Genomic DNA, 54,534 nt, shown 5'->3' on the forward strand with positions numbered 1-54,534 from the left:
GCGTGCCGACAGACCAGAGGCGCTCACCCGAGGAAATCACCGCGGCGGGGCGTGAAGCTGTCGATCAGCCGCCCGGCGGCGAGCGCCTTCACACCGTGAACGAGATTTGACGGCACGATATAGCCGCCCCCGGCGGAGATCGTCTCGGTGCGGCCGTCGATGGTGACCTCGAAGACGCCTTCGGCAATGTAGCTCGCCTGCACATGCGGATGCGAATGCATGGCGCCGACACCGCCCTTCTCGAAGGCGAACTCCACCATCATCAGTTCGGGCGTGTGCAGGATCACCCGGCGGCGATTGCCGTCGGGCGTCGCGGTCCATGCGCCATCCGCGGACTGGGCAAACAATTTCGTCTCGGTCATGACCATCTCCTATCTCGCAAGCCAGCCGCCATCGACCGGGAGCGTGGCGCCATGCACATAGCGCGACGCCGGCGCCAAGAGAAACACCGCGGCATCGCCGATATCCGCCGGATCGCCCCAGCGGCCGGCGGGAATGCGGTTCAATATCTGGGTTCGGCGCTCGGGATCGGCGCGCAAAGCGGCCGTGTTGTTGGTCTCGATATAGCCGGGCGCAATGGCATTGACATTGATGTTCCTCGCCGCCCATTCGCAGGCGAGAAGCCGGGTCAGGCCGACCACGCCATGCTTCGATGCGGTGTACGAGGCGACACGGATGCCGCCCTGGAAGGACAGCACCGAGGCGATATTGACGATGCGGCCTTGCCGTTCCTCCGCCAGCAAACGGCGGGCGAAAGCCTGGGAGAGGAAGAACAGGCTCTTGAGATTGATGTCCATCACCTCGTCCCAATCCTGCTCCGAGAAATCCACCGCGTCCTGGCGGCGGATGATGCCGGCATTGTTGACAAGGCCGTCGAGCGGGCCGGAGGCCGCCCATGCCCGATCCAGCATCGCCTGGGCGGCGCGATGATCGGCGAGATCACATGCGTAAGACTGGAAGCCGGCGCCCAGAGCGGCCATCGCGGCTTCCGTCTCGGCCATGGACGAGCGCCCGACGCCGATGACGGCGCCGCCCGCTCTGCCGATTGCAAGCGCGATGCCCTGCCCGATGCCGGTATTGGCGCCGGTGACCAGGATGCGCTTGCCGGTCAGGTCGAAGGCGGTTGCGCTCATCTGAGCGCGTCCATCGCGACGGGATCCATGTCGGTATAATCGGCATTGTCGCCGGCCATGGCCCAGATGAAGGCATAGCTGGACGTGCCGGCGCCCGAATGGATGGACCAGGGCGGCGACAGGACCGCCTCCTCATTGGCGACCACGATATGACGCGTCTCGTCGGGCTCGCCCAGCAAATGCAGGATGCGGGCATTCTCCGGCAGATCGAAATAGAGATAGACCTCCATCCGCCGGTCATGCACATGCGCCGGCATGGTGTTCCAGACCGAGCCCTTGGCGAGCTCGGTCATGCCGACCACCAATTGGCAAGTCCTGGCGCTCTCGTCATGGATGAACTGGAAGATGGAGCGCTCATTGGATGTCGCCCGGCTGCCGAGATCGAGCCGCTTGGCATCGCCGATGCGGATCAGCCGCGCCGGATACGCCTGATGCGCCGGCGCGCTCAGCAGGTAGAATTTCGCCGGCTTGTCGCTTGCTTCCGAAGCGAAGGAGACCGACTTCGTCCCCATGCCGAGATAGAGCATGTCGCGATTGCCAAGCGCGTGCGTTTCGCCATCGGCGACGATCGTGCCGGCACCGCCGATATTGACCGCGATCATTTCCCGGCGAGCGAGGAACTCCTTGGTGCCGGTCGGCTTGATGGCGGCAAGCGACAGGGGCGCTGAGAGCGGCATGACGCCGCCAATGATCATGCGGTCGTAGTGAGTGTAGGTGAGATGGATGCGGCCGGGCTCGAACAAGCTGCCGATATGGAAATGCTCCCGCAATTCATCCGTTCCCATGCGTGCGGCGGCTCCGGCATCGATCGCGTGGCGTGTCGAATATTTCACTTCGTCCTGCATGCTCGAGTCTTCTCTTTCTGTTTCAAGTCTTGGGCGTCAGCGCCTGCCGGCGCTCCACCAGGTAGTCTGCCTGCTGGCCGATCATGCGCTTGCGATAGCGGTCCTGGGCCGCCGACAAATGGGCGCGCATGGCTTCGCGCGCCGCTTCGGCATCGCCTGCCGAAATCGCGTTCAGGATAAGCAAATGCTCGCGCTGCAGGCCGGTCAGATAGTCGAAGGTCAGGACCTCGGGCGAATACCAGGGCGATGTTACGTCGCAAGGAATGGTCCGGTCGCCCAAGGCTTCGAGTATTTCGACATAAAAGGGATTGTTCGTCGCCGAGGCGATCTCGAGATGGAAGGCGAAGTCCGCCTTGCCGGTCGGCTGGCCGAGATTGAGCATGCGCTCGAATTCGAAGAAGGCCTCCTGGATGCGCGCCTCCTGACCGGCATTGCGCCTCACCGCAGCGAGGCCGGCGCTTTCGATCTCGATCCCCATGCGCACCTCCAGCACATTGATGGCCTGACTCACCTTCTTGTTCTCGCGCTTCAGGGCGCTGAAGGCATGCGCCGGATGATCGAGCACGAACACGCCTGCTCCCTGGCGCGATTCGACCAGCCCGTCGGCGGCGAGGCTGGTGATCGCCTCGCGGATCACGGTGCGCGAGACGCCGTAGGTCTCGGTCATCTGGCCCTCGGTCGGCAATTTCTGGCCCGGCGCGAAGGCGCCGTTCAGGATCTGCTCGCGCAGACCTGAGATGATGCGCTCCGAGAGCTTGGGTTTGCGCTCGTTGCGGGACTCGGATTGGGTGTCGGATGTCATGTCGGACCTATCGAAAGACGCTCGGCAACCAGAGCGAGATCGCCGGGACGTAGGTGACGAGAGCCAGGACGACGAGACCCGCGCCATAGAACGGCCAGATCGAGCGCATCGCTTCCCAGACCGAGATCTTACCGACGGCGCAAGCGACGAACTGCACCGCACCGACCGGCGGCGTGTTCAGGCCGATGCCGTAGTTCAGGATCATGATCACCCCGAAATGCACCGGATCGACGCCGAAATGCTGGGCGACGGGCAGGAAGATCGGCGTCGTGATGATGATGGTCGGTCCCATGTCCATGAAGGTGCCGAGGAACAGCATCAGGATGTTGAGGAGCATCAGGATCATCAGCGGATTGTCGGAGATCGTGCCGAGCCCCGCGGCGAGCGCCGCCGGCACCTTCAGGAATGCCATCAGCCAGGAGAAGGATGCCGCGGTCCCGATGATCAAGAGGATCATGGCGGTGGTGCGCACCGCGCCCAGCGTGGCGTGGACGAAGTTCGGCCAGTCCATCTGGCGATAGACGAAAATCGTCACCAGCAGCGCATAGATGACGGCGATGCAGGAGCTTTCGGTGGCGGTGAAGACGCCGGAGCGCACACCGCCGAAGATGATGGCGATGAGCAGCAGGCCGGGTACGGCCACGATGGCGAGGTGCCCGACTGCCCGCAAGCCCGGAAAGGGTTCGGTCGGATAGTCGCGGCGGCGCGCCACCACATAGGCCGTGACCATCAGCGCCAAGGCCAGCAGCAGCCCGGGCAGGATTCCGGCGGTGAACAGATCGGCGATCGAGATTTTTCCGCCGGCCGAGATCGAATAGATGATCATGTTGTGCGAGGGCGGCAGAAGCAACGCGATCAGCGCCGCCATCGAGGTGACATTGACGGCGTAGTCGGCGCCATAGCCGCGCGCCTTCATTTGCGGGATCATCAGCCCGCCGACCGCCGCCGCTTCGGCGACCGCCGAGCCCGATATGCCGCCGAACAAGGTCGCGGTCGCGATATTCACTTGCCCGAGCCCGCCCCTGATATGGCCGACGAGAGACCCGGCAAAGGCGATGATGCGTTTCGCGATGCCGCCCCTGACCATCAGGTCGCCGGCATAGATGAAGAACGGGATGGCGAGCAGCGAGAACACGCTCATGCCGGAATTCATGCGCTGGAAGACCACCAGCGGCGGCAGTCCCATGTAAAGGACGGTGGCGAAGCTCGCTATGCCCAAGCAAAAGGCAATCGGCGTGCCGATCAGCATGAGCAATGTGAAGACGCCGAAGAGGATGAGAAGCTCCATGCCGGTCATACCTTCGCGTTTTCGAGCTCGACCGCCACTTCGGCCGGCGGCTCGGCATCGATCGCCTCATCGATCGGCGCCCCCGACAGGCGCAGCACGATGCGTTCCACGGCGAAAATCGAGATGAGCAATCCCCCGCCCACCAGCGGCAGGTAGTCGAAGCCCCCGGAAATGCCGAGCGACGGCAGGACCGAATCCCAGGTGAGGCCGACGAGCTGACCGCCATACCAGATCATGCCGAGACCGAAAGCGAGGATGATGACGTCGGTGATCATGCGCAGCGTCTTCTTGGCGCCGGGCGGCAGCACATAAAGCAGCACGTCGAAACCGAGATGCACATTGTCGCGAACGCCCACCGCGGCGCCGAGAAAGATGAACCAGCTCATCAGCATGACCGAAGCGGGCTCGGTCCAGCTCGGCGACTGGTTGAGGACATAGCGGCCGAAGACCTGCCAGGCGACGAAGAGCGTCATCAGCACGAGGCCGCTGCCTGCGATCATGAGCGCGACACGGCTCAGCCCCGACATCAGACCGGCGAGCCTTCCCAGGCGGTCTCGTCTTTGCGGAGTATCGATCATGGCTTTCTTCCAGGGAGAGGCGGCGCGCCGGAGCGCGCCGCCACGGTTTCTGCTACTGGGTTGCCTTGATGCGCTCGACCATGTCCTTGAGCTTCTGGTCGGTGACATATTTCTCATAGACGGGCGCCATCGCATCGATGAAAGGCTGCTTGTCGGGCGTCGTGACCTTGGAACCCGCCGTCTCCACCTTGGCGCGCGATTCCTTGACCTTAGCCGCCCACAATTCGCGCTGCTTGGCGACGCTCTCCATCGCCGCCTGCTTGAAGATCGCCTGGTCTTCAGGGCTGAGCTTGTCCCAGCTCGACTTCGCCATGACGAAGACTTCCGGCACCATCATGTGCTCGTCGAGCGAGTAGAATTTCGCGACCTCGGCGTGCTTGGCGGTGTCGTAGCTCGGGAAATTGTTCTCCGCCCCGTCGATGACGCCGGTCTCGATCGCTGAATAGACTTCGCCATAGGGCATCGGCGTCGCATTGGCGCCGAGCGCCTTCACCGTGTCGACGAAGATGTCCGACTGGATGACGCGAAACTTGAGGCCGGCCATGTCGTCCTTAGAGGTGATCGGCTTCTTGGAATTGTAGAAGGAGCGCGCGCCACTGTCATAGAAAGCGAGCGCCACGAGGCCCGCCGGCTCGAAGGCGGCCTTGATCTCATCACCGATCGCGCCGTCCATCACCTTGTGCATGTGGTCCTCGGAGCGGAAGAGATAAGGCAGCGACGGCACCTTGGTCTCGGCGATAATGCCGTTGAACGGCGCCATCGATATGCGATTGAGGTCGATGACGCCGGTGCGCACCTGCTCGATCGTGTCCTTCTCCTCACCGAGCTGGGCCGAGTGATAGACTTCGACGCTGTAGCGCCCGTTGGTGCGCTCCTTCACCAATTGGCCGAAATATTTGACGGCCTCGACGGTCGGATAGCCGTCCGGATGGGTGTCCGACGACTTGAGCACGGTCTCCGCCCCGGCAGCGCCAATCCATAAGCTCGTGATGATGGTGGCGGTGCCCGCCAGTCTCGCAATGAACGTCATTTGGTTCCTCCCGTTGCAATCCGGCGCGTTCGCGCCCTTCACAGCCGATACGCTCTCTTGGCGAGCGTGTAGGCCAATTCCTGCGCAAGCTCATGCGCCTCGTCCTCGCGCAAGCGATGCTCGGAAACGAGGCGCGCCAAGAATGCGCAATCGACCCGGCGCGCCACATCGTGACGGGCCGGAATGGATGGAAAGGCACGCGTGTCGTCATTAAAGCCGACGGTGTTGTAGAAGCCCGCGGTCTCGGTGGTCATCTCGCGGAAACGGCGCATGCCTTCCGGGCTGTCATGGAACCACCAGGCGGGGCCGAGCTTCAGCGCCGGATAGACTCCGGCCAAAGGCGCCAATTCGCGGGCATAGCTGTCTTCGTCGAGCGTGAAGAGGATGACGGTCAGGTCGCGCTCGAGGCCGACGCAATCGAGCAGTGGCTTGAGGGCCGCGACATAATCGGTGCGGGTCGGTATGTCGAAGCCCTTGTCGCGGCCGAATTTCCGCAACATCGCCGGCGAATGGTTGCGCCAGGAGCCGGGATGGATCTGCATTACGAGACCATCGTCGCGGCTCATCTTGGCCATCTCGGTTAGCATCTGGGCGCGGAACAGTCGCCGCTCGCCTTCATCCGCGCTGCCGCGGCGGATGCGGTCGAAGAGTTTCGCCGCTTCGGCATCGGCGAGGTTGGCGGTGTCGGCGGTCGGATGGCCGTGATCGGTGGAGGTCGCGCCATGATCCTTGAAGAAAGCCCGGCGCTTGCGATGCGCGTCGAGATAGCCGCGCCAGCTTCCCGTGTCGCAGCCGCTGACCTCGCCGAAGCGATCGAGGTTTCGGACGAAGTCCTCGAAATCGGGATCGACGACGGCATCGGGGCGATAGGCGGTGACGACACGTCCCGGCCAGCCGCTCTCCTTGATCATCCGGTGCCAGCGGAGATCATCGAGCGGGCCTTCGGTGGTGGCGATGACCTCGATCCGGAAGCGCTCATAGAGAGCACGCGGGCGGTAAGCCTCCGTCCGCAGGCGCTCGGCGATCGTGTCATAGTGCCGGTCGGCCGTCTTGGCCGACAAAGGCTCGTCGATGCCGAACAGATCGGAGAGCACATGGTCGAACCACAGCCGCGTCGGCGTCCCGCGGAACAGGCGATAATGCTCGGCGAAGCGCCGCCAGATGGCACGTCCATCGGTTTCGACGGGCGTTGCGTCACGCGCCGGCACGCCGAGCTCCTCCAGCCGGACACCGTGGCTGAAGAGCATGCGGAAAATATAGTGGTCGGGAACGATCAGGAGCTGCGCCGGATCGGGGAAAGGCTCGTTCAATGCATACCAGCGCGGGTCGGTGTGGCCATGCGGGCTGACGATCGGAAGATGCGCAACACCGGCATGGAGACGGCGGGCCAGCTCACGCTGAAACGGCTCAGCTGAAAAAAGCAGATCGCGATGGGTGAGCCCGGACATTTCCCTCCTTCTACTTTTTGTGGAAGGCTATGTGCGGACTTAGATCATGTCAACATATAACTTATCTCTACTTGTATAATGACTTTGACTATGATCCAGTGCGTGGCCATAAGCATGGGGAAGCATGCATCACCGTCTTTGCCAAAAACTGCTGGACAGGCTTCCGGGGTCCGTAACCGTCCCGTCCTATGGGCGCGGCGCCATCCGTACCGGCATTGTCCATCTGGGCGTTGGCGCCTTTCATCGTGCGCATCAGGCCGTCTATGTCGATGACTGCCTGAATGCAGGCGCAAAAGACTGGGGCATCATCGGCGCCTCGCTGCGCCGGACCGACACTCGTGATGCGCTCGAGGGCCAGGACGGCCTCTACACGCTCGCCACGCGCAGCAGCGATGGCGAGAAGCTCAGGGTGATCGGCTCGCTTTCCTCCGTGCTGGTGGCGCCCGAGAATCCCGCGGTGCTGATCGATGCCCTGAGCGATCCCGCGATCCGCATCGTGACGCTGACCGTCACCGAGAAAGCCTATTTGCGGGCTGCCGACGGCAGGCTCAACGCGGACGATCCCGACATCGTTCATGACCTCGCTCATCCCGAGCGTCCGAAGACCGTGCATGGATTTCTCACCCAAGCGCTCGAGCGACGGCAGGCGCAGGGCATCGCCCCCTTCACCATCCTGTGCTGCGACAACCTGCCGGCCAATGGCACGACGCTGCGCCAGGTGATGCTCGATTTCGCCCATTTGCGCGGGCGCCGCTGGGTCGATCATGTGGCGCTCAACGTCGCTTTCCCGTCGAGCATGGTCGATCGCATCGTGCCCGCGACCACGCCGGGAGATCGTGCGCGCATCAGCGCCACGCTCGGCGTCGATGACGCCTGGCCAGTGGTGACCGAGCCTTTCTCGCAATGGGTGGTGGAAGAGCGGTTCCCGACGGGGCGTCCGGATTGGGAAAACTTCGGCGTCACCATGGTCAAGGATGTGACACCCTTCGAGGAGATGAAGCTCAGGCTTCTCAATGGGGCGCATTCCGCCCTCGCCTATCTCGGCCTGCTATCGGGTCATGCGACGGTCGATGAAGCTTTCGCGGCGCCACCGTTGCGCCATTTCATCGACCTTCTGTGGGCGGAAGCCGCGACGACCTTGCCGGCCGCAGTCAGTGGCCAGACGGGTCCCTATACTCAGGAGCTGGCGCAGCGCTTCGCCAACAAGGCGCTCGCCCATCAGCTCAGGCAAATCGCGACCGACGGCAGCCAGAAGCTGCCGCAGCGGATCATCAGCACAAGCCTGGCGCGGCTCGAGGCCGGGCACGGCGCCGATCACCTCGCTTTGGTGCCGGCGGCCTGGATCGCCGCCTGCGAAGCCCGCGGCGCAGCGCTTCCCGTCGGGCATTTTACCGATCCATTGGACGCCGGGATGACCGCGCTCCTGACACGCAGAACATCGCCCGAGCAGGCGGTGAGCGATGTCTTCGACCTCGTGGGCTTCGCCCGTGGCCACGATCTCCGCCATACGCTGCTGCGGCTGGTCACAATGCATTTGACGAGACTGCGCGAGCGTGGCGTTGTCTCGGCCCTCGCTCATCTCGACGGAGCTTCCTCATGAAACAGACCTGGCGCTGGTTCGGCCCCGACGATCCGGTGACGCTCGCCCATGCGCGCCAGGCGGGCGCCAGCGGCATCGTGACCGCGCTCCATCATCTCAATGACGGCCGCGCCTGGCCGCTCGATGAGGTCATGAAGCGCAAGGCGGAAGTGGAAGCCGCGGGCCTCTCTTGGGATGTCGTCGAAAGCATCATCGTGCATGAGGACGTCAAGACGAGGAGCGGCCGTTTCCGTGAGCTGATCGCCGATTACAAATCCTCCATCCGCGCCGTCGCCCAGGCCGGGGTCAAGACGGTCTGCTACAATTTCATGGCGATCACCGACTGGACGCGCACCGATCTCGATTATCCGATGGCGCATGGCGGAACGGCGCTGCGCTTCGATATCGTCGATTTCTGCCTCTATGACGTGCTGGTGCTGAAGCGGCGCGGGGCCGAGAACGAGCACCCCGCCCTCCGTATCGCCGCGGCGCGGGAAAGGCTCGCACAGATGAACGAGAGCGCGCTCGCCCGCCTCGAAGCCAATCTCGTCGGCTGGGTGCCGGCGCGCGAATTCATCTTCGACCGCGACAGCTTCCGCAAGGCGCTCGAACGCTATCGCGATCTGACCGTCATGGGCTTGCGCCAGAACCTCCTGGAGTTCCTGCGCGAGATCGTCCCCGTCGCCGAGGAGGCCGGCGTCAGGATGGCCATCCATCCCGATGATCCGCCCTTCCCGATCTTCGGTCTGCCGCGCGTCGTCTCGACCGCAGAGCATGCGCGCGCCATCCTCGAAGGATGTCCCTCGCCCGCCAACGGACTGACCTTGTGCTCGGGCTCCTACGGCGCCAATGCCGCAAACGACCTGGTGGCCATGGCGAAGGCATTTGGGCCCAGCATCCATTTCGCCCATTTGCGCAATGTCACCAAGGAAGCGGACGGCTCGTTCCATGAAGCCGAGCATCTCGCAGGCGACACCGACATGGTGGCGCTGGTGGGCGCGCTGATGCAGGAGGAAGCGAGACGGCGCAAGGCCGGACAGTCCGACTGGGAGATTCCCATGCGCCCCGATCACGGCCATGCCATCGTCGATGACATCGGCAAGAAGGTGAATCCCGGCTATTCCTGCATCGGCCGCCTCAAGGGACTGGCGGAATTGCGCGGCATCATGCGCACTCTCGCCGCCCTGGAGAAGCGCCCGGCATGAAGCGGATCAAGCTTGGCATCATCGGCCTCGGCATGGCGGTCGCGCCGCATGCGAGGAGCCTCGCCGACCTTGGGGACCGCGTCGAAGTGGCGGCTGCCTTCAGTCCGAGCGCCCAGCGGCGCGAAGCCTTTGCCGCAAGCACCGGCTATCTGGCCTGCGACAGCATCGAGCGCATCTTTGACAATCCTTCGATCACCGCCGTCCTGCTGCTCACGCCGCCCAATACGCATCTCGATCTCGTCCGGCGCGCCGCGGCGGCCGGCAAGCACATATTGCTCGAAAAGCCGCTGGAGACCAGCCTGGCGCGCGCCGAAGCGGTGGTTGCGGCGGCCGAGGCGGCAAGGGTCAAGCTCGGCATCGTCCTGCAGCACCGCTTCCGTCCTGTCGCCCGTGCCTTGGCCGAAACGATGCAGCGAAACGACCTCGGCGCGCTGGTGAGCGCTTCGGCACGGCTCTACAACTGGCGCCCGCAGAGCTATTACGATCAGCCGGGACGCGGCACCAAGGCGCGCGACGGCGGCGGTGTGCTGCTCACCCAGGCCATTCACACGCTCGATCTCCTGATCTCGCTTGTAGGATTGCCGGAGGAAGTCGTGGCTTATTGCACGACAAGCGTCATGCACCGGATGGAAACGGAAGACCTGGCCATGGGCGCCATGCGTTTCGCCGGCGGCGCCTTGGGCTCGATCGGCGCCACGACCTGCGCCTATCCGGGCTTTCCCGACGGCATCGACATCATCGGTACCAAGGGGACGGCGCGTCTCGATGGCGCTCGCCTGCAGTTGCAGCTCCATGACGGGACATCGCGCGTGATCGATGACGAGGACAAGATCGGCGGCGCGGGCGCCGACCCGATGGCTTTCACGCACCATCACCACCGCGCCTTGATCGCGGACTTCCTCGCGGCGATCGAGAATGACGCTCAGCCAAGGATCACCGGACGCGAGGCGCTCAAGGCGCATTATCTGATCGAAGCGATGCTCAGGTCGTCGCAAACCGCCAGGGCCGTCTCGGTGACGGAAATATCCCAAGCTACATGACGGGTGTCGCGAAGAAACAGATCACGCCATGGCGCGGCGCGGCGCGGTCCCTGTCATAGATACAGGCATAGAACAGGTGATCGGCATTGGGCGGGCTCTGGATCCGGTTCCAGGGTATGACGGCATCGACCGGTGCCTGAGACTGCGAATTGACGGTGCGCGCCTGATCCACGGTCATGGTGAGCCGATAGCCTTCGCGCGTTTCACTCACCCAGGAAGGATCGACCGGCGCGCAATCATGACCGCCACAGCAGTTCGATTGAAAGACCGGATCGGATGTCGAGCTATACCAGTCATGTGCCATGACGAACTGTGTGCTGAAGAGATAAAGCCATGCCGCCGCCAGCACAACGAACATGGGCCAGAGTTTGTCCATGAGCCTGCTCCGGATCTGAACCCGTCACGAAAACTCACTGTGGCGCCCATCCCGCCAGGATTTTGAAGCTTATCCCTGCTAGAAAGAATCAGGATCGTTTCTGGTATTTTACACCAAAAGCCCTGCATCCGCGCATCGATAATTCGCCGACCTACATGACGGGGGTCGCGAAGAAACAGATGACGCCATGGCGCGGCGCGGCGCGGTCCCTGTCATAGATACACGCATAGAACAGGTGATCGGCATTGGGCGGGCTCTGGATCCGGCTCCAGGGTATGACGGCGTCTACCGGCGATTGAGCCTGCGGGTTGACGGTGCGGGCCTGGTCCGCGGTCATGGTGAGGCGATAGCCTTCGCGCGTCTCACTTACCCAGGAAGGGTCGACGGGCGCGCAATCATGACCACCGCAGCAACTCGATTGATAGACCGGATCCGCAGTCGAGCTGTACCAATCATGCGCCAACGCAAACTGCGTTCCGAACAGATACATCCACGCTGCCAACAGCAACACAAACAGCGGCCAGAGTTTCGTCATGCGCCTGCTCCGGTTCAAAGCTTCAACTTCCATTGCAACCGGCCGTCGGGATGAGATTCATCCCCGGTAGAGGGCCTCCGCCGCTAAAGAAGAGTGGAAGGCGGGGTGCATTGTTAATTGTTCCAGGAACCGGAGGTTCCAAATCTCACGGCCTGCCGAATCTGCATGCGCATATCGGGTCCGGAATTTTCTTCCGCTGAGACAGTTACTTGAAAATCGCCTAAAGTTCTTCAGCCGGCTCGCTCGGGGTTGTTTTGGCCGGGCTCCTTGATCGGTTGATGCTTGCGGCGATCGGGCGGCTCGATCTCAGGCTCAGGCAAAGGCTTGCCCGGCTCCGGCGGGATGGGTTGCGGCGACGGTACCGGCGGTTCAGGCAGGTCGGGGGTTTCGGGCGTGGGGATTGTTGCCATGGAGCATAAACATCCGGGACTCGCTTGAGTTCCCCGCGAGGTGGGGCCCGCAAGGACCAGGCGATCTGGGGAGGGTACGGGGAGACCTGCGGGCCCTCGGGCTCTCGATGCGTTGCCCCTGAGGAACGACATTCAACCAACCTATGTGTCGGGTGACTGTTCCCTAGTCTTTTTGCATCTCGCGCGCTTTGGAAGGGCGACGCGAAGTGATGTGGAACCTCGGCGCGTGTGCAAACGTATTTCAGTAGTCCTGCACATCCGGACGTTCTTCACGACGCCATGACGGGACAGGGCCGGTCCGAGTTGCGTTGGCAACCGGACCGGCTTCTCCGCGACGACAGCGATAAGCTTGAGAAAGTGAGGCAAGCCGTGAACATGCTGGATCTGGCAGGCATTTGGTGGGCCGTCGTCATCGTGCTGTCGACGACGATATTGGGCGCGGGCCTCGGCTATGGCGTCTGGGCTGCGCGGCATGCTCCCCGGGATGCCAAAACGCTGCGTGAGAAGGATGCCGCCACGCGCAGGAATTTCGATGACGCGGCCGTGGAAGAGCGGCCGGTCTTCAAGGAATGAGCAGGACCGCGCTCGCGCGACCGATCATTGCGGGCCGGTTTGCGTGTGGCTGCCGCCGGGTCGGGAAATGTCACCGAGCGCCTGACCGGTCTTAGCCCGCGCTCCCGTCATGGCCAGATCGCCGAGCGACACGATCCCCACCAGGCGTTTCTCACGGTTCAGCACCGGCAAGCGGCGCACCTGTATATCGCCCATATTGGCGAGCACATGCTCGGTGTCCTCGTCCTCATAGCAATATTTGACCTCGTGGCTCATCACTTCCTCGACCAGGGAATCGGGCCCCTGCCCCGCGGCCACCGCGCGCACGGCGATATCACGGTCGGTGATCATGCCGACCAGCCGGTCGTCCTCGCTCACCGGAATGGCGCCGGCATCGATCTCCGCCATCATCGCCGCAGCATTCTGGATCGTGTCGCCGGGATGAGCGAGGTGAACGTCCGGGCTCATGCAATCGCGTATCTTCATCATTCCCTCCTATCTCATCTGAGGGGAACGTGACCGTCGCCAGGGAGTTCCAGGAGATCAATGATGGCTGCGGCGTCCACATACCCCGGAACCACATCCATCTCAGGATGTTCTCTGCGCAAACGGACATCAGGAGGCGCAGAATGAAACGACATCGCGGCAGGCGCGGCACGCAAAGGGCGAAAGACTTGCCCTTATCGAAGGATGATCGCCTTTCCTTCGAGCTCCAAGATCGCGATACGGCCGATTATGCCTATGGGGGCTACGGCCACCGCAAGCCCGGACATGCCAGAAGCGACCCCTATCCCGTCGGGCCAGACACTCCGGACGGCGCCGAAAGCGAACGCCAGTAGGCGGGCGTCGCTCCGCTCTCGCATTTTGGAACCGGCGCCATGGGACGCCGTTATTGTTCCGGCTCCGGAAGAGCCTGGAGGTTGGTATGACGCCGCTAAAAATATGCCGGATTACGCCGAGCGATCTTCTGACGATCATCGAAGACATCGGCTTTGGCAAAGCCGCCATCGGTGGCGCGGACAGCCACGGCATCGTCATCGACGGTTATCTTGACCTCGCCGGCATGGCCCACCGCATCAATGCCCTCATAGAGATCAGAGCGCGCTCGCAACAGCTGATCGACCACGCGCAGCCGCGCTAGGCGCGTGACTGACGATGACCCGTCCGACGCCCAAATCAGAGCGTAAATACGCCCTCCACGATATGAGATTCGGCCGCTACGGCTTCTTCTATTTCACCGGCGCCTTCTTCGCGCTGTCGCTGTTCGGGCATTGGCTCTTCGGCTGGCTCGCCTATGTGAATGACCAGGCTGCCCATAATGCCCAGATCTCGGCCGGCGACTATGCACTCATAATGCTGCGTGACACGCTGGAGAACTGGCAATCGGAATTCCTGCAGCTGATCTGGCAAGTGGCAGGCCTCGCCTTCCTGCTTCACATCGGCTCACCGCAATCCAAGGAAGGCGATGACCGCAAGGAAGCCAAGCTCGACGCGATCCTGGAAGCGGTCGATCCGAAGAACGGCAAGGACACGGTCGCCAAGCTCGACCAGGAATTTCAGCGGACCTCCTGAAGTGAGGGGCCGCCCTTCGCCACAGCAAAGGGGACAGCGTTGCCGCTGTCCCCTCCACAGATCGCGTATGGGAAGCGCTTAGCGCTTCGAGAACTGGAACGACCGGCGGGCTTTGGCGCGGCCGTATTTCTTGCGCTCGACCGCTCGCGGATCGCGCGTCAGGAAGCCGTTCTTCTTGAGGACCGAGCGCAGCTCCGGCTCGAAATAGGTGAGCGCCCGGGCAAGGCCGTGGCGCACGGCGCCCGCCTGGCCCGACAGTCCGCCGCCCGTGACGGTGCATTCAACATCGACCTGGTCGCGGCGCAGCGCCGTCACCATCGGCTGCTGGACGAGCATCTGCAGCACGGGACGCGCGAAGTAGACGTTGATCGCCTTGCCGTTGACGGTGATCTTGCCGCCGCCACGCTTCACCCACACGCGGGCGATGGCGTCCTTGCGGCGGCCGGTCGCGTAAGCGCGGCCCTTGGCGTCGAGCTTGGGCTTGGCCGGCGTCGCCGGCGCGCCCTGCGCCTTCACAGCGGCGCTGCCCAGGGCTTCGCCGAGATTGGAAAGAGTTGTCTGTTCAGCCATGGTCTTCAGCCTCTCAGCGTGTTCTTGGGATTGAGCGCAGCGACGTCGAGCTTTTCAGGGCTCTGGGCCTCATGCGGATGGGCGTCGCCCTTGTAGATGCGCAGATTGGACATCTGCTGGCGCTTCAGCGGACCGCCCGGGAGCATGCGCTTCACCGCCGCTTCGAGGACGCGATCGGGGAACTTGCCCTCAAGGATCTTCTCGGCCTTGCGTTCCTTGATGCCGCCAGGGAAACCGGTGTGCCAGTAATAGGTCTTGTCCTTGCGCTTATTACCGGTCAGCACGACCTTCTCGGCATTGATGACGATGATATTGTCGCCGCAGTCCATATGGGGGGTGAAAGTGGGCTTGTGCTTGCCGCGCAGACGGTTGGCGATGATCGTGGCGAGGCGCCCGACAACCAGACCGTTCGCATCGATGAGCACCCACTTTTTCTCGATTTCCTTGGCTTTCGCCGAATAGGTCTTCATTTGAGGGTTCCAATGCTTGTTCGGATTGGCCGGAGATACAGAGGCGGACGCAAAAGGTCAAGGAAAACCCGGTAATATAACGCTTTTTCTTGTGTGGTATTATAATACCTGAAAGTGTTGTTTTGCTGCCACAGTTTCAGGTTCTGATGCGGGACCCCTTTTCGTAACTGCTTGTATTTCATAAGATTCGCGACACCGAGAGGGTGCCTATGGTTCGTTTTGCTGCTTTCCTGCTGTTTGCCGGGCTTCTGGCCGCTGCCCCTGCCCTGGGGCAGACCAAGGACCAGACCCAGCTGCCGCAAAGCGAGGAAGCCGGCGAGCAGCCCAATCCGCAGGCGCCACCCGCTGCCGAACAACCTCCGGTCCAGCCTCCTGCCCAGCCACCCGCTTCGGGCGAGGACCTGACGCAACCCCCACCTCCCGACACCGGGGCCGAAAGCGACACCGAAGAGACATCGCCCGACGATCTGAGCTTCGGCGAGATTCCTGACGTCACCGTCATCGAGCTCACCGCCGACATAGCGCGGCGGTCGATCGACGCCCTCGCCTTGGTGCGCGACAAGTACAAGGACGCCAACCTCGAGAATTACGAGAGCTGGCAGGATTTCGTCGACAAGACAGAGGACGGCAAGCATTTCGAAACCGACATCAAGGCGGCGGGCTTCTCGACCGTCGATGAATGGAATGTCGCCGTGACCAGCGTCAGCTTCGCCTATTCGGCGCTCACCGACAATCTCGCCGATGATCTCGAGACGCAGATCGCCGAGATCGAGAAAGACACATCGATCGCCCAGGACCTCAAGGACCGCATGATCAAGGGTCTCAAGGCGATGATCCCGTCGGAGAACAACAAGCGGATCGTGCAGGCGATGATCGACGATCCCGCTTATACGGAAAAGCTCAAGCTCCTGGCCGAAGAAGGCGAATGACCGATATTCTTCTCAGGGAGCGGCATCAGGGCATATTGCGCCTGACCCTCAACGATCCGACGACGCGCAACAGCCTGAGCGAGGCGATGATGGCGTCGCTGGCCATCGCCCTCGACGAGGCAAGGCAGGACGATGAAACCCGCGTGATCGTCATCGCGGCCGAGGGGCCCGCTTTCTGCTCGGGCCACAATCTCAAGGAAATCACCGCGCGGCGACGCGATGAGGACCACGGCAAGGCCTATTTCGCCAAGCTGATGGCGCATTGCTCAGCACTCATGCAGGAGATCGTGCACCATCCAAGGCCGGTGATCGCGGAAGTGAACGCCCCGGCAAGCGCCGCCGGCTGCCAATTGGTCGCGAGCTGCGACCTGGCGCTCGCCTCGGAGCAGGCGCGCTTCGCCACGCCCGGCGTCAATATCGGGCTGTTCTGCTCGACGCCGATGATCGCCTTGTCGCGCAACGTCTCGCGCAAGCACGCCATGGAAATGCTGCTCACCGGCGAGATGATCAGCGCCGAGGAGGCAGAGCGCATCGGCCTCGTCAACCGCGTCGTCGCTACTCAGCTTCTGAGGGCCAGCGTCGATGATCTCGCTTCCAGGATCGCCGGCAAGTCCAAGGCGGTGACCAAGATCGGCAAGGAAGCCTTTTATCGCCAGATCGACATGCCGCTCGCCGATGCCTATGATTATGCGGCGCGCGTGATGGTCGAGAACCTGCTCATGCAAGATGCCAAGGAAGGCATCGGCGCCTTTGTCGAGAAACGCGCACCTGACTGGAAAGATCGCTGACCGCAAATCATGAACCACGACAGCTATTCGATCGACTACATCCGCGATATCCTGCGCAGCGTCAGGACGATCGCGCTGGTCGGCGCCACCGACAATGACCGGCGAGCCTCCAATTTCGTCCTGAGATACCTGCTGGACAAGGGCTATGAGGTGACCCCGGTCAATCCAGGACTCGCCGGACAGGAGCTTCTCGGCCGCAAGGTCTATGCCTCACTGAGAGACATTCCACATACGCTCGACATGGTGGATATCTTCCGCAACTCGCAGGCCGCCGGCGCCATCACCGATGAGGCTCTCAGTCTCACGCCGCTGCCCAAGGTGATCTGGATGCAGCTCACGGTGCACAATGACGAAGCTGCGGCGCGCGCCGAAGCGAAGGGCATCAAAGTGGTGATGAACCGGTGCCCGAAGATGGAATATGGCAAGCTTTCGGGCGAATGGGCCTGGGTCGGCGGCAATTCCGGCCTGATCTCGTCGCGCCGCCAGCGCCTGCATGAAAGCGGCAAGGTGCAAAGCCTGGGGCTCGGCCTCAAGAGGTAAGCAAGCCCCTCTCCCCGCCCGAGCGGAAGCGTTCAGGCGGAGAAAGGATCGCTCGTGGCCGGTCCGTCACATCTTCACGAACTTGCCGTCCTTGATCGTGAGCTTGTCGACGCTGGCGTCATATTTCGACTTGAGCGCGCCCATGCGCACCTCGCAGCCCTTGCTGCAGTCATAGGTGCCGGTGGCCTTGGACTTGATCACCACCTTCTCGGCCTTGCCGCCCTCGGGCGTCAGCATGAAAGTGTGGCTCGTCTTGTCGCTGTTGGTCACCGTAAGCGCGTTGGCGGACGTGACGGTTGCGCCGAGCGCAAGCGCGACCGCGATGAGAAGATGAGTTCTCATGGTCATTCTCCAATGATGTGGGTGGATGAAGCGTCAGGCAGCCGGGGGTGGAGAGCAGGTCGCCTGTTCGCAAAGTCGATCCGCATGGCCTTCTTGTGGGCCATTGCCTCGCAGGCGGTTTTGGGCGCCGCCTGTGTCCTTGTCCTTTAAGTCTTCACCTCTGATAGACGTCCGATTCATAGACCGGATGATCAAACGCTAATACCCTTGCCTACGGCCCACCAGTTAAATCGGGGTAATCCCGAGGGGACGTTGTGAGCGCTCACCTGCTGGGCTAGTTTCTGCTTGAGGGAGTTTTCACAGGAGCAAATGATGACCGAAAAGACCCCGGGCTTTGATACGCTCGCCATCCATGCGGGGGCACAGCCCGATCCGGCGACGGGAGCGCGCGCCACGCCGATCTACCAGACGACAGCCTATGTGTTCGAGGACGTGAAGCACGCCGCCGATCTGTTCGCGCTCAGGACCTTCGGCAATATCTATACCCGCATCATGAATCCGACGCAGGCCGTGCTCGAATCGAAAGTCGCGGCCCTCGAAGGCGGCACCGCGGCACTCGCCGTGGCCTCGGGCCATGCCGCCCAGATGCTCATCTTCCATGCCCTGATGCAGCCCGGCGACGAGTTCGTGGCGGTGCGCCAGCTCTATGGCGGCTCGATCAACCAGTTCAACCAGTCCTTCAAGTCCTTCGGCTGGCACGTGGTGTGGGCCGATGCCGAGAATCTCGCCTCGATCGAAAAGGCGCTGTCGCCCAAGACCAAGGCGATCTTCATCGAATCCATCGCCAATCCGGGCGGCCTCATCACCGACATCGAGGGCATCGCCAAGATCGCCCGCAAGGCGGGCGTGCCGCTCATCGTCGACAACACGCTGGCCACCCCCTATCTGTGCAAACCCTTCGATCACGGCGCCGACATCATCGTGCATTCGCTGACCAAGTTCATGGGCGGGCACGGCAATTCGATGGGCGGCGTCATTGTCGACGGCGGCAAGTTCGACTGGACGAAGAGCGGCCGCTATCCACTCCTGACCGAGCCCAATGATTCCTATCATGGCATCAGGCTGCATGAGACCTTCGGCAATATCACCTTCGCCATCGCCTGCCGCGTGCTCGGCCTGCGCGACCTCGGTCCGGCGATCGCGCCGCTCAATTCCTTCCTCATCCTCACCGGGATAGAGACCTTGTCATTGCGCATGCGCAAGCATTGCGACAACGCGCTCGCGGTGGCCACGTGGCTCAGCGCCCATCCGAAAGTGTCCTGGGTGAACTATGCCGGGCTCAAAGGCCACAAGCATCACGAGCTCGCCAAGAAGTACTGCCCGAACGGCGCCGGCTCGGTCTTCACCTTCGGCCTCAAGGGCGGCTATGACGCCGGCGTCAAGGCGGTGTCGGACGTCCGGCTCCTCTCGCATCTCGCCAATCTCGGCGATACGCGCTCGCTCATCATCCATCCGGCATCGACCACGCACAGCCAGCTCTCTGCCGAGCAGCTCAAGCAGGCCGGCGCCGGTCCCGATGTGGTGCGCCTCTCGATCGGCATCGAGGATGTCGAGGACATCATCGCCGATATCGATCAGGCGATCTCGTGATTGAGCGCAAGCCCTCTCTCGGGTTGCCGTGAGAGGGCTTCGTGCAGAACCCAGATGGCGGTCGCGAACACGATCATCGCGCCCGCCTGATGGGCGAGGCCCAGCCATAAGGGCACCTGCGTCAGAAGCGCCCAGATGCCGAGGCCGACCTGCAGCAGGACCGTGTGAAGGATCGCCTTCGCCGCGCGGCTCTTCACCCTGAAGGCATAGACTGCCGCGTAGATCGTCACCGCATAGGCGACGAGCCGATGATCGAACTGCACCGTCATGGCGTTCTCGAAGAAATTGCGCCAGGCCGGTTCCATGATCATGAGGCCCTCAGGGATCCATTGTCCGTCCATCAAGGGCCAGGTGTTGTAGCCCATGCCGGCGTCAAGTCCGGCGACGAAACCGCCCAGCGCCACTTGCAGGAGGACCAGGGCGACGAGGCCGAGTGCCGCCCAGTCACGTCCTGATCGCGGCGGGCGCCGCCGCACATCGCTGATACCAAGGGCCGTCCAGACGATGGCGCCGAGGATGATGGTGGCAAAGATCAGATGCGCCGCGAGCCGGTATTGGCTCACATCGACGCGATCGATGAGGCCCGACTTCACCATGTACCAGCCGAGCGCACCCTGAAGCCCGCCGAGGACGATGAGACCGACAAGACGGGGGACGAGACGCCGCTCGATGCGGCGCGTGAGCCACAGAGCAAGAAACGGCACGATCATCATCAGGCCGATGAAGCGGCCGAGGAAGCGATGCGCCCATTCCCACCAGTAGATGAACTTGAAATCGGAAAGCGACATGCCCTGGTTGACAAGGCTGTATTCCGGGATCTGCTTGTATTTCTCGAAAGCCAGAAGCCAATCGGCCTCGGTCAACGGCGGGATGGCCCCGAGGAGCGGCTGCCACTCGGTGATCGAAAGGCCGGAATCGGTCAGGCGCGTCGCGCCGCCGACGATCACCATGGCGAAAACCAGGAAGGCGGCGAACCACAGCCAGGCGCGGATCAGCGGCCGCGCTCTCAGCTCACGGTCTGTAACTGCGATCATGGGGAGCGGGATAGCGCCCATGGCCCCTGCCCTCAAGGCTCGAAACGCCGCAGGAGCTTGCGCCCGGGCCCGCCGCGGAATAGGTCATCCGCATGACCCTCAGGCAGCGCAAATTCATCGGCATGGTCGCCATCGTGGCCTTCCTCATCGTCTATTGCCTCATTGCCATGGCGATCGGCGGCATGGTCGCGGTGGGACTGCCGATGCCCCTCGAGATCGGCTTCTTCGTCATCGCCGGCATCGCCTGGCTGCCGGTCGTGATGATGATCATCCGCTGGATGTCGCGCCCGGCCTAGAGCCCAAGCTCCCAATATTGCCCGGTGAGCTTATGGCCGAAGCTCTCATGCGGCTCTTCGCGGACGAGCTTGAAGCCGGCTTTTTCATAAACCCGCCGAGCGGCGGTGAGATTGTCGTTCGTCCACAGGGTCAGCCGCCGGTAGCCGGCGCCCTGCGCGAATTTGACGACTTCATCGACAAGCCTCGTCCCGAGCCCCAGGCCGCGCGCGTCCGGTTCCACATAGAGCATGCGGAGCTTTGCGGTCTCCTGATCCTCTTCGACGACGAAAACCGCGCCCATGATCTGGCCGCCTTTGTCAGCGACCCAGCAGGCCTCGCGCTCCGGCTTGAAACTTTGAATGAAGCGCGCCGTGATCTCGGCCACCAGCGCCTCGAATTCTTCGTTCCAGCCATATTCCTCGGCATAGAGGGTGGCTTGGCGATGGATGATCCAGCCGAAATCGCCGACCTTGGGTGGCCTCAGAAGCACCGGCATGTCGGCTTTCGTCTCCTTGCCGAGGAGGTGCTCGATGACGGCCATGGAAGCGACCAGGCGGCTGCGATCTTCCGGGGCGAGAGCGTTCAGCATTCGCCCGACGGCTGCGGCACTTTTTTCATCGAGCGGCCGGAACGCGGCTTCGCCCTTCTTCGACAGGCTCAGATTGATCTGCCGGCCATCTTCGGCCGAACGCTCGCGCGATATGTAACCCGATTTGGCAAAGCCTTTGAGAATGCGACTTAAATAGCCGGGGTCGACACCGAGGCCGGCAACCAGATCGGTGGCGCTCGCCACCCTTCTGGTCGCCAGCTCATAGAGGATGCGGGCCTCGGTCAGGCCGAAGCGGCTGGCGAGCAGATGCTCGTCGAGGAGGCCTGTCCATTTTGTGTAATTGCGGTTGAATTGCCTGACGGCGGCGACAGCGTCTTTCATGCCGGCGACGTTGAACCAGATAGTTGACTTTGTCAACTATCTCAGGCGACAGCTACGCGTTTGAACCCGTTCCACAGCACGAAGGCGCTTCCCGACAGCAAGACGTCGACATAGCGCAGCTTCTGATAGTCGCCATTGAGCGAAAGCCGCGGCAGAGCGGTCAGATGGTCCTTGTGCGCGGAGAAGATCAGGCCCTTACGGGTGGTGACGGCGGCGGCGAAGCCCGCTTCGCGGATGAGATCGAAATCGCGGGGGCCGGCGGAACCCGGATCGCCATAGGGATAGGCGAAGACGTCCGGCGCGCGGCCCAGTTCCTCGGCGATGCGGTCCTTCGAAGCGACAGCCTCCGACAGAGCCTCCTCTTCCGGCAGCCGCGCCATCGCATAGTGATTGATCGTATGGGCGCCAATGGTGCAGAGCGGATCGGCGGCGATCTGGCGCACATCGTCCCAGGTCATGGCCTCGCTGCGGCATTGCGCATCGAGATCGACGCCGTGATGATCGCAGAATTGCCGGATCCATTCGCGCTGGCGATGCTCCGGTAGGTTGCGGACCGGCCAGTAGAGCCGCTTGAACGCCGCCTGCTTGGCGGCATCGCTCAGCGTGTCGAATTCGAAACCGCTGCCCTCCAGTACACCGGTGATCCGGGGCGCCCCGGCAATGACCGCCTCGAGCCCGCGCCACCATAATTCGCAAGCTCCCTCGATGATGGCCGGGGCCACGAAAATGGTGAATGGACAAGCATGGCGCCGGAAGACCGGCCAGGCATGGACGAAATTATCCTCATAGCCGTCATCGAGAGTGAACACGGCAAAAGGCCGTGGCGACGGCACCTCGCCTTTCAACCGCAAGGCGGCGTCGTTCAAGGAAACGAGATCATAACCTTTGCCAACGACATGGTGGAGCACCGCATCGAGGAAATGCGGCGTGATTTCCAGGCCGGCATTGGGGGCAAAACCGTGCCGGGCCACGCCATTGGGCCTCACATGGTGCAGCATGAATATTGCACCCATGCCACTCAACACCGAGTTCAATGCTTGCGATGCCCCAGAATAATACAGGACATCAAGACTTCTTTTAAGGACTGCGGACATCGGCATGAAAAGAACCGGTAAATTCGCGTTTTAACAGGACTATCAGGCAAAACTTGACGAACGTTTGCTAGCAGCAAGGCAAAATTCGTACCGCGGGGAGCCCGACCTCTTGAGCATCATGCCTCTCGCTCCGCTTGAGGAAGAAGCGCGCTGGCAGCCGGCTCAGGCGACGGAGCCGGCGATGCGGCGCATTGCGATCGAGATTTGCCGCGATGCGCACGCCATCGAGGCGGAGTGGCTCCGTTTCCAGGCCGACGCGGCCGGCACCTTCTTCCAGACCTATCAATGGTGCAGCACCTGGCTCGAAACGGCCGGGGCCGCCGTGGGCGCCAGACCGCTCATCATCCTCGGTCGCGATCCTGCCGGCGATCTCCTCTTCCTTCTGCCCTTCTCCACACGTCGCCGCCAGGGCTGTCAGATCCTCGAATGGATGGGCGGCCAGCAGATGACCTATGGCTATGGCCTTTACGACCGCCGCTTCCTGCGCCAGGCCGGCCCCTGGTTCGCGACGGAAGGCTGGGCGATATTGACCAGGCTCCCGGATGTCGATGCCATCGATCTCGCCGAGATGCCGCTCGTCTGGGAAGATCGCGAGCATCCACTCAAGAGCTGGTTCTCTTTCGCCGGGCCCAATTTCTCCTATCTCCTGAGACTGGCGAGCGATTATGAAACGGTCTATGCGCGCAAGCGGTCCGGCGAGACGCGGCGCGGCAACCGCAAGCGCGACGCCAAGCTGATGAAAGCGGCCAGGATCGAATTCGGCCTCGCCGAAGAGCGCGCGCACATGCATGGGCTCATCGAAGACATGTTCGAGCAACAGCGCTCACGCCTCGCCGAGAGCGGGATCCATGGCGTGTTCAACGAGCATGAGCGAGAGTTCGTGCACCGCCTCATCGACCTGCCCGACCGCATGCAGCCCGTCCTCCTGCCCTATTACATGACCGCGGACGGCGAGCTCGAAGCGGTCGCGCTTGGCGGCCACCATGGCGGCGGATATTGGGCACTCATCTCATCGCTCGGCTCGCCGCGGCTCAGGCGTTACTCACCAGGCGATGCGCTCCTGCGCCGGACCATCGAAGCCTGCTGCGCGCGCGGCCTTAACTTCTTCGACTTTTCCTCGGGCAGCTTCGATTACAAGCTCGCCTGGGCCGACCAGTCGGTCAGGCTTTACTATGCGGTGCGCGGGCTGACTTGGCGCGGCTATGCGTGGGCGCTCGCCCGGTGCCTGGTCATGTCGATCAAACGGCTGATCAAGCGCACGCCGCTCCTGTGGAGCACGTTGAACGGGATGAGGCGCCAGCTTCGTGGGCGTAAGACCTCGCAATAGGACTAGGTCACGCCGCGCGGCGGACCGAAAGGCCGATGCGGACGAACTGCACCGCACGCAGGCCGGACTGGCGCCAGCTTTCGATCATGCGCGCGGCGTCGAGAATGCGCGTTCCCGGCGCCATGAGAAGGGCCGCGTGAGATTTGCGGATCACCGTCGGCCACGAAGTCTTGCCGCAATGGATGATGAGCACGGGATAGACCTGCGCGAAAGCATCGATCAGAGCATCGAAGCGCGGATTGTTCGCGAGGTCGGTGAGAATACCGGGCTTCGTCCCGAACCGCAGCACATGGGCGAGCGAGCCCGAATCGCGCTGCACGGCGATATCGATGGTCGCCTCGTTCGCCAGGATGTCGGAGAGACCCGGGCCTTGCTCGATGCCCGCAATCGTATGGACCGAGGGACGCGCCTCCTCGGCATCGATCACCAACGTGCCGATGCCCTGCGCGGCAATGACCCGAGCCATGGCCACGGCGGCTGTCGGACCGTCGGGCCCGGTATCGCCGAGCGTGAGCACGGCGAGCTTCTGCACGCCGAGAGATTGGCGAATGCCGTTCAGCCATGACACCATGCGGCCGGCGGCAACGGCATAATCACCGGAAGGATCATGCAAGGGCTGGCTGGCGTGGCTTGCCGCAATCATGAGATCCGATGTTTCCGGAATCTCGATCAGGATCGGTTGATTGCCCGCAGCTGCCATCGCGGCGTTCGGCGGCACATGCAGAGGCTGAATGGGCTCGCGTGGAATGATCGTATCCACCACCGGCGCCGGCAAGACCCGCGGCGGCGCCTTGGGCTCGGGCTCTGGCGTGATGGCTGGCCCGGCCGATTGGCCCGCCATGCGCAGCACCTCGGCCAGGAAAGCGAGCCCCAGGCCCAATGTCAGGCCGGCCAGTATCGCCAGGATGATGGTCGGCCCGGTCTTGGGATAGCTCGGATTGGCCGGCGGCACCGCTCGCTGGATGATGCGGGCAAAGCCCGGCTGGGCGGCGATCTCCTGGCGCGTGCTCGCATCCGTGTATCGGTTGAGGAAGGATTCGAGCAGGCTGCGATTGGCGGCGGCGTCGCGCTCGAGCGCCCTGAGCTTCACCTCATCGAGATTGGTGGTCGAGGCCTTGGCCTTGGCGGCGTTCAGGCTGGCGCGCAACGATGCCTCGCGGGTCGCAGCAATTCGCGCCTGGTCCTCGAGACCGGCGACGAGCTTCATCGCTTCATTGCGGATCTGCTGGTCCACCTTGGCGAGTTCGTTGCGCACCGCCACCATCTTGGGGTGGCCTGGCAAATAGGTGACGGAGAGTTCCGCCATGTTCCGCTGCAGCGATATCTGCTGCTCGCGCAGGCGCTGGATGAAGGGTGAATTCAGGACATCGGAGGAGACATCGACCGAGCCCTGATCGTCGAGCATGGTGCGAATGGCCTTCGCTTTCGCCTGGGCCTCGGTGCGCGCCGCCTCGGCGAGGGTGATCTGGCTGTTGAGCTCGGAAAGCTCCTGGGTGCCGAGCGTCGCTTGCGTCCCCTTCAGGAGGCCGGCGCGGGCGCGGAACTCTTCCGCCGCGGATTCCGATTCGGCGACCTTCTTGCGCAGAATATCGATCTGCTCGGCGAGCCAGTCGCGCGCCCGGCCGGTCGGTTCCGACTGCGCCTCGCGCGTCGAGGTGACATAGATCTCGGCCAGCTTGTTCGCGACATCAGCGGCGATCTTGGGATCGCGCGCGTAATATTTGATCGAGATCACCTTGGACTGCGGAACCTGGAAGACCGTGAGGGCCGAGCGGTAGCGATCGTAGGCGCGCTCTTCCAGGCTCTTGTTGAGCGGATTGTCCCTGAAGCCCAATGCGATCAGAATGCTGCTGAGCTTGCCGACGCCGTTGCTCGCCGAATCGAATTCGCCCTTGCCGACAAGGCCGAGATCCTTGATCACGCGATCACCGAGGTCGCGCGAGCTCAAGACCGCAACTTGGCTCAATATGTCGCGGTCATCGAAAGAGGGCCGCGAATCCGAGCCCTCCCCGGGGGCGGCGCGGCTGAAGGGTGTTTCGAGATTGTCGACCAGAACCTGCGCCTCGACCGAATAGGTTGGCTTCTCGCGCAGGACGACGAAGCTTGCGGCCCCACCCAAAGCCAAGGTGACGAGCAGGATGAGAAGCTTGCGATGCCAAATGCCGCGCAGCAGCTCCATCATGTCGACCGATGCCATGCTCGGTCCGGCTTGCTCAGGATTGGTCATCGGCGACTTATGCTTAACAAAGGGTTTCACACGCAACATCGCTGCTTCTGGTAACGATTTCCTTAACATAGTCCATGTTGCAGTCACGCGTCATTAAGCGATTGCTAACCATAACTGCCTATCGTCGGTTCTGCGCTGGTGCAGGAAGCGTGCCAGCGCTGTTGGGGGTATCTGCGTGGTGCGTTGGCGTCTTCTCATTCTCTTAATCTTGCCCTTCCTGCTTTCCGCCTGCGCGGAGACCTGGGAGGCCAATCCGCCGGAGGCCGCCCGCGGCGGCATGGGCGTGATGGCGGATGGAACCGTCGCTGAAGGGCCGGATGCCGTCGCCAGCGTCACCGAACTTGCCTCCTCCACGCGACAAGGCGTTCAGCCGCCCTATGGTGCCTCAGGCTCCGCCGCGGCTTACGAATATGAATCGGGCTACCGCGTCGGCGCCGGAGACCGCCTCACGATCCGTGTCGCCGGCGAAACCGATCTCACCAACGACTATCTTGTCGACGGCTCCGGCAATATCTCGATGCCCTTTATCAAGACCACCTATGTCGGCGGCATGTCGGCCCGCGAGATCGAGAAACTGGTCGCCAAGCGGCTGCGCAACGGCTTCCTGCGCAGCCCCAACGTATCCGTTCAGGTCACGACATTGCGCCCGTTCTTCATCTTGGGCGAGGTCAACAGCGCCGGCAGCTTCCCCTATCAGCCGGGCATGACGGTGCAGAACGCCGTGGCGATCGCCGGCGGCTATTCGCCGCGCGCCCATCAGGGACCGGTGCTCATCACGCGCAAGAATGTCGACGGCACGCAAACCTACAAGGTGCCCGTCACCACTCAGATCTATCCGGGCGACGTCATCTATGTCCGCGAGCGCTGGTTCTGAGCCGGGCACTGCGATGCGCTGTCTCCAGGTCTTTCGCACTCCGGTCGGCGGCCTCTTCCGTCATGTACGCGATCTCGTCCGTGGCTTGACCGCGCTTGGGCATGAAATCGGCATCGTCTGCGATTCGACCACAGGCGGTGCTGCGGCAGACGCAGCGCTGGCGAGCATAGAAAAGGATTGCCGGCTCGGCGTCCATCGGTTGCCGATCGGCCGCCTGCCCGGCCTTGCCGATATCGACGCGGCAACGGCCATCGCCCGCCTCGCGACATCGCTCGCGCCCGATCTGTTGCACGGCCATGGCGCCAAGGGCGGTGTCTATGCGCGGCTTGCCGGTAGGCGCCTCAAGATTCCGGCGCTCTATACGCCGCATGGCGGCAGCCTGCATTACGAATGGTCAAGTCCGCGTGGCGCGCCGTTCCTCGCGGCAGAAAGACTGATGCTGGGCCTGGGTTCCGGGCTTCTTTTCGTGTGCGACTATGAGCGGTCGGTCTTCGAGCGGAAGATCGGTCTCGGCAATCTGCCGCACAAGGTCGTCCACAACGGCCTGTGGCCGGAAGAGTTCGAGCCCGTGCCCTTGGCCGCCGATGCGCGCGATATCATCTTTCTCGGCGAGATGCGCGAACTCAAAGGCGTCAGCGACCTGCTCGAAGCCCTGGCGCGGCTCGCCCCCTGGCGGCGGGTGAGCGCAACGCTCGTCGGCGACGGTCCGGATCGGCAGGCCTTCGTCGCGCTGGCACAACGGCTCAACCTCGCGGCCCAGGTCCACTTCGCCGGCGCCATGCCGGCCCGGAGAGCCTTCGAGCTGGGACGGCTCATGGTCATGCCGTCCAGAGCCGAGTCGCTGCCTTATGTCATTCTCGAGGCCGTTGCCGCCGGCAAGCCGCTCGTCGCGACCCGGGTCGGCGGAATTCCCGAGGTTCTTCCTCCCGAGGAACTGGTTGCTCCCGCAACACCCGAGGCCCTGGCCAAGGCCATCAGGGACCGTCTGACCGACTGGTCGGCCGGCGAAGCGCAGGCCCAGGCAATGGCCGCATCCGCCCGGAGGCGATTCTCCGCCGCAAGGATGGCCGAGGAGATCGCCGTCTTCTATCGGCACATTTTGGACCGCCACCGCATTCGCGCCTAAGTGTTAAGGTGACATTAAGCACGTTCCTTCACCTTGGTTAACGCGACCTTCGGGGATTTTGCTCTGGAGGCCTCAAAGTTGCTCTTCCGCAGTCTAGGGAAAAACTTCCGTATCATTCTGAAACAGACTGCCATGCGCAACGAAGCACGCTATCGCCACGAGGCTATAACCGGCGACCTCCTCGCCCGGCTCGATCTCGAGCCCGAGATCTCCAACCCCGCCGAAATCCTGAAAGCGCCGCTGATCTCGGCACGAATCATCGCCAGCCTTGTCCGGGCGGGCGATTTCATCCTCATCACCCTGCTCGGTGCCGTCATCCTCCTGGCCTATGTCGCGCCCAACCACGCGGTCTCCTTCGCCACCTATGCGCCCTTGATCCTCGGCGCCGGTCTGGCGCTGGTGGTCCTCCTCCATATCGGCGGGATCTACAACATTCATGCTTTCCTGAGGCCTGCCGAATATGTGGCACGCCTTGCCGGCGCCTGGCTCCTGATCGCCGGCCTCGTCGTCGCCTATGCCTTCTTCAGCAAAGCGGGGGAGGACTATTCGCGCGCCTGGGCGGCCCTGTGGTTCGTCGGCGGCCTCGGCTCGCTGTTGCTTTTCCGCATCGGCGTTTCGCGCTTCGTGCGGCATTGGAATGGCAAAGGCCAGCTCGACCGCCGCGCCGTCCTTGTCGGCGGCGGCGAGCCCGCCGCCAATCTCATCGAAGCGCTCGACGGCTCGCCCGATATCGATGTGTCGATCATCGGCATATTCGACGATCGCGACGACACCCGCTCGCCTGCCTCGATCTCAGGCTGCCCCAAGCTTGGCAACGTCGACGAGCTCATCGATTTCGTGCGGCGCAACCGCGTCGATCTTCTCATCGTCACCTTGCCGCTCACCGCCGAGGGCCGCATCCTCGACATGCTGAAGCGGCTCTGGGTCCTGCCGGTGGACATAAGGCTCAGCGCCTATACGCAGAAGCTGCGCTACCGGCCGCGCGCCTATTCCTATATCGGCAACGTCCCCTTCATCGACGTGTTCGACAAGCCGATGACCGATTGGGGACAGTTCGTCAAATCGGTCGAGGACAAGATCATCGCCGGCTTCGCCCTCGTGGCGCTCTCGCCGGTGATGCTCGCCGTCGCCTGCGCGATCAAACTCGAAAGCCGCGGTCCGGTCTTCTTCCGCCAGCACCGCTACGGCTTCAACAACGAGCTCATCAACGTCTACAAGTTCCGCTCGATGTATACGGAGATGACCGACAATGCCGCCGTCAAGCTCGTCACGCGCGGTGATCCCCGCGTCACCCGGGTCGGCCGCTTCATCCGCAAGACCAGCCTCGATGAGCTGCCCCAGCTTCTGAACGTGCTCAAAGGCGAGCTGTCACTCGTGGGCCCGAGGCCCCATGCCACTCATGCCAAGGCGCAGGAGCATCTCTACCCCGATGCCGTCGAAGGGTATTTTGCGCGCCACAGGGTCAAGCCCGGCATCACCGGCTGGGCGCAAATCAACGGCTGGCGCGGCGAGACCGACACGCTGGAGAAGCTGCATCGGCGCGTCGAGCATGATCTCTATTATATCGAGAACTGGTCGATCGCCTTCGATCTCTATATTTTGCTGCACACACCCTTGTCCTTGCTCTCGACGGAGAACGCTTATTGACCGATGCGGCAGCCCGATCTCCTCTGGCGCGGCCACAACGCGCAATCGGCACCCTGGATTTCTGGCGCAAGGCGGTCCTGTGGCTGCTCGTCGCCTCCGCCTGGCTGGTGGTCGTCGAGCCGGCACCTTATGAGCTCATCTTCGCGCTGACGCTCCTCTTGTTCCTGCCCGGCGGCCTCAGGGTGCATATCGTCTCCCTGCCTTTCATCGCCGCACTCGTTCTCTACAATCTCGGCGGCGCCATCGGCCTTGAAGGTGCCACCGACGACAAGATATCCGTCTGGTTCACCATCATCTCCTATTACATGGCCGTCACGGGAATCTTCTTCTGCTTCCTGGTCACGACTGATACCAATTCGCGCATGGCGATCATCCGCAACGCCTATGTCGCGGCCGGTGTCATAGCCTCGATCCTCGGTATCCTGGGCTATTTCGACGTGGCGGGACTCGGCGCCCAGTTCTCCTATGCCGGACGGGCCCAAGGCACGTTCAAGGACCCCAATGTCTTCGCGCCCTTCATCATCCCTCCCTTCATATTCCTGGCTCAGGACCTGCTCCTCGGCAAAAGCCGCCGGCCGATCCTCGCGGTCATCGGCATCCTGGTGATAGCGCTGGCCTTGTTCCTGGCCTTCTCTCGCGGCGCCTGGGGCAACGTCGTCGGCTCGGCCATTCTCCTGGTGGTGCTCACTCTCCTGCTGGCGCCCGACGCGGCTTTGCGCCGGCGCGTCATCACCATGTCGATCGGCGGCTCGCTGCTCCTGGTCGTCGCCACCGTCGTCGCCCTGCAGGTGCCGGCCATCAAGCGGCTCTACGAGGTGCGCGCGAGCCTCAGTCAATCCTATGACGTGGGCGAGACCGGACGCTTCGGCAGCCAGGCCGCCAGCATCCCGACCATCCTGACCCAGCCGCAAGGCATGAATCCGCGGCACTTCCGCTATATCTACGGCCAGGATCCGCACAACGTCTTCCTCAATGCCTTCGCCTCTTATGGCTGGCTCGGCGGCTTCTCGTTCTTCACCTTGGTGATCATGACCTTCTGGGCCGGATGGCGAGCGGTCAGGGTCAGGACCCCATGGCAGCATCACGCCATCGCGATCTACGCCCCGCTGGTTGCGGTCCTGGTGCAGGGCGTGCAGATCGACACCGACCACTGGCGGCATCTCTATCTGCTGCTCGGCTGCATGTGGGGGATGCTGGGCGCCACGGTCGACTATGAGGCACGGCAGAGAAGCCGCGTGCCGTTACCCCAGGGGCAGCGAACCCCCAGCCTATAGGCTCAAAGACACGATAGAGGGGAGATAGATGGTCGGAGCGGCGGGATTCGAACCCGCGGCCCCTACCCCCCCAGAGTAGTGCGCTACCGGGCTGCGCTACGCTCCGACGGGCGCGGGTATAACACCCTGTTTCGGGAAGCGAAAGCCTTAATCGCCCTGATCGTCGGAGCCCAGGAGCTTTCGCGCCGCCCCCAATTCGGCCAGGGCCAGGCGCAATGACTGGATCTGCGAATCGGTCATGCGGGGTGGTGGGGGTGGAGCGTCAGGGTCTCCGGTACGGGCGAAGGGTGCGAGGCCCAAAGGCGGGGCCTGGCTCTTGATCCTCGGCGCCTGCAGCGCCCGTCCGGGGGCAGGAACGCCATCGAGCTCGAGGTCACGCGCATCGCGCTTACGGGCGGCAGTCTCACCGCGGCCGATCGAGGCGACATGCTGGATGCCTTCCTCGCGCAGGATGCGCTGGACGCCGCGGATCGTATAGCCTTCACCATAAAGAAGAGCGCGGATGCCCTTGAGCAGGTCGACGTCGCTTGGACGGTAGAAGCGCCGGCCGCCGCCGCGCTTCATCGGCTTGATCTGGCCAAACCGGGTTTCCCAGAAGCGGAGCACATGCTGGGGAACATCAAGTTCCTCAGCCACTTCGCTGATCGTTCGAAATGCCTCTGGCGCCTTATCCAACATCGTCGTCCTCAGAGCCCTTCCCTCGCGGATTCCCGTCATCCGTGGGCAAAGTGCCCGATAGCCTCTATGCGGAACGCTTCCCTCCCCCCAAGTCCGCCACCGGGCAGGAAGCGTTCGAGTTGCGCAGCCGGCGCCCGCCTCTGCTTTAGTCCTCCGATCCGCCTTCTACACCGTTAATCTGATTCTTCATAACCTGACTTGGACGGAAGACAAGGACGCGCCGCGGTGTGATCGGCACCTCTTCCCCCGTCTTCGGATTGCGCCCGATACGTCCGGACTTGCTACGCACCATGAATGTCCCGAAGGACGACAGTTTCACGGTCTCACCCGTAATCAACGTATCGGTGATGATATCCAGAACTGATTTGACGAGATCGGCAGACTCAGTTCTCGACAGGCCAACATTGCGATGCACGGCTTCGCTCAGGTCGGCGCGCGTGAGTGTCTTACCAGCCATCTGTTTCCCCTGCTTGCCCGCGGCTTAAGGGTAAGATGGAAGGCTGACCGGGTCAACAGAAAAGTTCGTGTGAACTCAATAGCTTAGACTTTCGAGCGAAAGTCTTACCACCGGACGAGCACGGCCCCCCAGGTGAAGCCACCGCCCATCGCCTCCATCAGGACCAGGTCGCCGCGCTTGATTCGGCCGTCCTTAGCCGCGGTGTCGAGTGCCAGCGGAATGGAGGCAGCCGAGGTGTTGCCGTGCTTGTCGAGCGTCATGACGACACGTTCCTCGGTCACGCCGAGCTTCTTGGCCGTGCCTTCGAGAATGCGGCGATTGGCTTGGTGCGGCACGAACCAGTCGATGTCCTTGGGCTCGAGACCGGCTTCCTTGATCGTCTCGGCCATCACGGTCGCGATATTGACCACGGCATGCTTGAAAACCTCGCGGCCCTCCATGCGCAATTGGCCGACCGTCATCGTCGAGGACACACCGCCATCGACATAGAGCTTGTCGCGGTAGCGGCCATCGGATCTGAGGCGGGCGGCAAGCACGCCGCGATCGGCGAGCGTGCCGTTGCCGTCAGTGGCGCGCATCACCACCGCCGCCGCGCCGTCACCGAACAGCACGCAAGTGCTGCGGTCGGTCCAGTCGAGAATGCGTGAAAAGGTTTCGGCTCCGATGACAAGGGCGCAGCTCCCTTGGCCTGCCTTCAACAGGCTGTCGGCAACGGTGAGGCCATAGACGAAACCCGAGCACACGGCCTGCACATCGAAGGCGGAGCCCCGCTCGATGCCGAGGGCGGCCTGCACCTTGACCGCGGTCGCCGGAAAAGTGTCGTCGGGCGTCGATGTCGCAACGATGATAAGGTCGACCTCATGCGCCTTGACGCCGGACTGAGCGAGCGCGTCGCGCGCCGCATGGATGGCGAGGTCGCCGGTCGTCTCCTTGTCCGCGGCGATGCGCCTTTCGCGTATGCCGGTGCGCTCGACGATCCATTCGTCGCTGGTATCGACCATGCGCGCCAGGTCCGCATTGCTCATGATGCGGGCCGGAAGATAAGAGCCTACTCCTTCGATCACCGAACGACGCTGCACGCCAAACCTCATTTTCACTAAGCGTTGACCGCAGCGCGCGGCGTGAACGCATCCATATGCTTGTTCATTTCGGCGACATCGGCGGCGATCTTGGCGACGAGGCCGTTCTTCACCATCTCGATGGCGACATCGACCGCCGTGGCGAAGCCCAAGGCATCCGTGCCGCCATGTGATTTCACCACGATGCCGTTCAAGCCCAGGAACACACCGCCATTGTGCTTGCGCGGATCCATGCGCTCGCGCAGCGTGGCAAAGGCGCCACTCGCCATGAGCGCGCCCAGGCGCGACATCAGGGTACGGTTGAGCGCGAGCCGCAGATAGGTCGAGAGCTGTTTGGCAGTGCCTTCCGCCGTCTTGAGCGCGATATTGCCGGTGAAGCCCTCGGTCACCACGACGTCGACCGTGCCTTTGCCGATATCGTCGCCCTCGATGAAACCCTTATATTCGAACGGCAGGCCGAGATTGCGCAAGAGATGCCCCGCCTCCTTCACCTCTTCGAGGCCCTTCACTTCCTCGACCCCGATATTGAGGAGGCCGACGGTCGGGCGCTCCAGCCCTGAGAGCGAGCGCGCCATGGCCTCGCCCATGAGGGCGAATTCGACGAGCTGGCGCGCATCCGCGCCAATGGTCGCACCGACATCGAGGACCACGCTCTCGCCGCGCAAGGTCGGCCAGATCGCGGCGATCGCCGGGCGCTCGATGCCGGGAATGGTCTTGAGCACGAAGCGGGCCATGGCCATGAGCGCGCCGGTATTGCCGGCCGAGACCACGCATTGCGCCTCGCCCGATTTCACCGCATCGATGGCGAGCCACATGCTGCTCTTGCCGCGCCCGCGCCGCAGTGCCTGGCTCGGCTTGTCCTCCATGGCCACCGCTATGTCGCAATGGCGAACCTCGCTCCTCCCCTTGAGGCGCGGATATTTCTCCATGAGGGAGGCGAGCCGCGCGCCATCGCCGAACAGCAGAAACCTGAGGTCGGGATGACGGACGCTGGCGAGATGCGCCCCCGGGAGCACCATCTCGGGGCCCGCATCGCCACCCATGGCGTCAAGCGCAATCGTCATTTTGCCTGTCATGGGTGCTCGGGGACCTTGGATTCGCGGGCTTTGGGACAATCTAGCACGGGCGGGCGGACAATAGCCGCTGCTTGTGGCGAAACAACTGAAAAGATAGGTCTTCGGAACCGCACCGCCATCGCTCACCCCTTGCCTTTCCGAAGCTGCTCCAAGCTGCTGAAAGGATTTCTTTCCGCCTCCTGGTCGGAACCCGCGGCAATTTCGTCCTCGATCACATCGGCAAAGGCGACGCCCGGCTTCTTGGGATAGGGATCGAGCACCAGCGCCACGGCTTCGGCCACGACCTCTCCCATGTCGATAATCCCGTTCTCGAAGGGCTCGGCATCGCCTTCCTCGATCAGGGCCGCGCCGGCCGCACTCCCCACCGGCAGAAAATAGCTTTCGAATTCGTCGCCAAGCGTCGAGCGGAATACATCGAGGCTCACCACGCAGGTCTGCTCGAGATCGACGCTGAAACGGCCCTTGATCTTGAGTCCTTCGCCGCGCCAGCGTGAAACCTTGAGCTCGGCCTCCAGCCCATGAAGCGCCGGCAGGCCGAATCGCCGGGCGAGATCGGCGCATTCCCGGGACTCGGCCGAAATCTTCTCGGTCGAGCCCTGCGGGGGCACCCGGGTGACGTCGAGTGGGCGGGAAAATTCGGGCTGAGGGTTATGATAGGGCATGACTCAAGGGTCCGGAAAGTCGATCTCGCCCGACAAAATGGGCCCGATCGGGCGTTCATGCAAATGACGGCGGAGGCGCAAGGCATGGTCGGCCAGAAGGCCTGAGCCATCACGGGACCCGGTTCCGGCGAAGACATTGCGATAAAGCGCCTCGGCGAGCGCCGCTGAATCTCCGGATTTGAGCGCCCCGCTATAGGCTTGGACCCGGCCATAGAAGACCTCGGCCATGCGACGCACCTTCTTGCCGACCGACAGGTCGCCGACCCCCATTTCGCGCAAGGAACGGTCCATATCGGCAAAAACCTCGTCGGTCAGGCCTTGGGCCAAGTCTTGGGCCGCCCGGCCTTCGCTGGCCAGGCGGTCGAGGACAAGCACGGTGTGGAGGACGATCATGTCGTAACGGCCGTCCACCGTGTCCGGCACCCCCCAGTCGGCGTACAGCTTCGGATGCCGCGCGGCAGCCACAATTGCTCCGTAAACCGCCCGGACGGAATTGCGGGACGCCTTGCGCTTGAAAAGGGACAAAATCATCGTTAACGGCTCCCACGTAATTCCCGGTATAAATTGGGGAAACTCATCCTTTGCCTGAACGCTGCCGGAAAGACATGCGCCGATCACCCATCTCAAGCCGCCTTCTGACTTTAGCCGCAATGGCCCTTGCCGTCGCAGCCTGCTCCACCAATATCGCCCATCGCGGCTATCTCGCCAAACCGGGCGCCTTTTCCCAGGTGCGCGAAGGCATGGCCAAATCCGAGGTCGAAGGGATACTGGGCTCACCCTCGACCACGGCCAGCGTCAACTTCCAGGGTGATAGCTACTACTACATTTCAAGCACCACCGAGCAGAGAGCTTTCCTCAATCCGGAGGAAATCGAGCGCCAGGTGATCGCCGTCCGCTTCAATCAGAACGACCAGGTCGCGAGCCTCGGCCAATATGGCCTCGAGGACGGCAAGATCATCGATATCAATTCGCGCACCACGCCCACCAAGGGCCGTGAACTGACGATGTTGCAGCAGCTCTTCGGCAATATCGGCAGGCCGGGCCCCGGCGGCACGATCGTCCCCGGACGTACGCCCGGCGGCGGCGGTGCCGGCAAGCCTTCCGGCAGGCCTTGACGCTATCCTGATTTGCCCAGGGCCGTTCGATCGAAGCGACGTTCGAGCTTGCGCACGAAATATGCGGCGATCAGGCTGACGGCGAGCAGGATCACGGCCGCCGCCGTATAGGGCTCGTTATAGCGATAGGTAAGGCCAGCGACATTGTTGGCGGCACCGAAGATATCGACCACCGTGATCGCCGCAAGGAGCGGTGTCTCCTTGAACAGGCCGATGAGGAAATTGCCGAGCGGCGGGATCATCGGCGGCAAGGCCTGCGGCAGCACGACCCGCGTCCACAGAGCATAGGGCTTGAGCCCCAGGGCGCGCGCCGCTTCCCATTGTCCATCCGGAACGCCATCGATGCCGGCCCGATAGACCTCGGCGATATAGGCGCCGATATGGAGGCCGAGACAGAGGATGCCGGTCATGAGCGCCGGGAAGCGGATGCCGTAAGACGGCAGAACGTAGAAGACGAAATAGAGCTGGACCAGAAGCGGCGTGCAGCGCATCAGCGCGATATAGCCGTCGCAGAAGAGGCGCAAGGCCTTGACGCCCGAACGGCGGCCAAGCGCCAAGGCGAGGCCGACAATGAGAGCCAGCGCGAAGCCGCCCAAGGTCGCTTCGACCGTCACCACGAGCCCGCGCAGGAGATCAGGCAGGATGCGGATCAGGAATTCGAAGCTGAACATGACCCTCCCTCAGCGGTAGCGCGCGGCATAGCGCTCGGCCCCGCGCACCACCCAGGTGAGCGGATAGGCCATGGCGAAATAGAGAAGCATCACCCAGGTCCAGATCTCGACGCTGCGTCCGGTGGTGACGACCATCTGGCGGCCGGAGAAGGTGAGCTCGGTGATGGTGATGAGCGAGACCAGCGACGTCGCCTTGACGAGCTCGATCAGGAGATTGCCGAAGGATGGCAGCATGGCGACGAGCGCTTGCGGCAGGATCACCAGCCGGTAGGTCTGCACGCGGTTGAGGCCCAGGGCGGCAGCGCCCTCATGCTGACCTTTGCCGATCGCCAGGATTCCGGCGCGCACTACTTCCGAGCCATAGGCCGAGAGATTGAGACCAAGACCGATGACCGCGGTGGCGGTGGGCGGCAACGAGAGGCCGAAGGCGGGCAGGATGAAGAACAGATAGAAAAGCTGCACGATCGCCGAAGTGCCGCGCAGTATCTCGACATAGGCCGTGACGAGCCGCCTCACCCAGCGATTGGGCACGAGGCGCAGGAAACCGACGACGAAAGAAAGGGCGAAGGCGAGGACCGCGGTGATCAGCGTGATCTTGAGCGTGACCGCAGTCCCCCTGAGGAGCTGCGGCAGCGTATCCAAGGCCAAAAGGTGACCGAGATCCACTTGGGCAATCAGGCCTTGCAGATCTCTTCGGCCGTCTTCACGCCATCCGGCAATTCGTCCTTGCCGTAGCCATATTGCGAGATGATCTCGAGCAGCTTGCCGGATTTGAGGAGATCGGCGAGCCCGGCATCGAGCGCCTGCTTGAGGTCGGTATCTGCCTTGCGCAGGCCAAGTCCGGCATAGCCGAACTCCTGCTCGCCATTGGCGGCCTTGATCTGGACGAAGCCTTCGACGCGCTCGACGCTCGGATCGTTCGCGGTCTTGAGAAGCTCGTTGAGCTCCAGTGCCGGGAAATAGATCACATCGCAGCGGCCGGCCTTGAGGCCGGCGAGCGCTTCCGTCGCATTGGCGAACAGCACCACGCGGTCGTTGGGCACGCCGGCCTTGGCGAGATCCTCGACCTGCGCCGCGCCATTCTGGGTGCCGACGATCGCATCGGCGTGGGCTGCGACGTCGGCAATGCTCTTGACGCCCTTGGGATTGCCCTTGAGCGCTGCGAAGCCGGCGCCGGTGCGGGTGACGGGATTGGTGAACAGAACCGCCTCGCAGCGGGCGGGACGGATGTACATGCCGGCGCCGATGATGTCGAAGCGGTCGGCATTGATGCCGGGAATGAGCGCGTTGAATTCGACGATCTCGGCCTTGAGTTCCTTGACGCCATGTGGTGCCAGTAGTGCGGCGATGACATCGGGAATGGCGCCCTTCGCCTTGCCGTCGGTATCGACGAAGCCGTAGGGTTTCTCATTGGCGATGCCGACGCGTACGACGCCATCCTTCATGATGCGTGCCATGGTGCTTTCGGCACGGGCGAGCGAAGGCAGGATCAGGGAGCCGGTAGCCGCGGCGGCCAGCCCCATGAGATGGCGGCGCGAGAGAGCGAAGTGCAAAGCAGGCATGTCGGAAACCTCCTTGGTTTTGTTTTGCTTATACCCCATGAAATCGGCGCGATCTTCGGTTCCGCCGTCCCTCAAGTCAATGCAGCGGCGGTTGAAATTAGCGAAATGAGGAGAGAAATAGTTCTCATGGAAGCAGGACTTCACAAAGCTGAGCTCACCTTCGACTATCCCGCCTTGGCCGGCTGGCGCTGGCCCGCGGTCGAGATCGTCGGGCAAAGCCCAGGCCCCAGGCTCGCCGTCATCTCAGGCGTGCATGTGAATGAGACCTCGAGCATCGAAGCGGTGATCCGGCTGCAGCGCATGATCGATCCCCAAAAGCTCAAGGGGCGGATATCGATCATTCCGATCGTCAACCTGCCGGCCGTACCGTTGAGATCGCAATATGTCTGTCCGATCGACGACAAGAACATCAACTTCAGTTTCCCGGGCCGGCCCGATGGCAGCTTCTCCGAGGCGCTGGCCTACGCCCTCCTCAACGACTGGGCCCATGATGCGGACTGCTTCGCCGATCTGCATGGCGGCGATCTGTGCGAAGAGGTCTCGCATTTCATGGTGGTGCAGCGCACCGGCGATGACCCCTTCGATCAGCGCAATCTCGCCATCGCCCAATGTTTCGACGCAGCGATCATCGCTGCGATCGATCCCTCGCACATGGATCAGCCGGCGCGCAGCGTCACCGGCCGGGCCAAGAGGCGGCAATTCGCGGCCTTCGCCGAGGCCGGCCGCATCGGCCTCATCGAGGAGCCGAATGTCGCCTATCACCTTAACGGACTATTGCGGCTGCTCCACCATTTCGGCATGACCGACAGCGCGCCGGCGAAGACGCGCGAGGCCCGGATCATCACCCGCTATCACTGGATCCCGGCACCGGTCGACGGCTTTTTCCGCTATCACGTCGAGCCTGGCCAGAAGGTGGCCAAAGGCCAGCTCCTGGCCACCGCCGAAAACACCTATGGCGAGGAGATCGCCAGGGTGTCGGCGCCCGAGGAAGGGCATATATTGTGGCGGATCACCCATGCCCTCTCACCTAGGGATAGCTTCATCGTGGGGCTAGGCACAAAGGCGTGACCTTCCGCATGGCGCTTTGTAATGTCAAAATGGGCCGTGAACGGCTAAGCTCCCGGCCATAGTCCGATTAGGTCCCAAAATGAGTTTGCCCATGCCCCCCTTCGCAAATATGAGAAACCTTCTGGTCGCCCTGGTCATTGGCGGTGTCGGCCTTTCCGGCTTGCCGGTCGAGGCGCAGCAGACAAATGTGGGAGTCCAAGGAACCGTCGAAAGTCTCGACAGCAAGGTGCTGCATCTGCGCGGTCCCAAGGGCGGCGAGGTTTCGGTGGCGCTGGATTCCAAGACGGCGGTCTTCATAAGGCAGCCATCGAGTCTCGACGCGATCAAGGTCGGCGACTACGTCGCTTCGGCCGCGGTCAAAGGAGCGGACGGGAAGCTTCGCTCAAAGGAGCTGCGCATATTTCCCGAGGCGCTGCGGGGTATCGGCGAAGGGCAGCGGCCGATGAAAGCGCCCGATACGCTCATGACGAATGCATCGGTTTCCAAGGTCATGGCCGTGCCGGAAGGCCGGGTCATCAAGGTCGAATACAACAATGGGACAGCCGAACTCATCGTGGGTCCGGAAGTCCCCATCATAGCCCTGGTTGCCGCCGATATGGGCGCACTCAAGGCCGGCACGAAGGTGTTCATATTGGGTACGAAATCTCAGGATGGAACCATCCAAGCCACGAGAATAGTGGCGACCGATTGAGATGCAAGGTTCCCCAAACGGGGTCCCCGCCTCACACTTCATCCTTGTGGACATGCAGGAACCGGGCGATCTGCTGCTTGAGCTGGAACTGCCGGGCGGGATCGCTCATCGACGCCGCATCCATGAAAAGGCTGCGCTGAATATCCGTCGGAAGCTCATTCCACTGCATGATCACCGCCGCTCCCAGACATTTGAGGATGCGCTCCTCATCCTTGCGCAGCGCGGTGTCCGGCGCCGGACCTATGGCGCCGCCCTCATTGTCCCAACGCCCTAGAGCTTTCGCCAGATCGTAGAAATTCCGCGTACCGCTTTTTGTCTCGGCCATGACGCCAGTCTAGCGCGAACCCGGCTCTCCTCCAACCGGACCGCGAGAGATATTTGCTCAGAAGCCAACCGGCATGTCCTGTGGTCCGGTGATCGTATGCGGGCAATCGAAATTGTCCCAGTGCAGGTCATGCGGGATCCATGACGGCCGCCGGCCGCAGGCATTGACGGGTGGGGAGCAATCGGGGCACGTGAATGCGCCGAAGCTGTTCAGCACGATCCCACCCTTCCTGTCGGCGGGCTCGGCGATCGCCGCAAAGCCGCCCGAACGGTACACAAAGACGCGAAGGCGACCGCGTCCGTCCTGGCCGACCCAGGTGAAAACGGCACGCGACGTGCTACCTTTGGTTTCGATCGCCTCTATCTTGCCGCGCGCCCCGGCCGCCTGCTGCATATCCGCCAGATCATGAGCCTCGCGCAGTGCCTTCGCCCATGACGTGGTGATCGCGACCGCGGCAACGCCTTCATTGGGATCGGCCGGCGGCCAGGATTGGGCGTGCAGGGACGCCGCCGAAAAGAGAAGCGCCGCCAGGAAGGCAAGGCCTTGGTGCAGGATCAAGACCCGGCCTCCTCGGCGATCCTCTCATCGGCCCGCTCGCCTTCCCAATAATCGAGCCCCTCTCCGTGCCGCATGACGCTGCCATCGAGCCCGCGGATCAAAATCTTGCCAGAGTCGGGATAGACGCAGACGTCGTGCAGCTCGCGGTCGCCGATGATGATGAAGAGGAACGGCGCGTCGGTCTCGTTGACCAGGCAATGGCCGGCGCGCTGTCCCGCCGGAAAGGCGACATAGTCGCCGGCCTTGATAGGATGGCGTTGGTCGCCAAGGCGCAGCGTTGCCTCTCCGGCGAGCGCCACGATGTGCTCCTCCTCGAACAGATGGTAGTGAAACGGAGCCGATTGCTTGCCGGGCGGCAATTCCTCATAGGCAATGCCTATCTTGCGGCCTTCGCCGCGCGTATCGGACAAGACACGATAGCGGCTGCCATATCTCACACCCTGGGTCCATTCCTTCCAGGGCAGTTTTTCGATCGCAACCGGGCCTTTCGCTTTTTCAGTATCGGACATGGCGCATCTCCTTCGGCTTGCACCAGCCTAGCGCATGATCCTGCCGGTTTCCCGAAAAGATATGCGCTTTATCATGCTCAGGCCAGATAGCGCCGCCGCAAATGACCGATGAAATAGTCGGCCTTCAGTTTCTCGCCGGTGGCGCGTTCGAGCAATTCAGGCGTCGACCACCGCGAAGCCTGCGACCAGATATGCTTGCGCCGCCAGTCATTGAGCCCGACCAGGCGGCCATTGCGCACATCCTCGCGCACTGCAGGGTGTTCTTTTTCGAGCGCCGCCCAGAGCTGCGCCGCAACCAGCGCGCCCAGCGTATAGCTCGGGAAGTAACCGAAGGCGCCCGAGGGCCAGTGCACGTCCTGCATCGGACCGTCCTTGGCATTATCGATCGTCGCGAGCCCCAGATATTCCCTCATCTTGGCGTCCCAGACTTCCGGAATGTCCTTGGTGGCCAGCTTGCCGGAAACCAGGTCCTGCTCCATCTCGAAGCGCAGGATCACATGCAGCGGATAGGTCGCTTCATCGGCATCGACGCGGATGAGCCCGCGCTCGATATGGTGCACATGAGCCAGCATGTCCTCGAGATCCCAGCCGGCGACCGCCTGATCGCCCAGGTGCTGGCGGACGATCGGCATCGCCCATTCCCAGAATTCCGCGCTTCTCGCGATCTGCATCTCGACGAAGAGACTCTGGCTCTCATGCATGGCCATGCCGCGCGCCTTGCCGAGCGGCAAATGCGACCACGCCGCGGGCAGGCCCTGCTCATAGAGTCCGTGCCCCGTCTCATGCAGGATGCCCATCAGCGCCGACAGGAACTCAGCCGTGACATAGCGGGTCGTCATGCGCACGTCGCTCGGCACGCCGCCGCAGAAGGGATGATGCGAGATGTCGAGTCGGCCATGGGCGAAATCGAAGCCCAGGGCCTCCATCATCGCGTGCCCCAGCGCCTTCTGCCGCTCGACCGGGAACGGCGCGTTGAAGGACTTCAGCGGCCGCCGGGCGAGCTTCTCTTGCTGCCGGGCCATGGCTTCCGGAATGAAGCCCTTGAGAAAGCTCTTCAGCTCGGCGAAGACCGGGGCGATGTCCCCGACACGGTTGCCCGGATCATATTGCTCCATCAGGGCGTCATAGGGATCGAGTTTCAAGACCTTGGCGCGCAGCTCCGCCTCCTCGCGCATGGTGGCGACGACGCCTTCGAAGGCGGGGAGGAAAGCGTGCCAATCTCCTTTCGGCCGCAATTCGCGCCAGAGCTGCTCGCAGCGGACCTTGGCGGCAACCTGCTTGCGCACGAAATCGGAGGAGAGGCAGGTCAGATTGGTGTAGGCGCGCCTGAACTCGCGCAAACCCGCCTGGTGTGTGGCGTCCAGTGCCTCGCCTTCTGCCGCATCGAGCCAGTCTGAGATCTCGGGTGCAGCGGCGAGGTCGTGATAAAGACCCGCCAGCATGGCCATGGCCTCGGCCCGCTTCTCGCCGCCGCCCACCGGCATCTGCACGGCTTCGTCCACGCTCAGTATCGACTGGGCATGCTCGAGCGCTTCGAGCTTCCGTCCGAGATCTTCGAGCCTTGCGAATGACATGGATTTGGCTGGATAGGTCAGTCAGTGGAGATTGCTGCTCCTTCATGTCATAAGGAAGCTGACGGCGGAAGGGGCTTTCGAACGAGTGGCAGGATATGATCGATCGATCATGGGCAGAGCGCTATGTCCACGAATGGGTGGCAGATTGGCAGGCGAAGGATCTCGATGCGATTCTTCGTCATTACTCGCCGGAGATTGTCTTTCGCTCTCCCCGTATTCCGGCCGTGCTCAATACACAGCAGGCAGCTGTATCCGGCTTGTCGGAGCTGCGCGACTATTGGAGCAAGGCCTTGGAAGCGGCCAAGGAAGTGCGGTTCGAGATCATCAATGTTGGCGTCGGGGCTGGCGCCCTTACCATCCTCTATCGAAACCAGCGCAATGACTATGTCGCAGAGACATTGGTATTCGACGACGACGGCAAGGTAATTGAAGGCATCGTCACTTATCTGAGGCCGCCGGAGACTTGAACAATGGAGACTTGGCCATGCCGGGTGAAGGGATGGGCTTTGCGGCGCTGTGGCCTGCCTTCACTGTCATTGCGGCGACCGCTCAGACATTTCGCAATGCGGCACAGAAAGCCCTGAGCGATGAACTGGGAACTGTCGGTGCGACTTACATCAGGTTTCTCTTTGGGTTGCCCTTCGGCCTCGCCGCGCTGGCTCTTCTCGCCATTGCCGGGAGCGAGTTGCCCCGACCCACCGTGGCATCGCTGCAATGGACCGTTTTCGGGGCCCTCAGCCAGATTGGCGGGACGGCCCTCTTGCTGACCGCGATGCGTGAACGCTCATTCCTGGTGACCATCGCCTATACCCACACCGAACCTCTGCTGGTTGCGCTTTTCGCGCTGGCCTTTCTCGGCGAGCAGGTGACTTTGTCACTGGCCGCGGCCATGCTGATCGCCATCGCCGGCGTGATTTCACTTTCATGGCCCTCGCGAGCCGGCATTGAGATCTTCTCATGGCGGCCGGCACTCTATGGGATCGCTTCAGGCGCCCTCTTCGCCATGGCAGCGGTGGGATTTCGCGGTGGAATCACCGCTCTCGGATCAAGCAGCTTTCTTTCCGCCGCAACGCTCACTCTCGCAATTTCGCTGACGATACAGACGGCGCTGATGTCTTGCTGGCTCCTCTTGCGCGAACCCGCGATCCTGAAGGCGGTCTTCAGGGCATGGCGTCCTTCTCTGGCCGCTGGTTTCCTGGGCGCATTTGCCTCGGAGAACTGGTTCCTCGCCTTCGCACTGACCAACCCAGCCCGCGTGCGGACCCTCGGGCTTGTCGAGATCCTGATAGCCGCCTTCGTTTCGCATCGCCTGTTCGCTCAGACACCTGGTCTTCGCGACATCATCGGCGTCGCGCTCATCCTGGCCGGGGTCGCCCTGATCTTCAACGATTGAGCCCGCCCTCTGACGGAAGGTTAAACATACGCCATCGCTCGGTGTTCGATCTTGCCGGAATTGCCCTATCATCGCGGCCAGTTGCCCCATGAGGACTTCCCATGGCGATACCGATCGATTGGATGCCCGACGTTCCCATGCAGCGCATCATCTGCCACTGGACGGCGGGCACGCATGATGCAAGCGAGAGCGACAGGCAGGCCTATCATTTCCTGATCGAGGGAAATGGAAGGCTGGTCAGAGGCGCGCCGTCGGTCGCCGCCAATTCGGGCCGGCGGGTGAAGCCCGGCCATGCCGCGCACACGCTCAATTGCAACCAAGGCTCGATCGGCATCTCGCTGTGCTGCATGGGCGGTGCCGAGCAGCAACCGTTCCGCCCCGGCGCCTACCCGATGACGCGCGCGCAATGGGACATGCTCACCGTCGCGGTCGCCGAGCTCAGCAAGCGCTATCGCATCAAGGTGGCGCGGCGGACGGTTCTTTCCCATGCCGAAGTGGAAAGCGTGCTCGGCATCGAGCAGAAGGGCAAATGGGACATCTCCCGCCTTGCCTTCGACGCTTCCGTTTCCGGCGCCGCCCAATGCGGCGACAGGTTGAGGCGCGAGGTGACAGCGGCCATGGCCGGAGCCCCGATGCCCGACATCCGGCCGGTGAGCCCTGACGTCGAGCAATTGATAGAACGGTTCGGGGAGATGATCGGCCGGGCGATCGCGCAAGGCCTCGACGCGCTCATTCGCGTGCTCGGCAAAAGGTTCCGATCCTAATGAAAACGGCCGGGCATTGACCCGGCCGTTTCCGTTTGACGGTTTGTCTTTGGATCAGTGCGCGAGCACGGCCAACAGCAGCAGTGCCACGATGTTGGTGATCTTGATCATCGGGTTGACGGCGGGACCCGCCGTGTCCTTGTAGGGGTCGCCGACGGTGTCGCCGGTAACGGATGCCTTGTGGGCTTCCGAACCCTTGAAGTGCTTCTGGCCCTTCGAGTCGGTAAAACCATCCTCGAAGGACTTCTTGGCATTGTCCCAGGCGCCGCCGCCCGCCGTCATCGAGATGGCGACGAAGAGGCCGGTGACGATGACGCCCATCAGCATGGCGCCCAGTGCCGCGAAGCCCGCCGCCTTGCCGGCGATCGCCCAGATCGCCAGGAAGACGACGATCGGCGAGAGCACCGGCAGCAGCGAGGGGACGATCATCTCCTTGATCGCAGCCTTGGTCAGCATGTCGACGGCGCGGCCATAATCAGGCTTGTCCTTGCCCTGCATGATGCCGGGCTTCTCCTTGAACTGGCGGCGAACCTCGACCACCACGGCCTGCGCCGCGCGGCCGACCGCCGTCATGGAGATGCCGCCGAAGAGATAAGGCAGCAAGCCGCCGAAGATCAGGCCGACCACCACATAGGGGTTCGACAGATCGAAGGTGACATTGACGCCCTCGAAGAAGCTTCCCGGCGTCGCATTGGCCGCGAAGAACTTGAGGTCCTGGGTATAGGCGGCGAACAGCACCAGGGCGCCGAGCCCCGCCGAGCCGATGGCATAGCCCTTGGTGACGGCCTTGGTGGTGTTGCCCACGGCATCGAGCGCGTCGGTATTGTGGCGCACTTCCTTGGGCAGGCCCGCCATCTCGGCGATGCCGCCGGCATTGTCGGTGACGGGGCCGAAGGCATCGAGCGCCACCACCACGCCGGCAAGCGCCAGCATCGTGGTCACCGCGACCGCGATGCCGAAGAGGCCGGCGAGATTGAAGGTGACGATGATGCCGCCGATGATGACGAGCGCCGGCAGAGCGGTCGACTCGAGCGACACGGCGAGGCCCTGGATGACATTCGTGCCGTGGCCGGTGATCGAGGCCTCGGCGATCGAATTCACCGGACGAAGGCCGGTGCCGGTATAGTATTCGGTGATCCAGATGATGAGGCCGGTGATGACGAGGCCGACAAGGCCGCACCAGAACAGACTCATCGGCGTGAAGCCGCCGAGATCCACCGACATGCCGCCGAACACATAGCTCATCACCGGGTAAAGGGCGATGAGCGACAGGATGGCGGTGGCGATGAAACCCTTGTAGAGCGCGCCCATGATGTTGTTAGAGGCGCCGAGCTTCACGAAGAACGTGCCGATGATCGAGGTGACGACGCAGGCGCCGCCAATGGCGAGCGGCAGGACCATGCCGGCGAGCTTGTAGGCGTCCGGCAGCACGATGGCCGAGAGCACCATGGTGGCGACGGCGGTCACCACATAGGTCTCGAACAGGTCGGCCGCCATGCCGGCGCAGTCGCCGACATTGTCACCGACATTGTCGGCGATGGTGGCGGGGTTGCGCGGATCATCCTCGGGGATGCCGGCCTCGACCTTGCCGACCATGTCGCCGCCGACGTCCGCACCCTTGGTGAAGATGCCGCCGCCGAGACGGGCGAAGATCGAGATGAGCGAGGCGCCGAAGGAAAGCGCCACGAGCGAGTCGATGACGGTCCGGTCGGTGGGTGCGAGACCCAGAGAGCCGGTGAGGAAGATGAAATACAGGGTGACGCCCAGGAGGCCGAGCCCGGCAACCAGGAGGCCCGTGACCGCGCCCGACTTGAAGGCGAGGTCGAGGCCGCCGGCGAGCGACTTGGTGGCGGCTTGTGCGACGCGCACATTGGCCCTGACCGACACATTCATGCCGATGAAGCCCGCAGCGCCCGAAAGGATGGCGCCGATGGCGAAGCCGATGGCCGAATGCCAGCCCAGGAGGAAGAAAGCGATCAGGAAGATGACGATGCCGACAATGCCGATGGTCGTGTATTGGCGCTTGAGATAGGCTTGCGCGCCTTCACGCACGGCGGCCGAGATTTCCTGCATGCGGGCCGTGCCGGCATCCGCGGCCAACAGGCTGCGGGTGGTGAGAATGCCGTAGACGATGGACAAAGCACCGCCAAGCACGATCAGCCAGAGGGTGGAGCTCATGGTTGTTCCTTGTGTTTTTGGTTTCCCCGAGGGCGGGCGTTAAGGAGGCCCCCCTCCTCCCGCATCCCGGAACGATGGGCGGGGTATGCCAAAATGGCGGCTTTATGGCAACCCACAACAGGCGGCCCTTGCGACAGGTTTGATATGCTGTGAAAGTGCCCCTGACAGGGTTTCTATGGGGGCTCATTCCATGTTGACCGGCTCGTTCCTGGCCTTTCTCGGCATATCCATCCTGGTCATCGTGACGCCGGGCCCGGATACGGCGATGACCATTCGCGGCGTGATGCTGGGCGGGCGCGCCGGCGGGCTTGCGACCGCAGCGGGTGTGGCACTCGGCCAGATCATCTGGGCGCTGGCGACGGCGGCGGGGCTGGTCGCGGTGCTCCTCGCCTCTGAGCCCGTGTTCCAGGCGATCAAGCTTCTGGGGGCCGCCTATCTCATCTATCTCGGCGGGCACATGGTCTGGGGCGCTTGGCGGCGCACCGGCGGCGGATTGCCGGCCAGGATGGAGGGCCGTCCGCTCTCCCCGCTCTCGGCCTTCCGCCAAGGCCTCATCAGCGATCTCGGCAATCCCAAGATGGCGGTGTTCTTCGCCAGCATCCTGCCGCAATTCGCCCATCCCGGCGAAGGCATGTTCTCAGGCCTTGCCTTGCTCGGCCTCGTCTTCTCGGGCCTCACCTTCGTTTGGCTCGCAGTCTATGTGGTTGTGCTGGCGAAGCTCGGCCACTTCCTCAACCGGCCGCAGATCAGAAAGCCCTTCGAGACGATCATGGGCAGCCTGCTCATCGCCTTGGGGGTAAGACTCGCGGCCGAGCAAAGAGCGTAGCTATTCGAGCACGAGAGCGAGCGTAAAGCCGTCATAGCCCTTGACCCCGACGGTCTGGATCGCGGTGGCGCTGACCCGCTTCTCCTGCTTCAACATCTCGTTGAACCGGCGCACGCCTTTCACGCTCGGATCGCGGCTCCGGGCGTCGATGACCTCGCCGTCGCGAATGACATTGTCGACGACGATGAGGCTGCCCGGACGCGTGAGCTTGAGCGACCAGGTGAAATAATCCGGTATGTTCTCTTTGTCGGCGTCGATGAAGACGAGATCGAAGGTTTCACGCTTCTCGGCGGCGAGCTTGGGCAGGACATCGAGCGCCTTGCCGAGTCTGAGATCGATCATGGCGGCGAGGCCTGAGCGCTCAAAATTGGCGCGCGCCACTTCGGCGTGGCGCGGCACGGCTTCGAGCGTCACGACGCGCCCGCCCTTCGGCAAGGCGCGGGCCAGCCAGATCGTGCTGTAGCCGCCAAGCGTGCCGAACTCGAGCACGTTCTTCGCATTGATCGCGCGCGCCAGCAGCATCAGGAATTTGCCCTGGGTCGGCGCCACCGCGATTTCGGGAAGGCCCGCATCGGCGCTGGCGACGAGCACCGCATCGAGCACGGCATCGGGCCCGACCAGCATCTCATCCAGATAATCGTCAACGGCGGTCCAGGTTTTCTCGGTCATTTCGGTTTCACGCATCAGTTGAGGGGCCGCGATGAGACCAGAAAAGGACGTCACGAGCAAAGAAAAAGGACGGATCCGAAGACCCGCCCTCTTCCTGCTTCAAGGAGTGATCGATCAGAGGCCGTTGAACAGCCAGGCGATGCCGACCGTGCCGGTATGGGTCGCAAGCTTGGACTCGATGCCGTCGATCCCGAAGAAATCCTCCTTGCCATACTGCGTGTAGCGGTATTCGGCCCGCAGCGTGAGGCTGTCGGTCAGCATGGCTTCAGCGCCGGCGCCGATATGGAAGCCGTCAAGATCCTGCTTCTCGGAGATATCCTCATCAATGATCAGCCCTTGCGGAATACCGACCGTCAGCTCGGCCTCCTGCTTGACATGCGCATAGCTGTAGCCGCCGATGACGTAGAGCATCGTCTCGGGTGTCGCGAGATAGCCGGCGCGCAACGACGCGTTGGCGAACCATTCGAGTTTCGTTTCGGCGTCGAGCTCCGCCTCCAGGCCAAGGAATTCAGCGGAAGCATCGAGCTTCGACTTCAGATCGGCAATGCCGATATCGCCCTGGAGACCAAGCACGATACTGTCGCTGACCTGCCAGTTGTAGCCCGCCATCAGGCTGCCGAGGAAGCCCTCTCCGCCGATGCCGTCAAAGGACGGATCGTCGCCACCCACGTCGAGGGTGAGCTTATCGACCGTGCCACCGGCGCCGGCATTGGCGCCGACATAGAAGCCGGTCCAGCTCACTTGCGGCTCGACCACATCAGCCGTCGGCGTCGCCACTTCGCCCTCGCCCGCCGTCGGGAAGAGGTTGTAGGCCAGGCCCAATGTGCCGGTGTGCATCGTGGGCTTCACGTCGAGGAAGCCATCGGTGTCCCAGTCCTCGCTGCCGAATTCGGTATAGCGATATTCGACCCGGGCGGTCAGGCGATCCGTCAGCCGCGTCTCCATGCCGGCGCCGACATGATAGCCGTCGTATTTCTGGTCCGCGTCGAAATCGACGGCCTCGAACAGCTCGCCATCCAGCTTGAATTCGGCATAGCTGTAGCCGCCGATGATGTAGAACAGCGTATCGGGCGTCACCAGATAACCGGCGCGCAAGGACGCGTTGGCGATGAAGTCGGGTCCGGCTTTGGCGTTGATGAGCGGATCGGCATCGAGATCCGCTTCAATGTCGGTCCAGCCGATGTCGCCCTGGATGCCGAGAACGAATCGGTCGGAAACCTGCCAGTTGAAGCCGGCCAGGGCGCCGCCCAAGAAGCCATCGCCGCCAATGCCGTTGAGATCGGCATCGAAGCCGCCAATTTCCCCAAAGTCAGCTCCGAGCTCCGTGCGCGCCTTGGCAGCGCCGGCGCCGACATAACCGCCGACATAGAAGCCTGACCAGCTATAGGCCGGCTCGCTGTATTCGACATCCGCCGCCTGGACCGCTCCGCTCATTCCCATGAATGCCGCCAAAGCAGCAAGAGCAGCAGCACCGCGCAGACAAGTCTTCATTCGTCGCCCCCAAAATTACGTAAGGTTTTGTTGCATCAATGATTTTATTATCGCTGGAGCGCATCGTCACTTTCAAGAAGATTGAAAATAACACGACCGAAATTTCGGAGACTATGGCATTTCTGCAACAGAAACGCCGCGCGCTCCGAAGAATTTGGGTCTCTAAAGTTGCAGCAGCTGCTGCCGGAGGCTGTGGGAATCGAACGCGGGCACTTCCAGCACGCCGTGATTCGCGGCCAGGCCACATTCTTCCGTGGCGATGACCGGCAATCCGTGCGCCAACGCCTTGAGCAAAGCGCGCGGCTCGTGCTCGACGAGCGCCGGCAGGACCACAGCCGCAAGTTCCACCGGCCAGTGACCGTTGTCGAGCGGCCGCACTCGGTTGTTGCCCCAGAAATCACCATCATGCTCGCGCGCAGAACCGGCGACGATGACCTCGAGATCGAGCCCCCGGATGGCTTCGCGCAAGGCATAAGCGCCCTTGCGCGCCAGTGCGGAGGCCGGGAACAGAATGGATTTGCCGCCGTGCGCGATCCTGTCGCGGGCCACCGGCATGATCCAGTCGAGATGACGCGTGCGGGCGGGGTCGGCGCCGGCAATGCCGCTGTGGGGCGTGAGCAACGTGCGGGCCGCGTCGAGCGCCGCGCCCTCGGCCTCGACGATCTCATCGGGCGCACGAAAATCACCCAAGGTAATGCTCGCGGGATAGTGCGCTTTCGCGGCGTCGAGCTTCGCCTGCAGCGTCGCCATCGGATGGCGCACCATCAGGACATCGAAGCTGCGGCCCTGAAGCTCGCCCATCCGCCACAGATGCGGCAGCAGATTCTGCGAGATCACCAGATGAGTGTGGAGATGGGAGAGCTTCCGCGCATAGTGCCGCGCCAGCGCCTCGTCATAGCGCAGCAGCATGTCCTGCAGGGCGCGGCCCTGTCTCGGCGCCTGGCGCAGGCCGAGCGCCCGGCGCAAGGCGACGAGAGTGGCGCATGTCTCAGAGGCGACGACCCCGTCGGGCCAGGCATGACGCGGTGACTGGCGCAAGCGTTGCGGCACGAAGAGCGCATCCTCGGGACGCGCGGTCGCGGCGAACAGGATCGAGAATTCCGGCCAGCAGGCATCGACGAGCCAGGCGGTGGGCCCCTCCTCGCCCAACGGCGCGAGCGGCTGTTCCGCCTCGTGACGATGGCAGTCCGTCTCGCCGCAGCTGGTGCAGTCATTGGCGCCAAGCCGTTCGTCCTCGCGCAGATCCGCATCCTTGCATATTGCCGGACCTGCGCCACCGCGCAAAGTCACTACGAGCGCGCCTTGGCGCAGCGATGCTTCGATGCGAAAGGCTGCGTTCGAGCGGAAGCGCAGGTCGACATAGTTCCAGAATACGGCGGCATCGCGTCCGAGGCTTGCGCGCGATCCGGGAACGACACGACTGTGACCGTGGCGCTCGACTATGTCGAAGCCGGCCGTCACCGCCGCCTCATAGAGCGCGTTGGACAATTGGCACAGGCCGCCGCCGATGCTGGCAATGAGGCAGCCCTCGCGCAATTCCCGGCCCTTGACGAAGCCGCGACACTTCGTCGTGCGGCCGATCTGCCGCCAAAAGCTGAACAGGCGTCCGGCCGGAACCTCGATTCCGTCGAGATGGCTGAGCGCCCTGCGCAGATTGTGGATCTTGCCGGCGGTGAGCGCCCGGTCCCTTTCGCCCGCAAGCCTTGGCCAAAGCGCCGATGAGACGGAGGCGAGGACGGGTGCAGCAGCCAGGGCATACCCTTTGCCGTGCCGGTGAGCCGCGACACGGCCGAACCTGTCGCCGGCCGAGCGCCTCATCCGAAGGGCTGTGGCTTTCACCTCGAAAAGAGCCATGTCCCAGAATGAGGGAAGCTGGCTCAATGCACGATTACTCATGTCGCGTCCCGTTATTGGAACCGAACATGCCAGTTCCAAGCTGAACCGGAGATGAATTTTGACCTAGAGCAAATCCCGCCAAAGTTGAAGACTTTGGCGATAAGGATTTGCTCCAAGATATTGTTTTGGCGCGAATCCTTTTCGGCGAAGTGATCCCACTTCGCCGGGATGCGCGCCGGGCGTCTCGATGGAACCTGATGGACCTTCAAAACATTGCTTGGTCGCCCATGAAACGGCCACATGCCGATGCGATGCGTCCCAAGGCAGGAGTCGACTGAGCGGGGCGATCGGAAGACGGGGTAACCATATCTACGCCGGAGGCTTCAAATGATCATCCGTTCCTTTCTCCATATTATCGCCGCCGCCCTTTTCACGGCTCTCGCGGCCCTCCCGGCGGCGAGCCAAGGCGCTGACAAGACCGACAGGCTCGGCGTGCCGGGACCAGTCAGCTTCGAGGGCCAGAACTATGTGCTGGCCGCCGCAGCCCACCCGCAGCCCAATTACTTCAAGCAGGAATATCTGCCCGCCGGGCAAGGGCCTGATAGCTACACGCACATGTTTCTCATCGAGACCATGACCGAGGGCGCCGCGCCCAACGATGCGGCGGCCTCCCAGATCGCCATGCTCAATGAGCGCAAGGCGAAGGGGGATCCGCTCGTCAATCACGAGGTGAAATTCAATGACGCGACCGGCGAGATCTTCCTCGATTTCTTGATCAGCGGCTCGAGCAACGGCCAGGTCGTGGTCGAGTGGGATGCCTATCGCTATGTGCCGATCAAGGGCGAGAAACCCGGCGTCATTCTCTACGGGATCAGCCGGCGCGCTTACGGCGAGACGGAGGGCCGGGCGTTCCTCTCCGGCCTCAAGGAACAGCGTCCCAATACGCTCAAGACGCTCACCAGCTTCGATGTGCCGGAGATCACCCCCAAGCCCTGACCGTAACCGATCAGGCGCGGCGGCGCCGCATCATGGCCCAAAGGATGAGGCTCAAGGCCAAGGCGACCATTGGGAAGATCGCGGTGTTGACGGCAGCCCAGCCGAACCAGTCGAGCAGCTTGCCCGAAGTGAGGGACGCGATCGCGACCGTGCCGAAGACGGCGAAGTCGTTCATGCCTTGGACCTTCTCACGCTCCGCCGGACGATAGCATTCGGTGAGCAGCGTGGTGCCGCCGATGAAGCCGAAATTCCATCCCAGCCCCAAAAGGACGAGGGTGACGGCGAAATGGCCGAAGCTGATGCCGAGAAGGCCCGCCGTCGCCGCGCAGCCGAGAAGCAAGAGACCTGTGGCACAGACCCGCTCGGCACCGAAACGCACGATGATCTGACCGGTAAAGAAGCTCGGCACATACATGGCCATGACGTGCCATTGGATGACCCAGGCGGCATTCGCGGTGGTGAAACCGCAGTCGATCATGGCGATGGGTGCTGCGGTCATCACCAGGTTCATCATGCCATAGCTGAGGGTCGCCGCGATCACCGCCACGATGAAGCGCGGTTGGCTCACGATCTCGGACAAAGGCCGGGTCGGGCCGGCCACTGCGGCCAGATCCGTCTTGCGCGGAATATCGACGAAGCTCATGGCGGCAACCGCCAGCCTGCAGATGACCACCATCGCCGCATAGCATCCGGCGAAGGTCACCGGCGCCAGAAGATTGGTGGTCAGCATGACGAGCGTGGTGCCGATCAATCCCGCGGCGACCCCGCCGGTCATCACCCAGGAGATCGCCTTGGGGCGGAAAGCGGGGCTGGCTATGTCGGCGGCGGCGAAGCGCGAATGCTGAGCGAAGGCCTGATAGACGCCCTGCAGCACGGTCGCCAGGATGAAGAGCGGGAAATCGCGCACGAAGATGGCGTAGAGGC

Annotated in this window: 63 protein-coding genes and 1 tRNA gene (2 of these 64 only partly in view); 26 read left to right on the forward strand and 38 right to left on the reverse strand. The window is 62.9% G+C overall.

Translation table 11 applies throughout. The annotated features are described in order from the left end of the window. Window positions 1–55: the 3' portion of a hypothetical protein gene (locus DS839_RS03465; protein WP_119268895.1), read on the forward strand. It extends 233 nt beyond the left edge of the window; only the last 55 of its 288 coding nucleotides appear in the window; its start codon lies off the left edge, out of view; its stop codon occupies window positions 53–55. On the opposite strand, the gene DS839_RS03470 is transcribed toward DS839_RS03465, so the two are convergent. From DS839_RS03470 to uxaC, 8 genes are all read right to left on the reverse strand, one after another. Then, entirely contained in the window at window positions 24–362 is a 339-nt protein-coding gene (locus DS839_RS03470) for a cupin domain-containing protein (RefSeq protein WP_119268896.1), read from the reverse strand. The genes DS839_RS03465 and DS839_RS03470 overlap by 32 nt on opposite strands. 9 nt (window positions 363–371) lie before the next feature. Then, window positions 372–1,133 carry a 2-dehydro-3-deoxy-D-gluconate 5-dehydrogenase KduD gene (kduD, locus tag DS839_RS03475; RefSeq protein ID WP_119268897.1) on the reverse strand — a complete coding sequence of 254 codons (762 nt, stop codon included), beginning with the start codon at window positions 1,131–1,133 and terminating at the stop codon, window positions 372–374. Continuing rightward, window positions 1,130–1,978, reverse strand: a complete 849-nt coding sequence (gene kduI / locus DS839_RS03480) for a 5-dehydro-4-deoxy-D-glucuronate isomerase (RefSeq protein ID WP_119268898.1) — start codon at window positions 1,976–1,978, stop codon at window positions 1,130–1,132. Before kduI ends, kduD begins: the two co-directional genes overlap by 4 nt. Before the next feature lie 22 nt (window positions 1,979–2,000). Beyond that, entirely contained in the window at window positions 2,001–2,780 is a 780-nt protein-coding gene (locus DS839_RS03485) for a FadR/GntR family transcriptional regulator (protein WP_119268899.1), read from the reverse strand. 7 nt (window positions 2,781–2,787) lie between these two features. Further along, on the reverse strand, window positions 2,788–4,068 hold the full coding sequence (locus tag DS839_RS03490) for a TRAP transporter large permease (RefSeq protein ID WP_119269369.1): 1,281 nt from the start codon (window positions 4,066–4,068) through the stop codon (window positions 2,788–2,790). Between the two features lie 5 nt (window positions 4,069–4,073). Then, entirely contained in the window at window positions 4,074–4,595 is a 522-nt protein-coding gene (locus tag DS839_RS03495) for a TRAP transporter small permease (RefSeq protein ID WP_438816495.1), read from the reverse strand. A 103-nt stretch (window positions 4,596–4,698) separates the two neighbouring features. Beyond that, window positions 4,699–5,676, reverse strand: a complete 978-nt coding sequence (locus DS839_RS03500) for a TRAP transporter substrate-binding protein (protein ID WP_119268901.1) — start codon at window positions 5,674–5,676, stop codon at window positions 4,699–4,701. Between the two features lie 38 nt (window positions 5,677–5,714). Beyond that, window positions 5,715–7,124 (reverse strand): glucuronate isomerase, encoded by a 1,410-nt coding sequence (uxaC, locus tag DS839_RS03505; RefSeq protein ID WP_119268902.1) that lies wholly within the window; start codon window positions 7,122–7,124, stop codon window positions 5,715–5,717. Between the two features lie 124 nt (window positions 7,125–7,248). On the opposite strand from uxaC, the gene DS839_RS03510 reads away from it, so the two are divergent. From DS839_RS03510 to DS839_RS03520, 3 genes are read left to right on the forward strand one after another with little or no spacing between them, the layout of a single operon-like run. Then, complete coding sequence (locus DS839_RS03510) at window positions 7,249–8,724, forward strand: mannitol dehydrogenase family protein (RefSeq protein WP_119268903.1); 1,476 nt, start codon at window positions 7,249–7,251, stop codon at window positions 8,722–8,724. Next, the gene (gene uxuA, locus DS839_RS03515; RefSeq protein ID WP_119268904.1) at window positions 8,721–9,908 is read left to right on the forward strand and encodes a mannonate dehydratase; all 1,188 of its coding nucleotides are present in this window, start codon (window positions 8,721–8,723) and stop codon (window positions 9,906–9,908) included. The genes DS839_RS03510 and uxuA overlap by 4 nt, the downstream gene beginning before the upstream one ends. Then, a complete protein-coding gene (locus DS839_RS03520; protein WP_119268905.1) occupies window positions 9,905–10,948 on the forward strand; it encodes a Gfo/Idh/MocA family protein in 1,044 nt (347 codons plus the stop codon). The genes uxuA and DS839_RS03520 overlap by 4 nt, the downstream gene beginning before the upstream one ends. Here the strand turns inward: DS839_RS03520 and DS839_RS03525 are convergent. From DS839_RS03525 to DS839_RS36295, 3 genes are all read right to left on the reverse strand, one after another. Continuing rightward, window positions 10,941–11,324, reverse strand: a complete 384-nt coding sequence (locus DS839_RS03525; protein WP_119268906.1) for a hypothetical protein — start codon at window positions 11,322–11,324, stop codon at window positions 10,941–10,943. The genes DS839_RS03520 and DS839_RS03525 overlap by 8 nt on opposite strands. 151 nt (window positions 11,325–11,475) lie before the next feature. Further along, complete coding sequence (locus DS839_RS03530) at window positions 11,476–11,859, reverse strand: hypothetical protein (protein WP_119268907.1); 384 nt, start codon at window positions 11,857–11,859, stop codon at window positions 11,476–11,478. A 230-nt stretch (window positions 11,860–12,089) separates the two neighbouring features. After that, window positions 12,090–12,269 (reverse strand): hypothetical protein, encoded by a 180-nt coding sequence (locus DS839_RS36295; RefSeq protein WP_162918275.1) that lies wholly within the window; start codon window positions 12,267–12,269, stop codon window positions 12,090–12,092. 369 nt (window positions 12,270–12,638) lie between these two features. Here DS839_RS36295 and DS839_RS03535 point away from each other — a divergent pair, with 369 nt between their 5' ends. Next, on the forward strand, window positions 12,639–12,842 hold the full coding sequence (locus DS839_RS03535) for a hypothetical protein (RefSeq protein ID WP_162918276.1): 204 nt from the start codon (window positions 12,639–12,641) through the stop codon (window positions 12,840–12,842). A 24-nt stretch (window positions 12,843–12,866) separates the two neighbouring features. Here DS839_RS03535 and DS839_RS03540 read toward each other — a convergent pair whose 3' ends face one another. Beyond that, window positions 12,867–13,307, reverse strand: a complete 441-nt coding sequence (locus DS839_RS03540) for a CBS domain-containing protein (RefSeq protein ID WP_119269370.1) — start codon at window positions 13,305–13,307, stop codon at window positions 12,867–12,869. Window positions 13,308–13,450: 143 nt separating this feature from the next. Between DS839_RS03540 and DS839_RS36300 the strand changes: the two genes are divergently transcribed. The 3 genes from DS839_RS36300 (at window position 13,451) to DS839_RS03555 (ending at window position 14,393) form a co-directional block, all read left to right on the forward strand. Continuing rightward, on the forward strand, window positions 13,451–13,660 hold the full coding sequence (locus tag DS839_RS36300; RefSeq protein WP_162918277.1) for a hypothetical protein: 210 nt from the start codon (window positions 13,451–13,453) through the stop codon (window positions 13,658–13,660). Window positions 13,661–13,746: 86 nt separating this feature from the next. Then, entirely contained in the window at window positions 13,747–13,962 is a 216-nt protein-coding gene (locus DS839_RS03550) for a hypothetical protein (protein ID WP_119268910.1), read from the forward strand. Between the two features lie 14 nt (window positions 13,963–13,976). Further along, a complete protein-coding gene (locus tag DS839_RS03555) occupies window positions 13,977–14,393 on the forward strand; it encodes a DUF6766 family protein (RefSeq protein ID WP_368911124.1) in 417 nt (138 codons plus the stop codon). Between the two features lie 78 nt (window positions 14,394–14,471). On the opposite strand, the gene rpsI is transcribed toward DS839_RS03555, so the two are convergent. Both rpsI and rplM read right to left on the reverse strand, forming a co-directional pair. Continuing rightward, window positions 14,472–14,963 carry a 30S ribosomal protein S9 gene (gene rpsI, locus DS839_RS03560; RefSeq protein ID WP_119268912.1) on the reverse strand — a complete coding sequence of 164 codons (492 nt, stop codon included), beginning with the start codon at window positions 14,961–14,963 and terminating at the stop codon, window positions 14,472–14,474. A 5-nt stretch (window positions 14,964–14,968) separates the two neighbouring features. Further along, window positions 14,969–15,433, reverse strand: a complete 465-nt coding sequence (gene rplM / locus DS839_RS03565) for a 50S ribosomal protein L13 (RefSeq protein ID WP_119268913.1) — start codon at window positions 15,431–15,433, stop codon at window positions 14,969–14,971. A 209-nt stretch (window positions 15,434–15,642) separates the two neighbouring features. Between rplM and DS839_RS03570 the strand changes: the two genes are divergently transcribed. From DS839_RS03570 to DS839_RS03580, 3 genes are read left to right on the forward strand one after another with little or no spacing between them, the layout of a single operon-like run. Further along, entirely contained in the window at window positions 15,643–16,362 is a 720-nt protein-coding gene (locus tag DS839_RS03570) for a hypothetical protein (protein ID WP_119268914.1), read from the forward strand. Next, a complete protein-coding gene (locus DS839_RS03575; protein WP_119268915.1) occupies window positions 16,359–17,150 on the forward strand; it encodes an enoyl-CoA hydratase in 792 nt (263 codons plus the stop codon). Before DS839_RS03570 ends, DS839_RS03575 begins: the two co-directional genes overlap by 4 nt. A 9-nt stretch (window positions 17,151–17,159) precedes the next feature. Beyond that, complete coding sequence (locus tag DS839_RS03580) at window positions 17,160–17,690, forward strand: CoA-binding protein (protein WP_119268916.1); 531 nt, start codon at window positions 17,160–17,162, stop codon at window positions 17,688–17,690. A 66-nt stretch (window positions 17,691–17,756) separates the two neighbouring features. On the opposite strand, the gene DS839_RS03585 is transcribed toward DS839_RS03580, so the two are convergent. Then, a complete protein-coding gene (locus tag DS839_RS03585) occupies window positions 17,757–18,032 on the reverse strand; it encodes a hypothetical protein (protein ID WP_119268917.1) in 276 nt (91 codons plus the stop codon). Window positions 18,033–18,344: 312 nt separating this feature from the next. Between DS839_RS03585 and DS839_RS03590 the strand changes: the two genes are divergently transcribed. Beyond that, window positions 18,345–19,622, forward strand: coding sequence for an O-acetylhomoserine aminocarboxypropyltransferase (locus DS839_RS03590; RefSeq protein WP_119269371.1), 1,278 nt, complete (start codon window positions 18,345–18,347; stop codon window positions 19,620–19,622). Here the strand turns inward: DS839_RS03590 and DS839_RS03595 are convergent. Then, window positions 19,607–20,656 carry a COX15/CtaA family protein gene (locus DS839_RS03595; RefSeq protein ID WP_368911127.1) on the reverse strand — a complete coding sequence of 350 codons (1,050 nt, stop codon included), beginning with the start codon at window positions 20,654–20,656 and terminating at the stop codon, window positions 19,607–19,609. The genes DS839_RS03590 and DS839_RS03595 overlap by 16 nt on opposite strands. Before the next feature lie 92 nt (window positions 20,657–20,748). On the opposite strand from DS839_RS03595, the gene DS839_RS03600 reads away from it, so the two are divergent. After that, window positions 20,749–20,952, forward strand: a complete 204-nt coding sequence (locus tag DS839_RS03600) for a DUF2842 domain-containing protein (protein WP_119268919.1) — start codon at window positions 20,749–20,751, stop codon at window positions 20,950–20,952. Here DS839_RS03600 and DS839_RS03605 read toward each other — a convergent pair. Both DS839_RS03605 and DS839_RS03610 read right to left on the reverse strand, forming a co-directional pair. Next, on the reverse strand, window positions 20,949–21,899 hold the full coding sequence (locus tag DS839_RS03605; RefSeq protein ID WP_368911129.1) for a bifunctional helix-turn-helix transcriptional regulator/GNAT family N-acetyltransferase: 951 nt from the start codon (window positions 21,897–21,899) through the stop codon (window positions 20,949–20,951). The two genes, DS839_RS03600 and DS839_RS03605, sit on opposite strands and share 4 nt — an antisense overlap. Before the next feature lie 5 nt (window positions 21,900–21,904). After that, the gene (locus tag DS839_RS03610; RefSeq protein WP_162918278.1) at window positions 21,905–22,876 is read right to left on the reverse strand and encodes a polysaccharide deacetylase family protein; all 972 of its coding nucleotides are present in this window, start codon (window positions 22,874–22,876) and stop codon (window positions 21,905–21,907) included. Window positions 22,877–23,075: 199 nt separating this feature from the next. On the opposite strand from DS839_RS03610, the gene DS839_RS03615 reads away from it, so the two are divergent. Beyond that, window positions 23,076–24,284 (forward strand): GNAT family N-acetyltransferase, encoded by a 1,209-nt coding sequence (locus DS839_RS03615; protein WP_368911237.1) that lies wholly within the window; start codon window positions 23,076–23,078, stop codon window positions 24,282–24,284. Window positions 24,285–24,291: 7 nt separating this feature from the next. Here the strand turns inward: DS839_RS03615 and DS839_RS03620 are convergent, their stop codons facing one another. Next, window positions 24,292–26,511: an exopolysaccharide transport family protein gene (locus DS839_RS03620; RefSeq protein WP_162918279.1), complete on the reverse strand. Its 2,220-nt coding sequence runs from the start codon at window positions 26,509–26,511 to the stop codon at window positions 24,292–24,294. Between the two features lie 178 nt (window positions 26,512–26,689). Between DS839_RS03620 and DS839_RS03625 the strand changes: the two genes are divergently transcribed. From DS839_RS03625 to DS839_RS03640, 4 genes are all read left to right on the forward strand, one after another. After that, on the forward strand, window positions 26,690–27,385 hold the full coding sequence (locus DS839_RS03625; RefSeq protein WP_162918280.1) for a polysaccharide biosynthesis/export family protein: 696 nt from the start codon (window positions 26,690–26,692) through the stop codon (window positions 27,383–27,385). A gap of 13 nt (window positions 27,386–27,398) precedes the next feature. Continuing rightward, the gene (locus DS839_RS03630; protein ID WP_368911132.1) at window positions 27,399–28,511 is read left to right on the forward strand and encodes a glycosyltransferase family 4 protein; all 1,113 of its coding nucleotides are present in this window, start codon (window positions 27,399–27,401) and stop codon (window positions 28,509–28,511) included. A gap of 132 nt (window positions 28,512–28,643) precedes the next feature. After that, a complete protein-coding gene (locus DS839_RS03635) occupies window positions 28,644–30,158 on the forward strand; it encodes an undecaprenyl-phosphate glucose phosphotransferase (protein ID WP_119268926.1) in 1,515 nt (504 codons plus the stop codon). Then, complete coding sequence (locus DS839_RS03640) at window positions 30,155–31,432, forward strand: O-antigen ligase family protein (protein ID WP_119268927.1); 1,278 nt, start codon at window positions 30,155–30,157, stop codon at window positions 31,430–31,432. Before DS839_RS03635 ends, DS839_RS03640 begins: the two co-directional genes overlap by 4 nt. 29 nt (window positions 31,433–31,461) lie before the next feature. Here the strand turns inward: DS839_RS03640 and DS839_RS03645 are convergent. The 7 genes from DS839_RS03645 to DS839_RS03675 all read right to left on the reverse strand — a co-directional run bounded on the left by DS839_RS03645 (window position 31,462) and on the right by DS839_RS03675 (window position 36,002). After that, a tRNA-Pro gene (locus tag DS839_RS03645) sits at window positions 31,462–31,538 on the reverse strand. A gap of 41 nt (window positions 31,539–31,579) precedes the next feature. Next, on the reverse strand, window positions 31,580–32,107 hold the full coding sequence (locus DS839_RS03650; protein ID WP_119269372.1) for a MerR family transcriptional regulator: 528 nt from the start codon (window positions 32,105–32,107) through the stop codon (window positions 31,580–31,582). A 148-nt stretch (window positions 32,108–32,255) separates the two neighbouring features. Continuing rightward, on the reverse strand, window positions 32,256–32,567 hold the full coding sequence (locus DS839_RS03655; protein ID WP_119268928.1) for an integration host factor subunit alpha: 312 nt from the start codon (window positions 32,565–32,567) through the stop codon (window positions 32,256–32,258). A 104-nt stretch (window positions 32,568–32,671) separates the two neighbouring features. Beyond that, window positions 32,672–33,646 (reverse strand): beta-ketoacyl-ACP synthase III, encoded by a 975-nt coding sequence (locus DS839_RS03660; protein WP_368911134.1) that lies wholly within the window; start codon window positions 33,644–33,646, stop codon window positions 32,672–32,674. Between the two features lie 17 nt (window positions 33,647–33,663). Next, window positions 33,664–34,722 (reverse strand): phosphate acyltransferase PlsX, encoded by a 1,059-nt coding sequence (gene plsX / locus DS839_RS03665; RefSeq protein ID WP_119268930.1) that lies wholly within the window; start codon window positions 34,720–34,722, stop codon window positions 33,664–33,666. Between the two features lie 122 nt (window positions 34,723–34,844). Next, on the reverse strand, window positions 34,845–35,384 hold the full coding sequence (locus tag DS839_RS03670) for a DUF177 domain-containing protein (RefSeq protein WP_119268931.1): 540 nt from the start codon (window positions 35,382–35,384) through the stop codon (window positions 34,845–34,847). A 3-nt stretch (window positions 35,385–35,387) separates the two neighbouring features. Continuing rightward, window positions 35,388–36,002, reverse strand: coding sequence for a ubiquinol-cytochrome C chaperone family protein (locus DS839_RS03675; RefSeq protein WP_368911239.1), 615 nt, complete (start codon window positions 36,000–36,002; stop codon window positions 35,388–35,390). 32 nt (window positions 36,003–36,034) lie between these two features. Between DS839_RS03675 and DS839_RS03680 the strand changes: the two genes are divergently transcribed. After that, window positions 36,035–36,499: an outer membrane protein assembly factor BamE gene (locus tag DS839_RS03680; protein ID WP_162918281.1), complete on the forward strand. Its 465-nt coding sequence runs from the start codon at window positions 36,035–36,037 to the stop codon at window positions 36,497–36,499. 2 nt (window positions 36,500–36,501) lie between these two features. On the opposite strand, the gene ehuD is transcribed toward DS839_RS03680, so the two are convergent. From ehuD to ehuB, 3 genes are read right to left on the reverse strand one after another with little or no spacing between them, the layout of a single operon-like run. Further along, on the reverse strand, window positions 36,502–37,170 hold the full coding sequence (ehuD, locus tag DS839_RS03685) for an ectoine/hydroxyectoine ABC transporter permease subunit EhuD (RefSeq protein ID WP_119268934.1): 669 nt from the start codon (window positions 37,168–37,170) through the stop codon (window positions 36,502–36,504). A 9-nt stretch (window positions 37,171–37,179) separates the two neighbouring features. Further along, window positions 37,180–37,836, reverse strand: a complete 657-nt coding sequence (ehuC, locus tag DS839_RS03690) for an ectoine/hydroxyectoine ABC transporter permease subunit EhuC (protein ID WP_368911136.1) — start codon at window positions 37,834–37,836, stop codon at window positions 37,180–37,182. 8 nt (window positions 37,837–37,844) lie between these two features. Then, complete coding sequence (gene ehuB / locus DS839_RS03695) at window positions 37,845–38,732, reverse strand: ectoine/hydroxyectoine ABC transporter substrate-binding protein EhuB (protein WP_162918282.1); 888 nt, start codon at window positions 38,730–38,732, stop codon at window positions 37,845–37,847. 126 nt (window positions 38,733–38,858) lie between these two features. On the opposite strand from ehuB, the gene DS839_RS03700 reads away from it, so the two are divergent. Together DS839_RS03700 and DS839_RS03705 are read left to right on the forward strand one after the other, a co-directional pair. Next, window positions 38,859–39,800 carry a succinylglutamate desuccinylase/aspartoacylase family protein gene (locus DS839_RS03700; RefSeq protein ID WP_162918283.1) on the forward strand — a complete coding sequence of 314 codons (942 nt, stop codon included), beginning with the start codon at window positions 38,859–38,861 and terminating at the stop codon, window positions 39,798–39,800. Between the two features lie 91 nt (window positions 39,801–39,891). Then, window positions 39,892–40,491 carry a DUF5666 domain-containing protein gene (locus DS839_RS03705; RefSeq protein WP_119268937.1) on the forward strand — a complete coding sequence of 200 codons (600 nt, stop codon included), beginning with the start codon at window positions 39,892–39,894 and terminating at the stop codon, window positions 40,489–40,491. Between the two features lie 31 nt (window positions 40,492–40,522). Here the strand turns inward: DS839_RS03705 and DS839_RS03710 are convergent, their stop codons facing one another. The 4 genes from DS839_RS03710 to DS839_RS03725 all read right to left on the reverse strand — a co-directional run bounded on the left by DS839_RS03710 (window position 40,523) and on the right by DS839_RS03725 (window position 43,457). Further along, complete coding sequence (locus DS839_RS03710; protein ID WP_119268938.1) at window positions 40,523–40,816, reverse strand: hypothetical protein; 294 nt, start codon at window positions 40,814–40,816, stop codon at window positions 40,523–40,525. A 57-nt stretch (window positions 40,817–40,873) separates the two neighbouring features. After that, complete coding sequence (locus tag DS839_RS03715; protein ID WP_119268939.1) at window positions 40,874–41,374, reverse strand: hypothetical protein; 501 nt, start codon at window positions 41,372–41,374, stop codon at window positions 40,874–40,876. Further along, on the reverse strand, window positions 41,371–41,883 hold the full coding sequence (locus DS839_RS03720) for a cupin domain-containing protein (protein WP_119268940.1): 513 nt from the start codon (window positions 41,881–41,883) through the stop codon (window positions 41,371–41,373). The genes DS839_RS03715 and DS839_RS03720 overlap by 4 nt, the downstream gene beginning before the upstream one ends. 77 nt (window positions 41,884–41,960) lie before the next feature. Next, window positions 41,961–43,457 (reverse strand): carboxypeptidase M32, encoded by a 1,497-nt coding sequence (locus DS839_RS03725; protein ID WP_119268941.1) that lies wholly within the window; start codon window positions 43,455–43,457, stop codon window positions 41,961–41,963. 95 nt (window positions 43,458–43,552) lie between these two features. Here DS839_RS03725 and DS839_RS03730 point away from each other — a divergent pair, with 95 nt between their 5' ends. From DS839_RS03730 to DS839_RS03740, 3 genes are all read left to right on the forward strand, one after another. Continuing rightward, the gene (locus DS839_RS03730) at window positions 43,553–43,924 is read left to right on the forward strand and encodes a nuclear transport factor 2 family protein (RefSeq protein WP_119268942.1); all 372 of its coding nucleotides are present in this window, start codon (window positions 43,553–43,555) and stop codon (window positions 43,922–43,924) included. Window positions 43,925–43,956: 32 nt separating this feature from the next. Continuing rightward, complete coding sequence (locus DS839_RS03735) at window positions 43,957–44,850, forward strand: EamA family transporter (protein WP_119268943.1); 894 nt, start codon at window positions 43,957–43,959, stop codon at window positions 44,848–44,850. 101 nt (window positions 44,851–44,951) lie between these two features. Continuing rightward, entirely contained in the window at window positions 44,952–45,614 is a 663-nt protein-coding gene (locus DS839_RS03740; protein ID WP_119268944.1) for a peptidoglycan recognition protein family protein, read from the forward strand. Window positions 45,615–45,668: 54 nt separating this feature from the next. On the opposite strand, the gene DS839_RS03745 is transcribed toward DS839_RS03740, so the two are convergent. Then, on the reverse strand, window positions 45,669–47,792 hold the full coding sequence (locus tag DS839_RS03745; RefSeq protein WP_119268945.1) for a sodium-translocating pyrophosphatase: 2,124 nt from the start codon (window positions 47,790–47,792) through the stop codon (window positions 45,669–45,671). Window positions 47,793–47,982: 190 nt separating this feature from the next. Here DS839_RS03745 and DS839_RS03750 point away from each other — a divergent pair, with 190 nt between their 5' ends. Next, window positions 47,983–48,618, forward strand: coding sequence for a LysE family translocator (locus DS839_RS03750; protein ID WP_119268946.1), 636 nt, complete (start codon window positions 47,983–47,985; stop codon window positions 48,616–48,618). Here DS839_RS03750 and DS839_RS03755 read toward each other — a convergent pair whose 3' ends face one another. The 3 genes from DS839_RS03755 to DS839_RS03765 form a co-directional block, all read right to left on the reverse strand. Next, window positions 48,619–49,287, reverse strand: coding sequence for an O-methyltransferase (locus tag DS839_RS03755; protein WP_119268947.1), 669 nt, complete (start codon window positions 49,285–49,287; stop codon window positions 48,619–48,621). A gap of 114 nt (window positions 49,288–49,401) precedes the next feature. Beyond that, window positions 49,402–50,778 carry an outer membrane protein gene (locus DS839_RS03760; protein ID WP_119268948.1) on the reverse strand — a complete coding sequence of 459 codons (1,377 nt, stop codon included), beginning with the start codon at window positions 50,776–50,778 and terminating at the stop codon, window positions 49,402–49,404. A 162-nt stretch (window positions 50,779–50,940) separates the two neighbouring features. Beyond that, window positions 50,941–52,674 (reverse strand): VanW family protein, encoded by a 1,734-nt coding sequence (locus DS839_RS03765; RefSeq protein WP_119268949.1) that lies wholly within the window; start codon window positions 52,672–52,674, stop codon window positions 50,941–50,943. Window positions 52,675–53,001: 327 nt separating this feature from the next. Here DS839_RS03765 and DS839_RS03770 point away from each other — a divergent pair, with 327 nt between their 5' ends. Beyond that, a complete protein-coding gene (locus DS839_RS03770) occupies window positions 53,002–53,610 on the forward strand; it encodes an HI_0983 family protein (RefSeq protein ID WP_119268950.1) in 609 nt (202 codons plus the stop codon). Window positions 53,611–53,620: 10 nt separating this feature from the next. Here the strand turns inward: DS839_RS03770 and DS839_RS03775 are convergent, their stop codons facing one another. After that, window positions 53,621–54,534 carry the 3' portion of an MFS transporter gene (locus DS839_RS03775; RefSeq protein WP_119268951.1) on the reverse strand. It continues 295 nt past the right edge of the window, so the window shows 914 of its 1,209 coding nt (coding positions 296–1,209); its start codon lies off the right edge, out of view — the gene reads right to left on this strand; its stop codon occupies window positions 53,621–53,623.

It is taken from the genome of Taklimakanibacter deserti (genome assembly GCA_003574785.1).

Coding starts and splice junctions, on each gene's coding strand:
- DS839_RS03495 (WP_438816495.1), bottom strand. CDS start 4,595: ATGTCGGGGCTGAGCCGTGTCGCGCTCATGATCGCAGGCAGCGGCCTC.
- DS839_RS03550 (WP_119268910.1), top strand. CDS start 13,747: ATGACGCCGCTAAAAATATGCCGGATTACGCCGAGCGATCTTCTGACG.
- plsX (WP_119268930.1), bottom strand. CDS start 34,722: ATGACAGGCAAAATGACGATTGCGCTTGACGCCATGGGTGGCGATGCG.
- DS839_RS03580 (WP_119268916.1), top strand. CDS start 17,160: ATGAACCACGACAGCTATTCGATCGACTACATCCGCGATATCCTGCGC.
- DS839_RS03720 (WP_119268940.1), bottom strand. CDS start 41,883: ATGTCCGATACTGAAAAAGCGAAAGGCCCGGTTGCGATCGAAAAACTG.
- DS839_RS03770 (WP_119268950.1), top strand. CDS start 53,002: ATGATCATCCGTTCCTTTCTCCATATTATCGCCGCCGCCCTTTTCACG.
- DS839_RS03555 (WP_368911124.1), top strand. CDS start 13,977: ATGACCCGTCCGACGCCCAAATCAGAGCGTAAATACGCCCTCCACGAT.
- DS839_RS03585 (WP_119268917.1), bottom strand. CDS start 18,032: ATGAGAACTCATCTTCTCATCGCGGTCGCGCTTGCGCTCGGCGCAACC.
- DS839_RS03765 (WP_119268949.1), bottom strand. CDS start 52,674: ATGAGTAATCGTGCATTGAGCCAGCTTCCCTCATTCTGGGACATGGCT.
- DS839_RS03500 (WP_119268901.1), bottom strand. CDS start 5,676: ATGACGTTCATTGCGAGACTGGCGGGCACCGCCACCATCATCACGAGC.
- DS839_RS03745 (WP_119268945.1), bottom strand. CDS start 47,792: ATGAGCTCCACCCTCTGGCTGATCGTGCTTGGCGGTGCTTTGTCCATC.
- ehuB (WP_162918282.1), bottom strand. CDS start 38,732: ATGCCTGCTTTGCACTTCGCTCTCTCGCGCCGCCATCTCATGGGGCTG.
- DS839_RS03670 (WP_119268931.1), bottom strand. CDS start 35,384: ATGCCCTATCATAACCCTCAGCCCGAATTTTCCCGCCCACTCGACGTC.
- DS839_RS36300 (WP_162918277.1), top strand. CDS start 13,451: ATGAAACGACATCGCGGCAGGCGCGGCACGCAAAGGGCGAAAGACTTG.
- ehuD (WP_119268934.1), bottom strand. CDS start 37,170: ATGTTCAGCTTCGAATTCCTGATCCGCATCCTGCCTGATCTCCTGCGC.
- uxuA (WP_119268904.1), top strand. CDS start 8,721: ATGAAACAGACCTGGCGCTGGTTCGGCCCCGACGATCCGGTGACGCTC.
- DS839_RS03510 (WP_119268903.1), top strand. CDS start 7,249: ATGCATCACCGTCTTTGCCAAAAACTGCTGGACAGGCTTCCGGGGTCC.
- uxaC (WP_119268902.1), bottom strand. CDS start 7,124: ATGTCCGGGCTCACCCATCGCGATCTGCTTTTTTCAGCTGAGCCGTTT.
- DS839_RS03590 (WP_119269371.1), top strand. CDS start 18,345: ATGACCGAAAAGACCCCGGGCTTTGATACGCTCGCCATCCATGCGGGG.
- DS839_RS03750 (WP_119268946.1), top strand. CDS start 47,983: ATGTTGACCGGCTCGTTCCTGGCCTTTCTCGGCATATCCATCCTGGTC.
- DS839_RS03635 (WP_119268926.1), top strand. CDS start 28,644: ATGCGCAACGAAGCACGCTATCGCCACGAGGCTATAACCGGCGACCTC.
- DS839_RS03755 (WP_119268947.1), bottom strand. CDS start 49,287: ATGACCGAGAAAACCTGGACCGCCGTTGACGATTATCTGGATGAGATG.
- DS839_RS03725 (WP_119268941.1), bottom strand. CDS start 43,457: ATGTCATTCGCAAGGCTCGAAGATCTCGGACGGAAGCTCGAAGCGCTC.
- kduI (WP_119268898.1), bottom strand. CDS start 1,978: ATGCAGGACGAAGTGAAATATTCGACACGCCACGCGATCGATGCCGGA.
- DS839_RS03525 (WP_119268906.1), bottom strand. CDS start 11,324: ATGGACAAACTCTGGCCCATGTTCGTTGTGCTGGCGGCGGCATGGCTT.
- DS839_RS03520 (WP_119268905.1), top strand. CDS start 9,905: ATGAAGCGGATCAAGCTTGGCATCATCGGCCTCGGCATGGCGGTCGCG.
- DS839_RS03575 (WP_119268915.1), top strand. CDS start 16,359: ATGACCGATATTCTTCTCAGGGAGCGGCATCAGGGCATATTGCGCCTG.
- DS839_RS03680 (WP_162918281.1), top strand. CDS start 36,035: ATGGCCCTTGCCGTCGCAGCCTGCTCCACCAATATCGCCCATCGCGGC.
- DS839_RS03490 (WP_119269369.1), bottom strand. CDS start 4,068: ATGGAGCTTCTCATCCTCTTCGGCGTCTTCACATTGCTCATGCTGATC.
- DS839_RS03485 (WP_119268899.1), bottom strand. CDS start 2,780: ATGACATCCGACACCCAATCCGAGTCCCGCAACGAGCGCAAACCCAAG.
- rplM (WP_119268913.1), bottom strand. CDS start 15,433: ATGAAGACCTATTCGGCGAAAGCCAAGGAAATCGAGAAAAAGTGGGTG.
- DS839_RS36295 (WP_162918275.1), bottom strand. CDS start 12,269: ATGGCAACAATCCCCACGCCCGAAACCCCCGACCTGCCTGAACCGCCG.
- DS839_RS03600 (WP_119268919.1), top strand. CDS start 20,749: ATGACCCTCAGGCAGCGCAAATTCATCGGCATGGTCGCCATCGTGGCC.
- DS839_RS03705 (WP_119268937.1), top strand. CDS start 39,892: ATGCCCCCCTTCGCAAATATGAGAAACCTTCTGGTCGCCCTGGTCATT.
- DS839_RS03540 (WP_119269370.1), bottom strand. CDS start 13,307: ATGAAGATACGCGATTGCATGAGCCCGGACGTTCACCTCGCTCATCCC.
- DS839_RS03730 (WP_119268942.1), top strand. CDS start 43,553: ATGATCGATCGATCATGGGCAGAGCGCTATGTCCACGAATGGGTGGCA.
- DS839_RS03710 (WP_119268938.1), bottom strand. CDS start 40,816: ATGGCCGAGACAAAAAGCGGTACGCGGAATTTCTACGATCTGGCGAAA.
- DS839_RS03740 (WP_119268944.1), top strand. CDS start 44,952: ATGGCGATACCGATCGATTGGATGCCCGACGTTCCCATGCAGCGCATC.
- DS839_RS03610 (WP_162918278.1), bottom strand. CDS start 22,876: ATGGGTGCAATATTCATGCTGCACCATGTGAGGCCCAATGGCGTGGCC.
- DS839_RS03530 (WP_119268907.1), bottom strand. CDS start 11,859: ATGACGAAACTCTGGCCGCTGTTTGTGTTGCTGTTGGCAGCGTGGATG.
- kduD (WP_119268897.1), bottom strand. CDS start 1,133: ATGAGCGCAACCGCCTTCGACCTGACCGGCAAGCGCATCCTGGTCACC.
- DS839_RS03760 (WP_119268948.1), bottom strand. CDS start 50,778: ATGAAGACTTGTCTGCGCGGTGCTGCTGCTCTTGCTGCTTTGGCGGCA.
- DS839_RS03595 (WP_368911127.1), bottom strand. CDS start 20,656: ATGATCGCAGTTACAGACCGTGAGCTGAGAGCGCGGCCGCTGATCCGC.
- DS839_RS03735 (WP_119268943.1), top strand. CDS start 43,957: ATGGGCTTTGCGGCGCTGTGGCCTGCCTTCACTGTCATTGCGGCGACC.
- DS839_RS03470 (WP_119268896.1), bottom strand. CDS start 362: ATGACCGAGACGAAATTGTTTGCCCAGTCCGCGGATGGCGCATGGACC.
- DS839_RS03620 (WP_162918279.1), bottom strand. CDS start 26,511: ATGACCAATCCTGAGCAAGCCGGACCGAGCATGGCATCGGTCGACATG.
- DS839_RS03700 (WP_162918283.1), top strand. CDS start 38,859: ATGGAAGCAGGACTTCACAAAGCTGAGCTCACCTTCGACTATCCCGCC.
- DS839_RS03570 (WP_119268914.1), top strand. CDS start 15,643: ATGGTTCGTTTTGCTGCTTTCCTGCTGTTTGCCGGGCTTCTGGCCGCT.
- DS839_RS03655 (WP_119268928.1), bottom strand. CDS start 32,567: ATGGCTGGTAAGACACTCACGCGCGCCGACCTGAGCGAAGCCGTGCAT.
- DS839_RS03615 (WP_368911237.1), top strand. CDS start 23,076: ATGCCTCTCGCTCCGCTTGAGGAAGAAGCGCGCTGGCAGCCGGCTCAG.
- DS839_RS03630 (WP_368911132.1), top strand. CDS start 27,399: ATGCGCTGTCTCCAGGTCTTTCGCACTCCGGTCGGCGGCCTCTTCCGT.
- rpsI (WP_119268912.1), bottom strand. CDS start 14,963: ATGGCTGAACAGACAACTCTTTCCAATCTCGGCGAAGCCCTGGGCAGC.